The organism is Escherichia sp. R1 (assembly GCF_003000935.1).
Taxonomy (GTDB): domain Bacteria; phylum Pseudomonadota; class Gammaproteobacteria; order Enterobacterales; family Enterobacteriaceae; genus Escherichia; species Escherichia coli.
The window spans coordinates 115,343-173,013 of the sequence record NZ_PSRU01000010.1; the positions used below are offsets into that span (position 1 = coordinate 115,343).

General features: G+C 51.5%; 56 protein-coding genes and 2 pseudogenes (1 of these 58 cut by a window edge). 18 read left to right on the forward strand and 40 right to left on the reverse strand.

The annotated features are described in order from the left end of the window. Positions 1-715: the 3' portion of a 2-dehydropantoate 2-reductase gene (gene panE / locus C4F37_RS13955; protein ID WP_001773864.1), read on the forward strand. It extends 197 nt beyond the left edge of the window; only the last 715 of its 912 coding nucleotides appear in the window; its start codon lies off the left edge, out of view; its stop codon occupies positions 713-715. Beyond that, positions 678-1,268, forward strand: a complete 591-nt coding sequence (gene yajL / locus C4F37_RS13960) for a protein deglycase YajL (protein WP_001276309.1) — start codon at positions 678-680, stop codon at positions 1,266-1,268. The genes panE and yajL overlap by 38 nt, the downstream gene beginning before the upstream one ends. A 53-nt stretch (positions 1,269-1,321) precedes the next feature. Here yajL and thiI read toward each other — a convergent pair whose 3' ends face one another. Further along, positions 1,322-2,770 carry a tRNA uracil 4-sulfurtransferase ThiI gene (thiI, locus tag C4F37_RS13965; RefSeq protein WP_000668687.1) on the reverse strand — a complete coding sequence of 483 codons (1,449 nt, stop codon included), beginning with the start codon at positions 2,768-2,770 and terminating at the stop codon, positions 1,322-1,324. Positions 2,771-2,975: 205 nt separating this feature from the next. Here thiI and xseB point away from each other — a divergent pair, with 205 nt between their 5' ends. From xseB to yajO, 4 genes are read left to right on the forward strand one after another with little or no spacing between them, the layout of a single operon-like run. After that, a complete protein-coding gene (gene xseB / locus C4F37_RS13970; protein WP_001124935.1) occupies positions 2,976-3,218 on the forward strand; it encodes an exodeoxyribonuclease VII small subunit in 243 nt (80 codons plus the stop codon). After that, complete coding sequence (gene ispA / locus C4F37_RS13975) at positions 3,218-4,117, forward strand: (2E,6E)-farnesyl diphosphate synthase (protein ID WP_000347220.1); 900 nt, start codon at positions 3,218-3,220, stop codon at positions 4,115-4,117. Before xseB ends, ispA begins: the two co-directional genes overlap by 1 nt. Positions 4,118-4,141: 24 nt before the next feature. Further along, entirely contained in the window at positions 4,142-6,004 is a 1,863-nt protein-coding gene (gene dxs / locus C4F37_RS13980) for a 1-deoxy-D-xylulose-5-phosphate synthase (protein ID WP_001538379.1), read from the forward strand. 54 nt (positions 6,005-6,058) lie between these two features. After that, the gene (gene yajO / locus C4F37_RS13985) at positions 6,059-7,033 is read left to right on the forward strand and encodes a 1-deoxyxylulose-5-phosphate synthase YajO (protein WP_001356966.1); all 975 of its coding nucleotides are present in this window, start codon (positions 6,059-6,061) and stop codon (positions 7,031-7,033) included. A 53-nt stretch (positions 7,034-7,086) separates the two neighbouring features. On the opposite strand, the gene pgpA is transcribed toward yajO, so the two are convergent. The 6 genes from pgpA to nrdR form a co-directional block, all read right to left on the reverse strand. After that, on the reverse strand, positions 7,087-7,605 hold the full coding sequence (gene pgpA / locus C4F37_RS13990) for a phosphatidylglycerophosphatase A (protein ID WP_000154044.1): 519 nt from the start codon (positions 7,603-7,605) through the stop codon (positions 7,087-7,089). Then, a complete protein-coding gene (gene thiL, locus C4F37_RS13995; RefSeq protein ID WP_000752121.1) occupies positions 7,583-8,560 on the reverse strand; it encodes a thiamine-phosphate kinase in 978 nt (325 codons plus the stop codon). The genes pgpA and thiL overlap by 23 nt, the downstream gene beginning before the upstream one ends. Positions 8,561-8,637: 77 nt before the next feature. Continuing rightward, positions 8,638-9,057 (reverse strand): transcription antitermination factor NusB, encoded by a 420-nt coding sequence (gene nusB / locus C4F37_RS14000; protein ID WP_000801125.1) that lies wholly within the window; start codon positions 9,055-9,057, stop codon positions 8,638-8,640. A 19-nt stretch (positions 9,058-9,076) separates the two neighbouring features. Further along, on the reverse strand, positions 9,077-9,547 hold the full coding sequence (gene ribH, locus C4F37_RS14005) for a 6,7-dimethyl-8-ribityllumazine synthase (protein ID WP_001021161.1): 471 nt from the start codon (positions 9,545-9,547) through the stop codon (positions 9,077-9,079). An 88-nt stretch (positions 9,548-9,635) separates the two neighbouring features. Beyond that, positions 9,636-10,739 carry a bifunctional diaminohydroxyphosphoribosylaminopyrimidine deaminase/5-amino-6-(5-phosphoribosylamino)uracil reductase RibD gene (gene ribD / locus C4F37_RS14010; protein WP_001150440.1) on the reverse strand — a complete coding sequence of 368 codons (1,104 nt, stop codon included), beginning with the start codon at positions 10,737-10,739 and terminating at the stop codon, positions 9,636-9,638. Between the two features lie 3 nt (positions 10,740-10,742). After that, on the reverse strand, positions 10,743-11,192 hold the full coding sequence (gene nrdR / locus C4F37_RS14015; protein WP_000543535.1) for a transcriptional regulator NrdR: 450 nt from the start codon (positions 11,190-11,192) through the stop codon (positions 10,743-10,745). Between the two features lie 150 nt (positions 11,193-11,342). Here nrdR and C4F37_RS14020 point away from each other — a divergent pair, with 150 nt between their 5' ends. Further along, complete coding sequence (locus C4F37_RS14020) at positions 11,343-11,882, forward strand: DUF3251 domain-containing protein (RefSeq protein WP_001538377.1); 540 nt, start codon at positions 11,343-11,345, stop codon at positions 11,880-11,882. Between the two features lie 298 nt (positions 11,883-12,180). Then, positions 12,181-13,065 (forward strand): nucleoside-specific channel-forming protein Tsx, encoded by an 885-nt coding sequence (gene tsx / locus C4F37_RS14025; RefSeq protein ID WP_001295827.1) that lies wholly within the window; start codon positions 12,181-12,183, stop codon positions 13,063-13,065. Positions 13,066-13,102: 37 nt separating this feature from the next. Here the strand turns inward: tsx and yajD are convergent, their stop codons facing one another. From yajD to queA, 6 genes are all read right to left on the reverse strand, one after another. Next, complete coding sequence (gene yajD / locus C4F37_RS14030) at positions 13,103-13,450, reverse strand: HNH nuclease YajD (RefSeq protein ID WP_000974813.1); 348 nt, start codon at positions 13,448-13,450, stop codon at positions 13,103-13,105. A 129-nt stretch (positions 13,451-13,579) separates the two neighbouring features. After that, positions 13,580-14,551 (reverse strand): protein translocase subunit SecF, encoded by a 972-nt coding sequence (gene secF, locus C4F37_RS14035; protein ID WP_000046637.1) that lies wholly within the window; start codon positions 14,549-14,551, stop codon positions 13,580-13,582. A 10-nt stretch (positions 14,552-14,561) separates the two neighbouring features. Beyond that, positions 14,562-16,409, reverse strand: coding sequence for a protein translocase subunit SecD (gene secD / locus C4F37_RS14040; protein ID WP_000934823.1), 1,848 nt, complete (start codon positions 16,407-16,409; stop codon positions 14,562-14,564). A 27-nt stretch (positions 16,410-16,436) separates the two neighbouring features. Next, positions 16,437-16,769 (reverse strand): preprotein translocase subunit YajC, encoded by a 333-nt coding sequence (gene yajC / locus C4F37_RS14045; protein ID WP_000007629.1) that lies wholly within the window; start codon positions 16,767-16,769, stop codon positions 16,437-16,439. 22 nt (positions 16,770-16,791) lie between these two features. After that, positions 16,792-17,919 (reverse strand): tRNA guanosine(34) transglycosylase Tgt, encoded by a 1,128-nt coding sequence (gene tgt, locus C4F37_RS14050; protein ID WP_000667319.1) that lies wholly within the window; start codon positions 17,917-17,919, stop codon positions 16,792-16,794. A gap of 54 nt (positions 17,920-17,973) precedes the next feature. Next, positions 17,974-19,044, reverse strand: a complete 1,071-nt coding sequence (gene queA / locus C4F37_RS14055; RefSeq protein ID WP_001266506.1) for a tRNA preQ1(34) S-adenosylmethionine ribosyltransferase-isomerase QueA — start codon at positions 19,042-19,044, stop codon at positions 17,974-17,976. Between the two features lie 92 nt (positions 19,045-19,136). On the opposite strand from queA, the gene acpH reads away from it, so the two are divergent. Beyond that, on the forward strand, positions 19,137-19,718 hold the full coding sequence (gene acpH / locus C4F37_RS14060; RefSeq protein WP_001009872.1) for an ACP phosphodiesterase: 582 nt from the start codon (positions 19,137-19,139) through the stop codon (positions 19,716-19,718). Positions 19,719-19,722: 4 nt separating this feature from the next. Here acpH and malZ read toward each other — a convergent pair whose 3' ends face one another. From malZ to phoB, 5 genes are all read right to left on the reverse strand, one after another. Continuing rightward, positions 19,723-21,540: a maltodextrin glucosidase gene (malZ, locus tag C4F37_RS14065; RefSeq protein ID WP_001538375.1), complete on the reverse strand. Its 1,818-nt coding sequence runs from the start codon at positions 21,538-21,540 to the stop codon at positions 19,723-19,725. A 155-nt stretch (positions 21,541-21,695) separates the two neighbouring features. After that, positions 21,696-23,069: a proline-specific permease ProY gene (gene proY, locus C4F37_RS14070; RefSeq protein WP_001295329.1), complete on the reverse strand. Its 1,374-nt coding sequence runs from the start codon at positions 23,067-23,069 to the stop codon at positions 21,696-21,698. A 75-nt stretch (positions 23,070-23,144) separates the two neighbouring features. Then, a complete protein-coding gene (gene brnQ / locus C4F37_RS14075; RefSeq protein WP_001538374.1) occupies positions 23,145-24,464 on the reverse strand; it encodes a branched-chain amino acid transporter carrier protein BrnQ in 1,320 nt (439 codons plus the stop codon). A 406-nt stretch (positions 24,465-24,870) separates the two neighbouring features. Beyond that, a complete protein-coding gene (gene phoR / locus C4F37_RS14080; RefSeq protein WP_000893603.1) occupies positions 24,871-26,166 on the reverse strand; it encodes a phosphate regulon sensor histidine kinase PhoR in 1,296 nt (431 codons plus the stop codon). Between the two features lie 57 nt (positions 26,167-26,223). Continuing rightward, the gene (phoB, locus tag C4F37_RS14085; RefSeq protein WP_000113933.1) at positions 26,224-26,913 is read right to left on the reverse strand and encodes a phosphate response regulator transcription factor PhoB; all 690 of its coding nucleotides are present in this window, start codon (positions 26,911-26,913) and stop codon (positions 26,224-26,226) included. Positions 26,914-27,102: 189 nt separating this feature from the next. On the opposite strand from phoB, the gene sbcD reads away from it, so the two are divergent. From sbcD to araJ, 3 genes are all read left to right on the forward strand, one after another. Beyond that, positions 27,103-28,305: an exonuclease subunit SbcD gene (sbcD, locus tag C4F37_RS14090; protein ID WP_001221287.1), complete on the forward strand. Its 1,203-nt coding sequence runs from the start codon at positions 27,103-27,105 to the stop codon at positions 28,303-28,305. After that, positions 28,302-31,445, forward strand: a complete 3,144-nt coding sequence (gene sbcC / locus C4F37_RS14095; protein WP_001538373.1) for an exonuclease subunit SbcC — start codon at positions 28,302-28,304, stop codon at positions 31,443-31,445. The genes sbcD and sbcC overlap by 4 nt, the downstream gene beginning before the upstream one ends. 125 nt (positions 31,446-31,570) lie before the next feature. After that, positions 31,571-32,755 (forward strand): MFS transporter AraJ, encoded by a 1,185-nt coding sequence (gene araJ, locus C4F37_RS14100; RefSeq protein ID WP_001331503.1) that lies wholly within the window; start codon positions 31,571-31,573, stop codon positions 32,753-32,755. Between the two features lie 268 nt (positions 32,756-33,023). On the opposite strand, the gene mak is transcribed toward araJ, so the two are convergent. Beyond that, positions 33,024-33,932 carry a fructokinase gene (gene mak, locus C4F37_RS14105; RefSeq protein WP_001219315.1) on the reverse strand — a complete coding sequence of 303 codons (909 nt, stop codon included), beginning with the start codon at positions 33,930-33,932 and terminating at the stop codon, positions 33,024-33,026. A gap of 124 nt (positions 33,933-34,056) precedes the next feature. Between mak and rdgC the strand changes: the two genes are divergently transcribed. Then, the gene (gene rdgC / locus C4F37_RS14110; protein WP_001366457.1) at positions 34,057-34,968 is read left to right on the forward strand and encodes a recombination-associated protein RdgC; all 912 of its coding nucleotides are present in this window, start codon (positions 34,057-34,059) and stop codon (positions 34,966-34,968) included. A gap of 80 nt (positions 34,969-35,048) precedes the next feature. Here rdgC and C4F37_RS27350 read toward each other — a convergent pair whose 3' ends face one another. The 7 genes and pseudogenes from C4F37_RS27350 to C4F37_RS14150 all read right to left on the reverse strand — a co-directional run bounded on the left by C4F37_RS27350 (position 35,049) and on the right by C4F37_RS14150 (position 38,309). Beyond that, the gene (locus tag C4F37_RS27350) at positions 35,049-35,129 is read right to left on the reverse strand and encodes a hypothetical protein (RefSeq protein ID WP_122083095.1); all 81 of its coding nucleotides are present in this window, start codon (positions 35,127-35,129) and stop codon (positions 35,049-35,051) included. Beyond that, positions 35,126-35,464: pseudogene (locus C4F37_RS14115) on the reverse strand (DUF2773 domain-containing protein); the annotation flags it as partial. The gene C4F37_RS27350 and the pseudogene C4F37_RS14115, both read right to left, overlap by 4 nt. A gap of 147 nt (positions 35,465-35,611) precedes the next feature. Then, positions 35,612-35,896, reverse strand: coding sequence for a pyrimidine/purine nucleoside phosphorylase (ppnP, locus tag C4F37_RS14125; RefSeq protein ID WP_000941942.1), 285 nt, complete (start codon positions 35,894-35,896; stop codon positions 35,612-35,614). Positions 35,897-35,967: 71 nt separating this feature from the next. Next, complete coding sequence (locus tag C4F37_RS14130) at positions 35,968-36,645, reverse strand: AroM family protein (RefSeq protein WP_001276402.1); 678 nt, start codon at positions 36,643-36,645, stop codon at positions 35,968-35,970. A 257-nt stretch (positions 36,646-36,902) separates the two neighbouring features. Beyond that, positions 36,903-37,094 carry a protein YaiA gene (gene yaiA / locus C4F37_RS14140; RefSeq protein ID WP_001142433.1) on the reverse strand — a complete coding sequence of 64 codons (192 nt, stop codon included), beginning with the start codon at positions 37,092-37,094 and terminating at the stop codon, positions 36,903-36,905. 49 nt (positions 37,095-37,143) lie between these two features. Then, entirely contained in the window at positions 37,144-37,668 is a 525-nt protein-coding gene (gene aroL, locus C4F37_RS14145) for a shikimate kinase AroL (RefSeq protein ID WP_000193383.1), read from the reverse strand. 182 nt (positions 37,669-37,850) lie between these two features. After that, positions 37,851-38,309 carry a YaiI/YqxD family protein gene (locus tag C4F37_RS14150; RefSeq protein WP_000158159.1) on the reverse strand — a complete coding sequence of 153 codons (459 nt, stop codon included), beginning with the start codon at positions 38,307-38,309 and terminating at the stop codon, positions 37,851-37,853. Between the two features lie 119 nt (positions 38,310-38,428). Here C4F37_RS14150 and proC point away from each other — a divergent pair, with 119 nt between their 5' ends. After that, positions 38,429-39,238 carry a pyrroline-5-carboxylate reductase gene (gene proC, locus C4F37_RS14155; protein ID WP_001298540.1) on the forward strand — a complete coding sequence of 270 codons (810 nt, stop codon included), beginning with the start codon at positions 38,429-38,431 and terminating at the stop codon, positions 39,236-39,238. A 16-nt stretch (positions 39,239-39,254) separates the two neighbouring features. Here proC and adrA read toward each other — a convergent pair whose 3' ends face one another. The 5 genes and pseudogenes from adrA to C4F37_RS27560 all read right to left on the reverse strand — a co-directional run bounded on the left by adrA (position 39,255) and on the right by C4F37_RS27560 (position 43,072). Next, the gene (gene adrA / locus C4F37_RS14160; protein WP_000484068.1) at positions 39,255-40,370 is read right to left on the reverse strand and encodes a diguanylate cyclase AdrA; all 1,116 of its coding nucleotides are present in this window, start codon (positions 40,368-40,370) and stop codon (positions 39,255-39,257) included. A gap of 101 nt (positions 40,371-40,471) precedes the next feature. Continuing rightward, positions 40,472-40,792, reverse strand: a complete 321-nt coding sequence (psiF, locus tag C4F37_RS14165) for a phosphate starvation-inducible protein PsiF (protein WP_001295332.1) — start codon at positions 40,790-40,792, stop codon at positions 40,472-40,474. A 118-nt stretch (positions 40,793-40,910) separates the two neighbouring features. After that, positions 40,911-42,326: an alkaline phosphatase gene (phoA, locus tag C4F37_RS14170; RefSeq protein ID WP_001538365.1), complete on the reverse strand. Its 1,416-nt coding sequence runs from the start codon at positions 42,324-42,326 to the stop codon at positions 40,911-40,913. Between the two features lie 100 nt (positions 42,327-42,426). Further along, positions 42,427-42,687 carry an anti-adapter protein IraP gene (gene iraP, locus C4F37_RS14175; protein WP_000792973.1) on the reverse strand — a complete coding sequence of 87 codons (261 nt, stop codon included), beginning with the start codon at positions 42,685-42,687 and terminating at the stop codon, positions 42,427-42,429. A gap of 181 nt (positions 42,688-42,868) precedes the next feature. After that, positions 42,869-43,072 (reverse strand): annotated as a pseudogene (locus C4F37_RS27560) (hypothetical protein). Between the two features lie 77 nt (positions 43,073-43,149). Here C4F37_RS27560 and ddlA point away from each other — a divergent pair. Next, on the forward strand, positions 43,150-44,244 hold the full coding sequence (ddlA, locus tag C4F37_RS14185) for a D-alanine--D-alanine ligase (protein WP_000413685.1): 1,095 nt from the start codon (positions 43,150-43,152) through the stop codon (positions 44,242-44,244). Positions 44,245-44,267: 23 nt separating this feature from the next. Here the strand turns inward: ddlA and C4F37_RS14190 are convergent, their stop codons facing one another. Continuing rightward, entirely contained in the window at positions 44,268-44,480 is a 213-nt protein-coding gene (locus C4F37_RS14190) for a DUF2754 domain-containing protein (RefSeq protein ID WP_001295334.1), read from the reverse strand. Positions 44,481-44,739: 259 nt separating this feature from the next. Between C4F37_RS14190 and C4F37_RS14200 the strand changes: the two genes are divergently transcribed. Beyond that, on the forward strand, positions 44,740-45,048 hold the full coding sequence (locus C4F37_RS14200; RefSeq protein ID WP_000763151.1) for a YaiY family protein: 309 nt from the start codon (positions 44,740-44,742) through the stop codon (positions 45,046-45,048). A 58-nt stretch (positions 45,049-45,106) separates the two neighbouring features. Here C4F37_RS14200 and yaiW read toward each other — a convergent pair whose 3' ends face one another. Continuing rightward, a complete protein-coding gene (gene yaiW / locus C4F37_RS14205; RefSeq protein ID WP_000092069.1) occupies positions 45,107-46,201 on the reverse strand; it encodes a surface-exposed outer membrane lipoprotein YaiW in 1,095 nt (364 codons plus the stop codon). Between the two features lie 12 nt (positions 46,202-46,213). After that, positions 46,214-47,434: a peptide antibiotic transporter SbmA gene (sbmA, locus tag C4F37_RS14210; protein ID WP_001538364.1), complete on the reverse strand. Its 1,221-nt coding sequence runs from the start codon at positions 47,432-47,434 to the stop codon at positions 46,214-46,216. Positions 47,435-47,785: 351 nt separating this feature from the next. Between sbmA and ampH the strand changes: the two genes are divergently transcribed. Next, positions 47,786-48,943, forward strand: coding sequence for a D-alanyl-D-alanine-carboxypeptidase/endopeptidase AmpH (gene ampH / locus C4F37_RS14220; protein ID WP_001538363.1), 1,158 nt, complete (start codon positions 47,786-47,788; stop codon positions 48,941-48,943). On the opposite strand, the gene iprA is transcribed toward ampH, so the two are convergent. Together iprA and C4F37_RS14230 are read right to left on the reverse strand one after the other, a co-directional pair. Further along, the gene (gene iprA / locus C4F37_RS14225) at positions 48,944-49,567 is read right to left on the reverse strand and encodes a hydrogen peroxide resistance inhibitor IprA (protein WP_001538362.1); all 624 of its coding nucleotides are present in this window, start codon (positions 49,565-49,567) and stop codon (positions 48,944-48,946) included. Between the two features lie 85 nt (positions 49,568-49,652). After that, entirely contained in the window at positions 49,653-52,640 is a 2,988-nt protein-coding gene (locus tag C4F37_RS14230; RefSeq protein ID WP_000556418.1) for an autotransporter outer membrane beta-barrel domain-containing protein, read from the reverse strand. A gap of 525 nt (positions 52,641-53,165) precedes the next feature. On the opposite strand from C4F37_RS14230, the gene hemB reads away from it, so the two are divergent. Continuing rightward, positions 53,166-54,140 (forward strand): porphobilinogen synthase, encoded by a 975-nt coding sequence (hemB, locus tag C4F37_RS14235; RefSeq protein WP_001295337.1) that lies wholly within the window; start codon positions 53,166-53,168, stop codon positions 54,138-54,140. A 39-nt stretch (positions 54,141-54,179) separates the two neighbouring features. On the opposite strand, the gene tauD is transcribed toward hemB, so the two are convergent. From tauD to tauA, 4 genes are read right to left on the reverse strand one after another with little or no spacing between them, the layout of a single operon-like run. Further along, positions 54,180-55,031 (reverse strand): taurine dioxygenase, encoded by an 852-nt coding sequence (gene tauD / locus C4F37_RS14240; protein ID WP_001538361.1) that lies wholly within the window; start codon positions 55,029-55,031, stop codon positions 54,180-54,182. Next, positions 55,028-55,855 (reverse strand): taurine ABC transporter permease TauC, encoded by an 828-nt coding sequence (gene tauC / locus C4F37_RS14245; RefSeq protein WP_001533001.1) that lies wholly within the window; start codon positions 55,853-55,855, stop codon positions 55,028-55,030. Before tauC ends, tauD begins: the two co-directional genes overlap by 4 nt. Beyond that, the gene (gene tauB, locus C4F37_RS14250) at positions 55,852-56,619 is read right to left on the reverse strand and encodes a taurine ABC transporter ATP-binding subunit (protein ID WP_000939359.1); all 768 of its coding nucleotides are present in this window, start codon (positions 56,617-56,619) and stop codon (positions 55,852-55,854) included. The genes tauC and tauB overlap by 4 nt, the downstream gene beginning before the upstream one ends. Positions 56,620-56,631: 12 nt before the next feature. Continuing rightward, positions 56,632-57,594, reverse strand: a complete 963-nt coding sequence (gene tauA, locus C4F37_RS14255) for a taurine ABC transporter substrate-binding protein (RefSeq protein ID WP_001356986.1) — start codon at positions 57,592-57,594, stop codon at positions 56,632-56,634. Between the last annotated feature and the right edge of the window lie 77 nt (positions 57,595-57,671).

The following is a 57,671-nucleotide window of genomic DNA, read 5'->3' on the forward strand; positions in this document are numbered from 1 at the left end:
GCTCCTGGTGACGCTGAAAGCATGGCAGGTTTCCGATGCCGTCAAAAGCCTCGCGTCCACACTGCCTGTAACCACGCCAATACTGTTAATTCACAACGGCATGGGCACCATCGAAGAGTTGCAAAACATTCAGCAGCCATTACTGATGGGCACCACCACCCATGCCGCCCGCCGCGACGGCAATGTCATTATTCATGTGGCAAACGGTATCACGCATATTGGTCCGGCACGGCAACAGGACGGCGATTACAGTTATCTGGCGGATATTTTGCAAACCGTATTGCCTGACGTCGCGTGGCATAACAATATTCGCGCCGAGCTGTGGCGCAAGCTGGCAGTCAACTGTGTGATTAATCCACTGACCGCCACCTGGAATTGCCCGAATGGTGAATTACGTCATCATCCGCAAGAAATTATGCAGATATGCGAAGAAGTCGCGGCAGTGATCGAACGCGAAGGGCATCATACTTCAGCAGAAGATTTGCGTGATTACGTGATGCAGGTGATTGATGCAACAGCGGAAAATATCTCGTCGATGTTGCAGGATATCCGCGCGCTGCGCCACACCGAAATCGACTATATCAATGGTTTTCTCTTACGCAGCGCCCGCGCGCATGGGATTGCCGTACCGGAAAACACCCGCCTGTTTGAAATGGTAAAAAGAAAGGAGAGTGAATATGAGCGCATCGGCACTGGTTTGCCTCGCCCCTGGTAGTGAAGAGACTGAAGCCGTCACCACTATCGATCTGCTGGTTCGCGGCGGTATCAAAGTCACCACTGCCAGCGTCGCCAGCGATGGTAACCTGGCGATTACCTGCTCGCGCGGCGTGAAGCTGCTGGCGGATGCGCCGCTGGTTGAAGTGGCTGATGGCGAATATGACGTGATTGTGCTGCCTGGTGGCATCAAAGGCGCAGAGTGTTTTCGCGATAGCACCCTGCTGGTTGAAACCGTTAAACAGTTCCACCGTTCCGGGCGTATCGTCGCGGCTATTTGCGCCGCGCCAGCCACCGTGCTGGTCCCGCACGATATCTTCCCGATTGGCAATATGACCGGCTTCCCGACGCTGAAAGACAAAATACCCGCCGAACAATGGCAGGACAAGCGCGTCGTCTGGGATGCACGGGTAAAATTGCTGACCAGCCAGGGGCCAGGTACAGCTATCGACTTTGGTCTGAAAATTATCGACCTGCTGGTTGGGCGCGAGAAAGCCCATGAAGTGGCATCACAACTGGTGATGGCGGCAGGGATTTATAATTATTACGAGTAGTGTCGGATGCGGTAAACGTCGCATCTGACCAGATGCGACGTTACAACCACATATTACGGGCGATACACCTTCACATTGTTAAAGCCCTGCTCGCGCAGATAGAGCGCCTGCAGGCGGCTCATCACCCCGCGCTCACACCACAACAGCCAGGTTTTGCTCTGGTCGAGATCGCCAAATTTGGTGCTCAGTTTATAGAACGGCAGAGAAACCACATCAATCCCTTCGACTTTCAGTGGCTTATCTTCCTGTTCATCGATAGAACGGATATCGAGGATCACGTCGTTCGGGCCGAAGCCATTGACGGTTTCCACTTCCACCACTTCCTGCTCGGTCTGCTGGGCGATTTCGCGGATATCAACGTTATTCGCTTCCTCCACCACTTTATCGAGAATGCTGAAGTCGAACTTCTCTTCTTCCGCTTCAATCTTCGATTTAACCGCTTTCACCGTCGGGCTTTTGGAAATCACGCCGCAATATTCCGGCATCGTGCGGGCAAAGTCTTCGGTGCCAATCTGGCGAGCCAGGTTGATGATGTGCTCTTTGTCGTAAGAGATCAGCGGACGCAGGATCAGCGTATCGGAGACGTTATCAATCAGGCGTAGGTTGGTCAGCGTCTGGCTGGACACCTGGCCGAGCGCTTCACCGGTAACCAGCGCCTGTACGCCGTAACGTTCTGCCACTTTGGACGCGGCACGCACCATCATACGTTTGAGGATAACGCCCATCTGACCGTCGTCGATTTTCTCGAGAATTTCCCCGACGACCGGTTCGAAATTAATAGCGACAAAACGCACGCGGTGGGAGCTGCCAAAGCGGTTCCACAGATAATGCGCCACCTGACGTACGCCAATTTCATGCGCCGCGCCGCCGAGGTTAAAGAAGCAGTAATGCACGCGGCAGCCGCGACGCATCAACATATAACTGGAAACACCGGAGTCAAAACCACCGGAAATGAGCGACAACACATCTTCCTGGGTGCCGATCGGGAAACCGCCAATACCTTCGTAGCGGCCTTTAATCAGCAGCAGACGATCGTCTTCCACTTCCAGATGGACAGTCACTTCCGGATTGGTCAGCTTCACGCGCGCGGATTCAATATGCTGATTTAAACCGCCGCCGACGTAACGTTCCACATCAATCGAGCTAAAATCATGTTTGCCGCGGCGCTTCACGCGTACGCAGAAGGTTTTGCCTTCCAGCTGATCGCGATATTGAACCAACGCTTTCTCGAAAATATCGTGCATGTCTGTAAACGGCACGTCTTCGACTTCGAGAATATGGTGGATACCCGGAATACGGGTCAGGGCGTCGCGAATAGCCAGACGCTGGTTTTCATCTTTTGCGCGAACTTCGATGTTATCCCAGTGGCGGACGACAGCGAGCGTCTCATCATAGTGCTTTAAAACGTTACGAATGTTCCCGGTAAGGATTTTTATAAAGCGCAAGCGCACAGATTGGCTTTTGATGGTGATTTCCGGGAACAATTTAATGATAAACTTCATGGCGGCAATGGTTCGTTGGCAAGCCTTAAGCGACTTGTATAGGGAAAAATACAGCAGCCCACACCTGCGGCTGCATCCAGGCGCGGAAGTATACCACTAACATCGCTTTGCTGCGCACATCACCTTACCATTGCGCGTTATTTGCTATTTGCCCTGAGTCCGTTACCATGACGGGGCGAAAAATATTGAGAGTCAGACATTCATTATGCCGAAGAAAAATGAGGCTCCCGCCAGCTTTGAAAAGGCGCTGAGCGAGCTGGAACAGATTGTAACCCGTCTGGAAAGTGGCGACCTGCCGCTGGAAGAGGCGCTGAACGAGTTCGAACGCGGCGTGCAGCTGGCACGTCAGGGGCAGGCCAAATTACAACAAGCCGAACAGCGCGTACAAATTCTGCTGTCTGACAATGAAGACGCCTCTCTAACCCCTTTTACACCGGACAATGAGTAATGGACTTTCCGCAGCAACTCGAAGCCTGCGTTAAGCAGGCCAACCAGGCGCTGAGCCGTTTTATCGCCCCACTGCCCTTTCAGAACACTCCCGTGGTCGAAACCATGCAGTATGGCGCATTATTAGGTGGTAAGCGCCTGCGACCTTTCCTGGTTTATGCCACTGGTCATATGTTCGGCGTTAGCACAAACACACTGGACGCACCCGCTGCCGCCGTAGAGTGTATCCACGCTTACTCATTAATTCATGATGATTTACCGGCGATGGATGATGACGATCTGCGTCGCGGTTTGCCGACCTGCCATGTGAAGTTTGGCGAAGCAAACGCGATTCTCGCTGGTGACGCTTTACAAACGCTGGCGTTCTCGATTCTAAGCGATGCCGATATGCCGGAAGTGTCAGATCGCGACAGAATTTCGATGATTTCTGAGCTGGCGAGCGCCAGCGGTATTGCCGGAATGTGCGGTGGTCAAGCATTAGATTTAGACGCTGAAGGCAAACACGTACCTCTGGACGCGCTTGAGCGTATTCATCGTCATAAAACCGGCGCATTGATTCGCGCCGCCGTTCGCCTTGGTGCATTAAGCGCCGGAGATAAAGGGCGTCGTGCTCTGCCAGTACTCGACAAGTACGCAGAGAGCATCGGCCTTGCCTTCCAGGTTCAGGATGACATCCTGGATGTGGTAGGAGATACTGCAACGTTGGGAAAACGCCAGGGTGCCGATCAGCAACTTGGTAAAAGTACCTACCCTGCACTTCTGGGTCTTGAGCAAGCCCGGAAGAAAGCCCGGGATCTGATCGACGATGCCCGTCAGTCGCTGAAACAACTGACTGAACAGTCACTCGATACCTCGGCACTGGAAGCGCTAGCGGACTACATCATCCAGCGTAATAAATAAACAATAAGTATTAATAGGCCCCTGATGAGTTTTGATATTGCCAAATACCCGACCCTGGCACTGGTCGACTCCACCCAGGAGTTACGACTGTTGCCGAAAGAGAGTTTACAGAAACTCTGCGACGAACTGCGCCGCTATTTACTCGACAGCGTGAGCCGTTCCAGCGGGCACTTCGCCTCCGGGCTGGGCACGGTCGAACTGACCGTGGCGCTGCACTATGTCTACAATACCCCGTTTGACCAGTTAATCTGGGATGTGGGGCATCAGGCTTATCCGCATAAAATTTTGACCGGGCGCCGCGACAAAATCGGCACCATCCGTCAGAAAGGTGGCCTGCACCCGTTCCCGTGGCGCGGCGAAAGCGAATATGACGTATTAAGCGTCGGGCATTCATCAACCTCCATCAGTGCCGGAATTGGGATCGCAGTTGCTGCCGAGAAAGAAGGCAAAAATCGCCGCACCGTCTGTGTCATTGGCGATGGCGCGATTACTGCTGGCATGGCGTTTGAAGCGATGAATCACGCGGGCGATATCCGTCCTGATATGCTGGTGGTTCTCAACGACAATGAAATGTCGATTTCCGAAAATGTTGGCGCGCTCAACAACCATCTGGCGCAGCTGCTTTCCGGTAAGCTTTACTCTTCACTGCGCGAAGGCGGAAAAAAAGTTTTCTCTGGCGTGCCACCCATTAAAGAGCTGCTCAAACGTACCGAAGAACATATTAAAGGCATGGTAGTGCCTGGCACGTTGTTTGAAGAGCTGGGCTTTAACTACATCGGCCCGGTGGACGGTCACGATGTGCTGGGGCTTATCACCACGCTTAAGAACATGCGCGACCTGAAAGGCCCGCAGTTCCTGCATATCATGACCAAAAAAGGTCGTGGTTATGAACCGGCAGAAAAAGACCCAATCACCTTCCACGCCGTGCCTAAATTTGATCCCTCCAGCGGTTGTCTGCCGAAAAGTAGCGGCGGTTTACCAAGCTATTCAAAAATCTTTGGCGACTGGTTGTGCGAAACCGCAGCGAAAGATAACAAGCTGATGGCGATTACTCCGGCGATGCGTGAAGGTTCCGGCATGGTCGAGTTTTCACGTAAATTCCCGGATCGCTACTTCGACGTGGCAATTGCCGAGCAACACGCAGTGACCTTTGCTGCGGGTCTGGCGATTGGAGGCTACAAACCCATTGTTGCGATCTACTCCACCTTCCTGCAACGCGCCTATGATCAGGTGCTGCATGACGTGGCGATTCAAAAGCTTCCGGTCCTGTTCGCCATCGACCGTGCGGGCATTGTTGGTGCTGACGGTCAAACCCACCAGGGCGCTTTTGATCTCTCTTACCTGCGCTGCATACCGGAAATGGTCATTATGACCCCGAGCGATGAAAACGAATGTCGCCAGATGCTCTATACCGGCTATCACTATAACGATGGCCCGTCCGCGGTGCGCTACCCGCGCGGCAACGCAGTTGGCGTGGAACTGACGCCACTGGAAAAACTGCCAATTGGCAAAGGCATTGTGAAGCGTCGTGGTGAGAAACTGGCGATCCTTAACTTTGGTACGCTGATGCCAGAAGCGGCGAAAGTCGCTGAATCGCTGAACGCTACGCTGGTCGATATGCGTTTCGTGAAACCGCTTGATGAAGCGTTAATTCTGGAAATGGCCGCCAGCCATGAAGCGCTGGTTACCGTAGAAGAAAACGCCATTATGGGTGGTGCAGGCAGCGGCGTGAACGAAGTGCTGATGGCCCATCGTAAACCAGTACCCGTGCTGAACATTGGTCTGCCGGACTTCTTTATTCCACAAGGAACTCAGGAAGAAATGCGCGCCGAACTCGGCCTCGATGCCACCGGTATGGAAGCCAAAATCAAAGCCTGGCTGGCATAATCCCTACTCTACTCCTGCTATGCTTAAGAAATTATTCATGGCAGGAGTGGCAGCATGCAATACAACCCCTTAGGAAAAACCGACCTTCGTGTTTCCCGACTTTGCCTCGGCTGTATGACCTTTGGCGAGCCAGATCGCGGTAATCACGCATGGACACTGCCGGAAGAGAGCAGCCGTCCCATCATTAAACGTGCGCTGGAAGGCGGCATAAATTTCTTTGACACCGCCAATAGCTATTCCGATGGCAGCAGCGAAGAGATCGTCGGTCGCGCACTGCGGGATTTCGCCCGTCGTGAAGACGTGGTCGTTGCGACCAAAGTGTTCCATCGCGTTGGTGATTTACCGGAAGGATTATCCCGTGCACAAATTTTGCGCTCTATCGACGACAGCCTGCTCCGTCTCGGCATGGATTATGTCGATATCCTGCAAATTCATCGCTGGGATTACAACACGCCGATCGAAGAGACGCTGGAAGCCCTGAACGACGTGGTAAAAGCCGGGAAAGCGCGTTATATCGGCGCGTCATCCATGCACGCTTCGCAGTTTGCTCAAGCACTGGAACTACAAAAACAGCACGGCTGGGCGCAGTTTGTCAGTATGCAGGATCACTACAATCTGATTTATCGAGAAGAAGAGCGCGAGATGCTGCCACTGTGTTATCAGGAGGGCGTGGCGGTGATTCCATGGAGCCCGCTGGCGCGGGGCCGTCTGACGCGTCCGTGGGGAGAAACTACCGCACGACTGGTGTCTGATGAGGTGGGGAAAAATCTCTATAAAGAAAGCGATGAAAATGACGCGCAGATCGCAGAGCGGTTAACGGGCGTCAGTGAAGAACTCGGTGCAACACGAGCACAAGTTGCGCTGGCCTGGTTATTGAGTAAACCGGGCATTGCCGCACCGATTATCGGAACTTCTCGGGAGGAACAGCTTGATGAACTGCTAAACGCGGTGGATATCACTTTGAAGCCAGAACAGATTGCCGAACTGGAAACGCCGTATAAACCGCATCCTGTCGTAGGATTTAAATAAGAGTCCAGGCCTGATGAGACGTGACAAGCGTCACATCAGGCATCGGTGCACAACTACGACAGAATACCCAGTGGCCAGTGATGACCGATAAAATACAGGATGCCAGCGGAGATCACCCCGGCGACAATATCATCTATCATGATTCCCATGCCGCCATGTACATTGCGGTCAAACCAGCGGATCGGCCACGGTTTCCACATATCGAGGATACGGAAAATCACAAACCCGGCTGCGACCCACTGCCAGTCATTGGTCGGCAGCGCCATGAGCGTGATCCACATACCGATAAATTCGTCCCAGACAATGCTGCCATGATCGTGCACGCCCATGTCTTTCGCCGTTTGATGACAAAGATAGACGCCGATACAGATCCCCAGCATTACCACCAGCGAATAGAGCTGCCAGGGCAAAAAAGTCATCAGATACCAGAAGGGAATCGCCGCCAGCGACCCCATCGTGCCAGGAACGATCGGGCTTAATCCACTTCCGAATCCGACAGCAAGCAGATGCCACGGATTACTCATTTTCAGGCGACTTTTCGCGACATCTTTATGGCGTGGCAAAATGGTCATATCCTTTCCAGTCTAACGTGACAGGTTCGCCGTCACGAATAAAACAAAGCCCTTCGATATCGGCGGTCATTTGCCCGATACAGGTAAACGGTACACCCAGGTGTCCGAGAGCCACATCCAGCGCGCCACGGTTCAGTTCCGGCACCGTGAAACACAACTCGTAATCTTCACCGCCAGAGAGCGCCCAGCGCAGCGCCTGTTCCGGTTCAACATGGCGAGAAAGCGCATCAGAAAACGGCAGCAATGCCAGGTCAATACGTGCGCCGCAGTCGCTGGCTTTCACGATATGCCCGAGATCGGAAATCAGACCGTCAGAGAGATCGATAGCTGAATTTGCCAGATCGCGCAGTGCCTGCCCCTGTAAAATACGCGGCGACGGACGGAGATGACGTTTGATCAAGTAGTCCGCATCTTTAGCATCGGCAACCTGCAAACGGTTTTGCAAAATCGCCAGCCCGGCAGCGCTATCGCCCGGTGTACCGGTCACATAGATCCAGTCACCCGGTTTCGCCCCAGAGCGCGTTAAGGCTCGTCCCATCGGAACAAAGCCGTGGATACCCAACGTCATTGATAATGGCCCACGCGTGGTATCGCCGCCAATGAGTTGCATATCGTAATAATTGAGAAGATCAAACAAGCTGTTGCTGAAGGACTCAAGCCACGCTTCGTCTACGTCCGGTAAGGTTAATGCCAACGTCAGCCAGGCCGGATCGGCCCCCATCGCTGCCAGATCGCTTAGGTTCACCGCCAGTGCTTTATAAGCCAGATCAGCAGGATCGATATCAGGGAGGAAGTGGTTGCCCGCCACCAGCGTATCAGTGCTGATCGCCAGGGTCTGTTTCTCGGGGATATTGAGAAGAGCGCAATCGTCGCCGATGCCCAGTTCGACATCAAGACGAGAACTTCTTACACGGTCAAAATAACGGGCAATCAGGGAGAACTCGCCACATGCCATACGTTACGCCTCAGCAGATAAAAAAGAAAAGGCCGGCGATCATGGAACGGTCTTCCGTGAATCTACCGGCCTGGATATTACTTTTTGTTAGGGCGAATCACAGGTGCTGCTTTATCGAGTACGCCGTTGACGAACTTATGGCTGTCTTCTGCGCCGAAAGATTTCGCCAGTTCGATCGCTTCGTTAATGGCCACTTTGTATGGCACATCGCTACGTTTAGACAGCTCGTACAGCGCAATGCGCAGTACTGCTTTTTCTACCTGGCCCAGTTCTTCCAGCAGACGGGACAGGTACGGCTTCATCAGTCCGTCGAGGTATGCGGTGTTAGTCGCCACCCCGGCCAGCAGCTCACGGAAGTACAGGACGTCAACGTCTTTTACATCCTGTTCAGCCAGGAACTGGTATTCAACATCAGCGATGTCGTTCTGGGACAACTGCCAGGAGTAGAGCGCCTGGACGGCACACTCACGAGCGCGGCGACGAGCAGCAGGTTTCACGGATTTCCCCTTACTAATTTCAGGCCTTGATGGCTTTCAATACATTAATCATTTCAAGCGCGGTCAGTGCAGCTTCTGCACCTTTGTTGCCAGCTTTGGTGCCAGCACGTTCGATCGCTTGTTCAATGCTTTCAGTGGTCAGAACACCAAAAGCAACCGGAATTTCGCTGTCCTGGGCAACATGCGCCAGGCCGTTGCTTGCACCACCAGCGACATATTCAAAGTGGGCAGTGCCACCACGAATAACCGTACCCAGCGCAATCACCGCGTCGTATTTACCGGTTTTAGCCAGTGCACCCGCCGCCAGCGGCAGCTCATAGGCACCTGGCACCCAAACAACGGTAATGTTTTCATCTTTTACCTGACCGATACGTTTCAGTGCGTCAATTGCACCTTCCAGCAGGCTGTCATTGATAAAGTTGTTGAAACGCGCGATGGTGATGGCGACGCGAGCGTCCGGGGTAGCAACGTTAGCTTCAATAATGTTCATTTTCTTCCTTCGGGTTCGAGTATGGCCCCGCAGGGGGGCGGATTTTAGCATAATATTTCGTGCGCTGCTTCCCTTTCGAGCCGGGAGATCATGCACCCACTAAATGCAGGCAAACATCCGGGCCTACATGACGTATCTCTTTGAATTTAAATTGGGGAGCGTCGGCTAATTTCTCAAGCCCTGGCAGCGTGCATAATCCACGGGCGTCGTTGCCTAATAGTTTAGGTGCGATATAGACAATCAGCTCATCGACTAAACCCGCCTGTAGCAATGCGCCAGCGAGCGTTGGCCCCGCTTCCACCCAGATGCTGTTAATCTGCTGTTTACCCAGTTGCATCATTAGTACAACCAGATCCAGGTGACCTTTATGCTCTGGAATCAGCAAGGTACGCACCGTTTCCGGCCACTCACGAGAATCTTCCTGCGTACGCGCGAACCAGGTTTCGCCGGGCTGCTGCACAATGCGATGTTCCGGCGTCACGCGATTTTGGCTATCAATCACAATACGTACCGGCTGGCGGAGATTTTGTTGCGGGTAGAGCCCCTGAGTTTGTTCATCCAGTTCAGACCAACGCACTGTTAAGGCTGGATCATCCGCCAGCACCGTGGCGCTGCTGGTTAAAATGGCATGACTTTGCGCGCGCAGTCGTTGTACGTCGCGTCGCGCCTGAGGCGAAGTGATCCACTGGCTTTCGCCACTCGCCATCGCCGTGCGACCATCAAGCGATGCGCCAAGTTTTAACTGAATATAAGGAAAGCCGGTGCGCATCCGTTTGAGAAAGCCTTTATTCAATTGCTCAGCTTCACTCATCATCAGCCCGTGGCTGACGTCAATGCCAGCCTGTTGCAGACGGTAAAGTCCACGTCCAGCGACCTGCGGATTGGGGTCTTGCATTGCAGCAACCACGCGCGCCACGCCCGCAGCAATTAATGCATCACAACACGGTGGCGTACGACCATGATGGCTACAGGGTTCGAGTGTGACATACGCCGTTGCGCCTTTGGCTTTTTCGCCGGCCATGCGCAACGCGTGCACCTCGGCATGCGGTTCACCCGCTCGTTGATGGTAACCTTCACCGACAATTTCGCCATCTTTGACAATGACGCACCCGACATTCGGGTTGGGATGCGTGGTAAAACGTCCTCGTTGCGCCAGCTTTAGCGCCCGCGCCATGTAATACTCGTCCTGCACGGCTTAGTCCTCCAGGCGCGCGATCTCTTCGCCAAATTCTTTGATATCTTCGAAACTGCGGTAGACAGAGGCAAAACGGATATAGGCGACTTTATCGAGCTTTTTCAATTGCTCCATCACCAGATTGCCAATCATCTTGCTCGGCACTTCGCGCTCACCGGTGGCGCGCAGCTGCGATTTTATATGATTGATTGCCATTTCGACGTCATCGGAACTCACTGGACGTTTTTCCAGCGCCCGCAGCATTCCGCTACGTAATTTCTCTTCATTAAACGGTTCACGCACGTCGTTGCTTTTTACAACACGCGGCATAACCAGCTCCGCCACTTCAAAGGTGGTGAAACGTTCATTACACACCAGACACTGCCGACGGCGGCGTACGGATGAACCCTCGCCCACGAGACGAGAGTCAATTACCTTAGTGTCCACGGCGAAACAGAATGGGCAATGCATACGGCGTCCTGACCAGGTGGTTAACAGAAATCTATTTTACCCTGAACTGACGATACAACAAAGGCGCAACGCTTTTGAGATAAAGGATCGATGCTTTCACTGCTTTTACCCTCTACCATTAGGCTAATTGCGACGAGAAAGGGACGACCTATGAATACTAACGTTTTTCGACTGCTCCTGCTGGGAAGCCTGTTCAGCCTTAGCGCCTGTGTGCAGCAAAGTGAAGTGCGACAGATAAAACACAGCGTCAGCACGCTGAACCAGGAGATGACGCAGCTCAATAAAGAAACGGTCAAAATCACTCAGCAAAACAAGCTGAATGCAAAATCCAGCAGTGGGGTTTACCTTCTGCCTGGAGCAAAAACACCAGCAAGACTGGAAAGCCAGATCGGTACTTTACGTATGTCGCTGGTGAATATTACGCCTGACACAGATGGCACTACCCTGACGCTACGTATTCAGGGCGAATCCAATGACCCTTTACCCGCATTCAGCGGAACCGTTGAATATGGGCAAATTCAGGGAACAATAGACAACTTTCAGGAAATCAATGTGCAGAATCAATTGATTAACGCACCTGCCAGCGTCCTCGCCCCCAGCGATGTTGATATTCCGTTACAGTTAAAGGGTATGTCTGTGGATCAGTTAGGCTTTGTACGTATCCACGACATTCAACCTGTTATGCAGTAAACGTATTGCGGGGCGATATTGTGCGTCCCGCAACATCTTTTTCCGTCATTTTGTTACTCCGCTTACATCACCTGGATTGATAGTAAAAGTTTGCAACAAGGGTGAAAGTCAGTACAATCCCCGCCCGAATGTGTGTAAACGTGAACGCAATCGATTACGTAAATGATAGAACTGTGAAACGAAACATATTTTTGTGAGCAATGATTTTTATAATAGGCTCCTCTGTATACGAAATATTTAGAAACGCAATTTGCGCCTTTTTCACTCCCGCAAGGGATTTTCAAACAGTGGCATACATATGAAAAAAACATTACTGGCAGCCGGTGCGGTACTGGCGCTCTCTTCGTCTTTTACTGTCAACGCAGCTGAAAACGACAAACCGCAGTATCTTTCCGACTGGTGGCACCAGAGCGTTAACGTTGTCGGAAGCTATCACACCCGTTTCGGACCGCAGCTCCGCAACGATACCTACCTTGAGTACGAAGCATTCGCTAAAAAAGACTGGTTCGACTTCTATGGTTATGCGGATGCGCCGGTATTCTTCGGCGGTAACTCCGATGCAAAAGGTATCTGGAACCACGGTTCTCCGCTGTTTATGGAAATCGAACCGCGTTTCTCCATCGACAAGCTGACCAATACTGACCTTAGCTTTGGTCCGTTCAAAGAGTGGTACTTCGCGAACAACTACATTTACGACATGGGTCGTAATAAAGATGGCCGCCAGAGCACCTGGTACATGGGTCTGGGTACCGACATCGATACTGGTCTGCCGATGAGCCTGTCCATGAACGTCTATGCGAAATACCAGTGGCAGAACTACGGCGCAGCGAACGAAAACGAGTGGGACGGTTACCGTTTCAAAGTGAAGTACTTTGTGCCGATTACCGATCTGTGGGGCGGCCAGCTGAGCTACATCGGCTTCACCAACTTCGACTGGGGTTCCGACTTGGGCGATGACAGCGGTTATGCGAACAACGGTATTAAAACACGTACCAATAACTCTATTGCGTCCAGCCATATTCTGGCGCTGAATTACGATCACTGGCACTACTCTGTCGTTGCCCGTTACTGGCATAACGGTGGTCAGTGGAATGACGATGCAGAACTGAACTTCGGCAACGGCAACTTCAACGTTCGCTCTACCGGCTGGGGTGGTTATCTGGTAGTAGGTTACAACTTCTAATTGTGAGAATGCCGGATTTCATATCCGGCATTTTTTATCACTTCTTCTTGTTCATCATCGCTTTCAAATCAGCGAATGGGTTGTACTTCGCTTCACCGACATCTTTCTGCGCATCTTCCCCTGCGATAACGGTCGTACCATACTGATCCGCTTCGGTGTATTTCGAATGCTCATGATCGTGGCAATAGAGACAAAGTAATTCCCAGTTACTGCCATCTTCCGGGTTATTAGTATGGTCGTGATCAATGTGGTGAACGGTAAGTTCACGCAGGTTGGAATAAACAAACTCGCGGGAACAGCGACCGCAGACCCACGGATAGATTTTTAATGCTTTTTCGCGATAGCCGCTTTCTAACCGCGCATAGTTTTTTGGGATGATAGCCATGAAAAAGTTACCTGGATGAAATGTAGGGTTACGCGCAGTTTCCCAAGATGCGGGGATTTTCGCAATCACCTTACATCAAAAAAAATCCCGATCTTCTGACCGGGATTTTCAACATCAGCTGAAACTTGATTAAGGCAGAATTGACGGCTGATCCGCCCCTTCTTTTTCCACTTTCTGCTGCAACATGTGTTCGCGCTTCATACCCAGTTTCAGAGCCAGCGCAGATGCCACATAGATGGAAGATGCAGTACCGATGGAAACACCGATAAGCATGGTCAGCGAGAAGCCTTCCAGTACCGGACCACCGAAGAGGTACAGCATCAGGATAACCATCAAGGTAGTACCGGATGTGATCAAGGTACGGTGCAGCGTCTGGGTCAAGGACACGTTAAAGATTTCGTAAGGCGTACCGCGACGGATCTTGCGGAAGTTTTCACGAATACGGTCCGATACCACGATACTGTCGTTAAGCGAGTAACCGATAACCGACATCAACGATGCCACAATGGTCAGGTCAATCTCGATATGGAATAACGACAAAATACCCAGCGTAATGATAACGTCGTGCGCCAGCGCAATAACAACCCCTGCCGCCAGTCGCCACTCAAAGCGGAAACCTACGTACACGAGGATAGACAGCAGCGCCGCCATCAACGCCATCGCACCGGTTTGCGCAAGGTCTGCCCCCACGCTCGGACCGACGAACTCAATACGCTTCACTGCCGCATTCTGATTGGTGGATTCGTTAATCACCTTCAGAACCTGGCTGCCCAACACCTGACCGCCGGTTTCGCCTTCAGCAGGCGGCATACGGACCATGATGTCGTGGCTGCTACCAAAGTTTTGCAGCATCGGCTCTTCAAAACCGGCTTTTTGCAATGCATCACGCATTACGTCAATTTCAGCCGGTTTTTCGAGCGTAATTTCAATAACCGTACCACCGGTAAAATCCAGCCCCCAGTTAAAGCCGCGCACGCCCATAATAACGATAGCGGCGATTAACAGCAGACCAGAGATGCCGAAAGCCCAGTAGTCCCAGCGCATAAAGTCATAGACTTTACGGCCGTGGTTTAGTTGTTCAACAGTATATTCCTGTGCCACATCGCACTCCTCAGATTGACAGCTTCTTGACGCGCTTGCCGCCATATAGCAGGTTTACGATGGCACGCGTACCGACAATCGCGGTAAACATCGACGTCGCCACACCGATACCGGTAGTAATCGCGAACCCTTTAATTGCCCCGGTACCCACTGCATACAGGATGATGACTTTAATCAGCGTGGTGATGTTCGCATCGAAGATGGAACTGAATGCGCCACGATAACCTTCATCAATTGCCTGTTGAACAGTACGTCCGTTGCTCAACTCTTCTTTAATACGTTCGTTGATCAGTACGTTCGCATCGACCGCTACCGCAAGGGTTAAGACGATACCCGCGATACCTGGCATACTCAGCGTTGCGCCTGGCAACAGCGACATAATACCGACAATCAAGATCAAGTTGGCAATCAGAGCACTGGTCGCAATCAGACCAAACTTCTTATAGAAGATGATCATGAACAGAATAGAAACCAGCAGACCGGCAAGGCAAGCCTCCAGCCCCTGCTCAATGTTCTGCATACCCAGGGTTGGGCCAATGGTACGTTCTTCAACAATCTGAATCGGCGCGATCAACGCACCGGCACGCAGCAGCAGTGAAAGCTGACGCGCTTCGCTTGGGTTATTGATGCCAGTAATACGGAAGCTGTTACCCAGACGAGACTGGATGTTGGCGATATTAATCACCTCTTCCTGTTTCACCAGAACCGCACGACCGTTTGCATCTTTCTTACCGCTGTCTTTGTACTCCACAAACAGGGTTGCCATCGGTTTGCCGATGTTGTCCTTGGTGAAGTTAGACATGATGTTACCACCCGCGCTATCGAGCGAGATGTTAACCTGCGGCTGGTTGTATTCGTCCTGGCTGGAAGTGGAGTCGGTGATATGGTCACCGGTCAGAATTACGCGTTTGTACAGCACAACCGGCTGACCTTCGCGGGTCTGTTTCACTTCAGAGTCGCCCGGTACGCGACCGGATGCCGCAGCGGCCTGATCAACGTTGGTGTTTACCAGACGGAATTCCAGCGTTGCCGTCGCACCCAGAATCTCTTTCGCACGCGCAGTGTCCTGAATACCTGGCAGTTCAACAACGATACGGTCAGCACCCTGACGCTGAACCACCGGCTCCGCCACGCCAAGTTGGTTTACACGGTTACGCAGGATATTGATGTTCTGCTGCACCGCATATTCACGCGCTTCACTCAGACGAGCATCGCTCATTACCGCACGCAGCTGGTTGCTGCCCTGGCTGCTAATCACCAGGTCCGGATGGCGCTTGCTCAGATACGCAATGGCTTCATCACGAGCTTTAGCATCGCGGAAAGTGATGCTCAGGCCGTAGTTGTTTTCTTTACGAACGGTGGTATACGGGATGCCCTTTTCACGCAGGTCGCTGCGCAGGCTATCGATATTTTGTTCCTGGAGTTTGCCAAGCGCGGTGTCCATATCCACTTCCATCAGGAAGTGAACGCCGCCACGCAGGTCAAGGCCGAGCTTCATCGGCTCAGCATGAATAGCTGCCAGCCAGCGCGGCGTTGCCGGGGCAAGGTTAAGCGCCACGACGTATTTGTCACCCATAACGCCCATTAATGCTTCACGAGCGCGCAGCTGGGTGTCAGTGGAGTCGAAGCGCGCAAGAATAGCGCCCTCTTCCAGTGCCACAGACTTAGCAGTTATTTTTTCTTCTTGTAACGTTTTCTGGACCTGGATCAGCGTTTGCTCACTGGCGGCGACTCCGCGCGCACCAGTGATCTGAACAGCCGGATCCTCACCAAACAGGTTGGGAAGCGCATACAGCAGACCGATGACAATCACCACGATCAGCATGACGTACTTCCACAAAGGATAACGGTTTAACACGGCAATTCCCTTAGGGAAAAATTTTAATTACAGCGCCTTCATGGTGCCTTTCGGCAGAACGGCAGCTACGAAGTCACGTTTAATAACTACTTCAGTGGTGTCATTCAGTGCGATAGCAATGTAGCCGTTTTCCGCTACTTTGGTTACGCGACCGACCAGGCCACCGTTCGTCAGCACTTCATCACCTTTAGCGATGGAGTCCATCAGCTTTTTGTGTTCTTTGGTGCGCTTCTGCTGTGGACGCAGGATCATGAAATAGAAAATCAGACCGAATACCACCAGCATCAAAATCAAAGACATCGGGCTACCTTGCGCCGGTGCCCCCGTTGCCGCTACCGCATCAGAAATAAAAAAGCTCATTAAATTTCCCTCATTATTAATATTAATCAACGTTCAAAGGTGGTACTTCTCGCCCCTGACGCTGGTAAAAATCAGTTACGAAGCTCTCTAATTTACCCTCTTCAATAGCCTTGCGTAAACCCGCCATCAAACGCTGGTAGTAACGAAGGTTATGAATGGTGTTGAGTCGCGCGCCTAATATTTCGTTGCAACGGTCGAGATGATGCAAGTAAGCGCGTGAATAATTGCGACAGGTGTAGCAATCACACTCAGGATCGAGTGGGCCAGTATCGCTCTTATACTTCGCATTGCGGATTTTCACCACGCCATCGGTCACGAACAAATGACCATTTCGGGCGTTGCGGGTTGGCATTACGCAGTCAAACATATCGATACCGCGACGTACGCCCTCAACCAGGTCTTCTGGTTTACCAACGCCCATCAGGTAACGCGGTTTGTCTGCCGGAATTTGCGGGCATACATGCTCCAGAATGCGGTGCATATCTGCTTTCGGCTCACCCACAGCCAGACCGCCGACAGCGTAGCCATCAAAACCGATATCTACCAGACCTTTAACAGAAATATCACGTAAATCTTCGTAAACACTGCCCTGAATGATACCAAACAGCGCATTTTTGTTTCCGAGACTGTCAAAACGCTCACGGCTACGCTTCGCCCAACGCAGAGACATCTCCATGGAGCGTTTTGCGTAATCCCAGTCAGCAGGATACGGCGTACACTCATCAAAGATCATGACGATATCCGAACCAAGATCGTACTGAATCTCCATCGACTTTTCCGGGTCGAGGAAAATCGGGTCGCCGTTGATCGGGTTGCGGAAGTGAACGCCCTGTTCGGTGATTTTACGAATATCACCAAGGCTGAAGACCTGGAAGCCGCCGGAGTCGGTAAGGATTGGTCCTTTCCACTGCATAAAATCGTGCAGATCGCCGTGCAGTTTCATGATTTCCTGGCCCGGGCGCAGCCACAGGTGGAAGGTGTTGCCGAGGATAATTTGCGCGCCAGTGGCTTCAACTTCTTCCGGCGTCATCCCTTTTACGGTGCCGTAAGTGCCAACAGGCATAAAACAAGGCGTTTCCACTACGCCACGATCAAAGACCAGGCGGCCACGGCGTGCGCGACCGTCGGTGGTGTCCAGTTCAAATTTCATTTTTTCTCCACTACGTCAGAAAAACAGTCCAACGTTTAAACCAGCGCCGCGGAATTACTCCCCAACGCGCTCATTAATTGCCTGCGGATTGTACGTGATAAACATCGCATCACCGTAACTAAAAAAGCGATATTTCTCTTCTACCGCCGCTTTATAGGCATTCATGGTGTGTTGATAACCAGCAAATGCCGAAACCAGCATAATCAGCGTCGATTCCGGAAGGTGGAAGTTCGTCACCAGCGCATCGACCACTTTGTACTGGAAGCCCGGATAGATAAAGATTTGGGTATCGTCAAAGAACGGTTCAATGAGATCGTTTTTCGCTGCCTGAGCCGCACTTTCCAGCGAACGTACTGAGGTGGTACCAACCGCAATCACCCGGTTACCGCGCGCTTTCGCCGCCAGTACCGCGTCTACCACATCCTGCGGCACTTCAGCGTATTCCGAGTGCATGATGTGATCTTCAATGGTGTCGACGCGCACCGGCTGGAAGGTGCCCGCACCAACGTGCAACGTCACAAACGCCATCTCCACGCCTTTGGCGCGTAATTTTTCCAGCAAAGGTTCGTCAAAGTGCAGTCCGGCGGTCGGTGCTGCTACCGCGCCGGGTTTTTCGCTATAAACCGTTTGATAAAGTTCGCGGTCTGCATCTTCGTCCGGACGGTCGATGTACGGCGGCAGCGGCATATGGCCGATGCTGTTGAGAATATCCAGCACCGAACGTTGATCATTAAATTCGACTTCAAACAGTGCGCCGTGGCGCGCGGTCATTGTTGCGTTAATACTTTCGTCATCGCCCAGCAGCAGTTCTGCGCCAGGTTTTGGCGCTTTCGAGGCGCGAATATGCGCAAGAATGCGTTTGTCGTCGAGCATCCGCTCAACCAGCACTTCAATCTTGCCGCCGCTGGCTTTACGCCCAAACAGACGCGCCGGGATCACGCGGGTATTATTAAAAACCAGAAGATCGCCGGGGTTGAGCTTATCGAGTAAATCGGTGAAAGTACCGTGCGTCAGCGCGCCCGTCGGCCCGTCCAGCGACAGTAAACGACAGCTACTGCGTTCAGGCATGGGATAGTGGGCAATCAGGGATTCGGGCAATTCAAAAGAGAAATCGGTAACGCGCATGACACTGACTCAGACTAAAATAAGAGGCGGGTAGTCTAGTGCCGGGGCGCTCTCCCTGCAACCTTTACCCCCCTTTGGATAGAATATAATCGATGAATTTTTTAGCTCACCTGCATTTAGCCCATCTCGCGGAAAGCTCGCTTTCCGGCAATTTACTGGCTGATTTCGTACGCGGAAATCCTGAAGAAAGTTTTCCGCCCGACGTCGTGGCTGGCATTCATATGCATCGGCGAATCGACGTATTAACCGACAATCTGCCAGAAGTCCGCGAAGCGCGGGAGTGGTTTCGTAATGAAACGCGCCGTGTCGCGCCTATTACGCTGGATGTGATGTGGGATCACTTTCTGTCCCGCCACTGGTCGCAGCTGTCGCCCGATTTTCCGCTACAGGAATTTACCTGTTATGCCCGGGAGCAAGTGATGACTATTCTTCCAGACTCACCGCCACGCTTTATCAATCTGAACAACTACTTATGGTCAGAGCGGTGGTTGGTGCGCTATCGCGATATGGATTTCATCCAGAGCGTGTTAAACGGCATGGCAAGCCGTCGCCCACGTCTGGATGCCCTGCGTGACTCCTGGTACGATTTAGACGCCCATTACGATGCTCTCGAAACCCGCTTCTGGCAGTTTTATCCGCGGATGATGGAGCAGGCGTCACGCAAGGCGTTATAAGACGTTAATTCATCCACACCGTAGCCGAAATGGCAGGCAAAGCCAGAATCCCGTCCGTCAGTTGCCCGTGACCTTCTTTGCGTTGCCATTGCGCGACATTAAGCAACGGCGACGCGGGTAGCACCACTTCACAGGCTTCGCCACGGTTGATTGCCACCAGTACACGCTGCTGATTCAGCACGCGGACAAATACCACCACGTTATCTTCCGCATACAGCACCTGACAGCCGCCACGACGCAACGCCTGACTTTTCTTACGCAGCGCAATCATTCGCTGGTACAGCGCGAATAACGCCGAATCCTGCTTTTCCACCTGCCAGGGGAACGGCTTACGGCAAAACGGATCGTTTTTGCCATCCAGTCCCACTTCATCACCGTAATAAATGCACGGTACACCAGGCCAGGTGAACAGCCAGACCACCGCCAGGGGCAGGCGCGCAACATCCCGACCGAGCAGCGTTTTAAATCGCGCAGTATCGTGGCTGTCGAGCTGATTAAACATACGTAATTGTTGTTGATGAGAAAGCCCTGCGCGGTAATTATCCATCCAGGCCATACAGGTTTGGGCGTCAATTTGCTGCGGATCGTAAGAGATATCGGTGTTGGCAAGAAATCCCCACAACGGGAATGTGAAGCCGCGATAGTTCATGGCGGCATCTTCCACATCGGCCTGTAACCATTGCCGTGCATCGCCAAAATGTTCGCCGACAATATACGCATCCGGCTGGGTTTCTTTCGCCGCTTCGGTGATCCCGGCAACGTGCTGCAAATTATTGCGCACCCCACCCGCTTCCCCCAGCATATGCACCACATCCAGCCGCCAGCCATCCATATTCCACGGCGCTTTCAGCCAGTGGCGGACAATACTGTCTTCCCCGCGATAAATTTCATTCACCAGACTTTCCGACTGATAATCCAGCTTCGGCAAGCTGGCATAGCCCAGCCAGTCGAGCGCCGTGCCATCATCACTAAACGAGTACCAGTCACGCCAGGGTGATTCGGGGTTGTGACAAGCTCCCCCCGTGCCACGATTGTGCCTGTCAAACCAGGCATGGGAATCGCCACTGTGGTTAAACACGCCGTCCAGCACCAGTCGCATTCCCAGCTGCTGCGTATTGTGTCGCAAACGCAGCAACGCCCCATCACCGCCAAACTGCGGATCGACATGGCGATAATCCTCGGTATCGTATTTATGCACGCTGGGAGCTTTAAACACCGGATTGAGATACAGCGCCGTCACGCCAAGTTTTTTCAGATACGGCAGTTTTTCACTTATCCCGTCCAGATCGCCGCCATAGAACGTTGATCCGCCAGCCTGCGCCGTGACCGGTTCATCCCAGTCACGCAATATGATCTCTTGTCCGGCTGCGTGATGGTAATAGACATGCTCCTGTTCAGCTTCACGAGGAAGATTACGGGCGAAACGATCAGGGAAGATCTGATAAAAAATCTGATCCGCAGCCCATTGTGGGCCGATATCCGGTACATCAATGGCAAACTGCTCCAGTCGTGCTGGCGGCATTCGGCTGAAGCCTTGCGGTGTAAACCAACGCTGGCGATCGTGCCACAGCAATTTGAAACTATAACGCCGCCGAGGTTGTCCGCAGGAGAGCTCGATCGCCGCCCGCCATGCGGTGACGACAGGCTGCGGCTGACTGCGCTGCTTATGCATCGGTACTGACATTTCTTCGTTATCGTGTTCTGTACGCAGCATAATGCGCTGCGGTGGGTCTTCGCCCGTCAGCCACAGTGTAATGAGCAGTTGATCTTTGCTTTGTTTAACAAATGGGGGCACCGGCAGATGCCATGCATTTAACATCATAATTCCCCTGTGATGAAAATCTGATCACCTTGCCATAGCCTAATGCAGGATCACTCATCATCTGAAGGATATTTGGGGGAGGAGGACGGGGGCGGATAACTTTCGGAATAGCCGGATCAGGATTTCCTCCTGAACCGGCTTACAGAACGCAAGGATTACTGGTTTTCAGCCAGCTGACGATCGTGGCGGCGCTTAAACATCCAGCCAATCAACAGCACAACAATCCACGCGAAACCGACATACAGCGAGATACGCGTATCCGGGTGATAACCAATCAACCCGATAATAAAGAGCAGAAAAATCAAACCGCCGATGGTGGTTGCTACCCCACCCGGTACTTTAAATTTCAGCGCCTTAACTTCTTCTGGCGGTAAACGGCGACGGAAGGCGATTTGCGACAGCAGGATCATAATCCACACCCACACCGTGGCGAAGGTTGCCAGCGAAGCGATCACCAGGAAGACGTTTTCCGGCATGATGTAGTTCAGATACACCGCAAACAGCAGCGCGGTAGTCATCACCAGCACCGTAACCCACGGAATACCGCGACGCGAGGTTTTGCTGAAAATTTTTGGCGCGCTGCCCTGCTCTGCCATACCGTGGAGCATACGGCCTACACCAAATACGTCACTGTTAATTGCCGACAGCGAAGCGGTCAGCACAACAAAGTTAAGAATGCTGGCGGCAAAGGTAATGCCCATATGCTGGAACGTCAGCACAAACGGGCTACCGGCAGTGCCAACCTGATTCCACGGGTAGATAGACATAATGACGAACAGCGTACCGACGTAGAACACCAGAATACGCATCGGCACGGAGTTAATCGCACGCGGAATCGATTTCTCAGGATCTTTCGCTTCACCGGCGGTAATCCCGATAATTTCGATCCCACCGTAAGCAAACATCACCATTTGCAACGACATCACCATACCAAGCCAGCCGTTACTGAAGAAGCCGCCGTTGCTCCACAGGTTATGAATACCGGTCGGTTGCCCGCCGTTGCCAATCCCCCAGATGATGATGCCGAAACCGGCGACAATCATGATGATGATAGTGGCGACTTTAAAGAACGAGAACCAGAACTCCAGCTCACCGAATACCTTCACGCTCATCAGGTTTACGGCGCAAATGATCAGCACCACACTCAGTACCCAAATCCAGTGCGGCACCGTCGGGAACCAGACACCCATATAGATACCAAAAGCGGTCACATCGGCGATGGCGACAATAAGGATTTCAAAGCAGTAGGTCCAGCCGGTAATGTAACCTGCCAGCGGGCCGAGGTTTTCCTGCGCATAACGCGAGAAAGAGCTGGCTGCCGGGTTATGTACCGACATTTCCCCCAGCGCACGCATAATGATATACGCCGCGATACCACCGATAATATAGGCCAACAACACGCTTGGACCGGCCATTTTGATGGCATCTGCCGAACCGTAAAACAGCCCGGTGCCAATTGCTGAACCCAGTGCCATAAAGCGTATGTGTCGGGTACTTAGCCCACGCTTTAGCTTGTTCTTACTTTCCATCAATTCCTAACCCATCAACACAATAAAAAACCACGGGGCATCGCAGCCCCGTGGTTAAAACAAATGTTCAGTGATTTAGTGAGCGCTGGAGGTCACCTGACGACCTGCCGCACGATCCCAGATAATGGCCAGAACCACCATCACCACTGTTGGCATTAACCACGCCAGACCTTGTTCGGCCAGCGGTAAACGCTGCGCCCAGGACGGTAAGATATCGCTGAATGCAGATGTTTTGATCCCGTCGAGAATACCAAAAAGCAGGCTGATAAACATCGGCGGAGCAATCACGCGGGACGAATTATGCCACCATGAGCGTGTAAAACTTAATACAACCAGTGCGATACACGGCGGATAAATGGCGGTCAGCACCGGTACAGAGATCTGAATCAGCTGGCTCAAGCCGAGGTTAGACACCACCATCGAGAAGCCGCCGAGGATAAACACCAGCGTACGATAAGAGAGCGGTACGTACTGGGCGAAGAATTCTGCACAAGCACAGGTCAGGCCAACCGCCGTGACCAGGCAGGCGATGAAGATTAACGCCGCCAGCAGGAAGCTACCGCCGCCGCCAAAGGTATGCTGAACGTAAGCATGCAGGATCGCCGCACCGTTTGCAGACTGATCGACCAGCGACGCGCTGTCTGAACCCAGACGGAACAGCGCCAGGTACAGCAGAGTCAGACCAACACCCGCCATCAGGCCAGCCCAGACGGTATAACGGGTCAGCAGACGCGCTTCGGTAACGCCACGAGAACGCGCCGCGTTAACAATAACGATACCAAACACCATTGCGCCCAGCGTATCCATGGTCAGATAGCCGTTGACGAAGCCGTTAGAAAACGCAGCGTTTTGATAAGCCTCAGTCGCCGTGCTGATAGAACCCGCCGGCCAGATAATTGCGGCAACAGACAGGATGACCAGCGCGATAATTTTCAGCGGCGCAAGGAAGTTGCCCACGGTATCCAGCAGCTTGCCCGGATAGAGCGAAACCAGAATAACGATAGCGAAATAGACCAGGCTGTAAATAAACAGCGGCAGCGCGGAATCACCCGTCAGCGGCGCAATGCCCACTTCAAAAGAAACGGTAGCTGTACGCGGCGTAGCGAAAAGCGGCCCCACCGCCAGGTAACAAACTGTTGCCAGCAGTACGCCAGCGACTTTACCAATTGGCGTGCTGAGACTGTCAACACCGCCGCCAACTTTTGCCAGTGCCACTACCGTTAATACCGGTAGGCCAACGGCAGTAATGAGGAAGCCGAATGCCGCAGTCCAGACGTGTTCGCCTGCCTGCAAGCCGACCATTGGAGGGAAAATAATGTTACCTGCGCCGACGAACAACGCAAATGTCATAAAGCCCAGAGCGATGATATCGCGCGATCTTAATTGATGGGTCATAAATCATACTGCCTGTGGATGTGGTGTTGTAACGTTAAATTTTTGTGCCAATCCCTGGGGATGATACAGCGGTATATTTAAACAATTTTAGCGGGAAATACTCCCAACCAGGCGCGGCGAAGAATAGTTTTTCGATTTACCGCGTAAATGCAGTCAGTATGACAGCACCTGAAGCGCAATTTAAACGCTTATAACGTTTTAAAGCAAGAAGGGATCTAAAAACCAGAGGTATATAGCGATAAGAAATCACCAACCAGTATAAAACACTATTTCAATGAAAAAGACATGGCTAATCATGCGAACAAAAAATCACCAACCATTGTAAAATCTAACGCCCGTATTTCGACTGCAAAGAAAATAAGCCAGCATCGGCTGGCTTATGGCAATAAAAGATGACAAAGGCGAATTAATCGCTGTTTTTGGCAATTAAACGTTCCGGGATAACAAAACTGAAACGTGTACCTTTTCCTACTGTACTCTCAATATTCAGGCGACTTTCGTGATGATTCACCGCATGTTTCACGATCGCTAACCCTAATCCGCTACCACCGGTTTGCCGGGAACGCGCTTTATCAACGCGATAAAAACGCTCGGTCAGGCGCGGAATATGCTCCGGTGCAATGCCCGGTCCGTTATCTTCAACACTAAATTCGGCACCGTGCGGCACTCGCTGCCAGCGTACGGTGATATGCGTGCCTTCCGGCGTATGATTCACGGCGTTATAGACCAGGTTCGAAATCGCACTGCGTAGCTGATCTTCGTTGCCTGACACCTTAAGGCCGTTATCTATCTCAAAGGTAAATGTCTGTTTTTTCTGACTCAGAGTCTGAGCCTCGCGCTCAACGACGCGCAGCATCATCGGCACATCAACCTTTTCATTGAGCAAATGCGTCGGTGCGGCTTCTATTTTCGACAGCGTCAGCAATTGCTTCACCAACCCTTCCATCCGCTGGGTCTGCTCGCGCATGGTGTGCAACGCTTTTTCACGTACCGCGCCTTCCAGCGGTTGCTCATCCATCATCTCCAGGTAACCCTGTAACACGGTCAATGGCGTACGTAACTCATGGCTCACATTGGCAAAAAAGTTACGCCGCGCCCCTTCCAGTTGATGCATTTGCGTGACATCTCGCGCCACCATCAGCAACTGTTTGTGGGTATAAGGCATGACGCGAATCTCCAGATGCCGCCCGGTGTTGAGCACCAGATTGAGCGGGCGAGAGAAATCACGCGTTTTCAGATATTGCGTAAACTCCGGGTAACGCAGCAAGTTAAGGATGTTCTGCCCGTTATCTTCCGGCCAGCGCAAGCCAAGAATCTGTTGCGCCAGACCGTTGCACCAGAAAATACCGCCCTCTTCCGTGGTCAGCACCACCGCGTCGGGCAGCGACTCCGCGCCGCTACGAAAGCGTTTAATCAGATTGCCCAGTTCACGGCGGCGTTTTTTATTTCGCAGCTGCATCTGGTGTAAGCCGTATAGTAGCGGTTCCCAGCTACCACGCCCCGGTGGCGGGGTCATACTACGATCCACCCACAGCCACCATGAAAGGCGCAATAAATTCCAGAAATGCCAGATAAGCAGTCCTGTTACCGATGCCAGCAAAAACCAGGGCAGGTAACCAAAAAATGCACCCAGGATGAAAGCCGGGAGGCAGCAAAGTAGCAGCTCCAGCACCAGCCTTTTCCACGACAGCCGTTCCAGCACGTAAGATACTCCAGTTAAGAAATCATAAGCCCTGCTCTACGTCCGATGAGCAAGGCCTTAAAAGCGGGTTGAAAAACGATACCCTGTACCGCGCACGGTCTGCACCATGCGGTCATGCCCGCCGGGCTCCAGTGCTTTACGCAGGCGACGAATGTGGACATCGACCGTACGATCTTCCACATACACGTTGGTTCCCCAGACGTGGTTTAACAGCTGCTCGCGGCTGTACACGCGCTCAGGATGCGTCATAAAAAAGTGCAGCAGTTTAAATTCTGTCGGCCCCATCTCCAGCGGTTCTTCGCCCGCCATCACCCGGTGAGATGTCGGGTCCAGACTTAGCCCCTGCATCTCGATCACCTCTTCCACCGCCATTGGCGAAATACGGCGCATTACCGCTTTGATTCGCGCCACCAGCTCCTTCGGAGAAAACGGCTTGGTGATATAGTCATCCGCACCGGTTTCAAGGCCGCGCACGCGATCTTCTTCTTCCCCTCTGGCGGTCAACATCACCACTGGAATATCCCGGGTCATCGACTCGCGCTTGAGGTGTTTGATGAACTGGATACCGGAGCCGCCAGGTAACATCCAGTCGAGGAGAATTAAATCCGGCCAGGGTTCATTCAGTTGATTCACAGCACTGTCATAATCTTCCGCTTCGACCGGCTGAAAGCCATTTTGTTCGAGCACGAAGCAGACCATTTCGCGAATTGGAGCTTCATCTTCTACGACCAGAATACGTCTCGCCATGATTTGCCCTGTTGTAATAAATAGGTTGCGATCATTAATGCGACGTCATTATGCGTCAGATTTATGACAGATTTATGAAAAGCTCGTCGCACATCCTTTCAGGTTATTGATTTCCGTGGCACAGAAAAAAGCAAATGGCACATCTGTTTGGGTATAATCGCGCCCATGCTTTTTCGCCAGGGAACCGTTATGCGCATCCTTCACACCTCAGACTGGCATCTCGGCCAGAACTTCTACAGTAAAAGCCGCGAAGCTGAACATCAGGCTTTTCTTGACTGGCTGCTGGAGACAGCACAAGCCCATCAGGTGGATGCGATTATTGTTGCCGGTGATGTTTTCGATACCGGCTCGCCGCCCAGTTACGCCCGCACGTTATACAACCGTTTTGTTGTCAATTTACAGCAAACTGGCTGTCATCTGGTGGTACTGGCAGGAAACCATGACTCGGTCGCCACGCTGAATGAATCGCGCGATATCATGGCGTTCCTCAATACTACCGTGGTCGCCAGCGCCGGACATGCGCCGCAAATATTGCCCCGTCGCGACGGGACGCCAGGCGCAGTGCTGTGTCCCATACCTTTTTTACGCCCGCGTGACATTATTACCAGCCAGGCGGGGCTTAACGGTATTGAAAAACAGCAGCATTTGCTGGCGGCTATTACTGATTATTATCAACAACATTATGCCGATGCCTGCAAACTGCGCGGCGATCAGCCTCTGCCCATCATCACCACTGGACATTTAACGACCGTGGGTGCCAGTAAAAGTGACGCCGTGCGTGACATTTATATTGGCACGCTGGACGCGTTTCCGGCACAAAACTTTCCACCAGCCGACTACATCGCGCTCGGGCATATTCACCGCGCGCAGATTATTGGCGGCATGGAACATGTTCGCTATTGCGGTTCCCCCATACCACTGAGTTTTGATGAATGCGGTAAGAGTAAATATGTCCATCTGGTGACATTTTCAAACGGCAAATTAGAGAGCGTGGAAAACCTGAACGTACCGGTAACGCAACCCATGGCGGTGCTGAAAGGCGATCTGGCGTCGATTACCGCACAGCTGGAACAGTGGCGCGATGTATCACAGGAGCCGCCTGTCTGGCTGGATATCGAAATCACTACTGATGAGTATCTGCATGATATTCAGCGCAAAATCCAGGCATTAACCGAATCATTGCCTGTCGAAGTATTGCTGGTACGCCGGAGTCGTGAACAGCGCGAGCGTGTGTTAGCCAGCCAACAGCGTGAAACCCTCAGCGAACTCAGCGTCGAAGAGGTGTTCAATCGCCGTCTGGCACTGGAAGAACTGGATGAATCACAGCAGCAACGTCTGCAGCATCTTTTCGCCACGACGTTGCATAGCCTCGCCGGAGAACACGAAGCATGAAAATTCTCAGCCTGCGCCTGAAAAACCTGAACTCATTAAAAGGCGAATGGAAGATTGATTTCACCCGCGAGCCGTTCGCCAGCAACGGGCTGTTTGCTATTACCGGCCCAACCGGTGCGGGGAAAACCACCCTGCTGGACGCCATTTGTCTGGCGCTGTATCACGAAACCCCGCGCCTCTCTAACGTTTCACAATCGCAAAATGATCTCATGACCCGCGATACCGCCGAATGTCTGGCGGAAGTGGAGTTTGAAGTCAAAGGTGAAGCGTATCGCGCGTTCTGGAGCCAGAATCGGGCGCGTAACCAGCCGGACGGTAATTTGCAGGTGCCACGCGTAGAGCTGGCGCGCTGTGCAGACGGCAAAATTCTCGCCGACAAAGTGAAAGATAAGCTGGAACTGACGGCGACGTTAACCGGACTGGATTACGGGCGCTTCACCCGTTCGATGCTGCTTTCGCAGGGGCAATTTGCTGCCTTCCTGAATGCCAAACCCAAAGAACGCGCAGAATTGCTCGAGGAGTTAACCGGCACTGAAATCTACGGGCAAATCTCGGCGATGGTTTTTGAGCAGCACAAATCGGCCCGCACAGAGCTGGAGAAGCTGCAAGCGCAGGCCAGCGGCGTCGCGTTGCTCACGCCGGAACAAGTGCAATCGCTGACAGCGAGTTTGCAGGTACTTACTGACGAAGAAAAACAGTTAATTACCGCGCAGCAGCAAGAACAACAATCGCTAAACTGGTTAACGCGTCTGGACGAATTGCAGCAAGAAGCCAGCCGCCGTCAACAGGCCTTGCAACAGGCATTAGCCGAAGAAGAAAAAGCGCAACCTCAACTGGCGGCGCTCAGTCTGGCACAACCGGCACGAAATCTTCGTCCGCACTGGGAACGCATCGCAGAACACAGCACGGCGCTGGCGCATACTCGCCAGCAGATTGAAGAAGTAAATACTCGCTTACAGAGCACAATGGCGCTTCGTGCGAGCATTCGCCACCACGCGGAGAAGCAGTCAGCAGAATTACAGCAGCAGCAACAAAGCCTGAATGCCTGGTTACAGGAACACGACCGCTTCCGTCAGTGGAACAACGAACTGGCGGGTTGGCGTGCACAGTTCTCCCAACAAACCAGCGATCGCGAGCATCTGCGGCAATGGCAGCAACAGTTAACTCATGCTGAGCAAAAACTTAATGCGCTTGCGGCGATCACGTTGACGTTAACCGCCGATGAAGTTGCTAGCGCCCTGGCGCAACATGCTGAGCAACGCCCACTGCGTCAGCGCCTGGTCGCACTGCATGGGCAGATTGTTCCCCAACAAAAACGTCTGGCGCAGTTACAGGTCGCTATCCAGAATGTCACTCTGGAACAGACGCAACGTAATGCCGCACTTAACGAAATGCGCCATCGTTATAAAGAAAAAACGCAACAACTTGCCGATGTGAAAACCATTTGCGAGCAGGAAGCGCGCATTAAAACGCTGGAAGCCCAGCGCGCACAGTTACAGGCGGGTCAGCCTTGTCCACTTTGTGGTTCCAGCAGCCACCCGGCGGTCGAGGCGTATCAGGCGCTGGAACCGGGCGTTAATCAGGCCCGGCTATTAACGCTGGAAAAAGAAGTGAAAAAGCTCGGCGAAGAAGGTGCGGCGCTACGTGGGCAACTGGATGCATTAACGAAGCAGCTTCAGCGCGATGAAAACGAAGCGCAAAGCCTCCGACAAGATGAGCAAGCACTTACTCAACAATGGCAAGCCGTCACGGCCAGCCTCAATATCACCCTGCAGCCACAGGACGATATTCAACCGTGGCTAGATGCACAAGATGAGCACGAACGCCAGCTGCGGTTACTCAGCCAACGGCATGAATTACAAGGGCAGATTGCCGCGCATAACCAGCAAATTATCCAGTATCAACAGCAAATTGAACAACGCCAGCAGCAACTCTTAACGGCATTGGCGAGTTATGCACTGACATTGCCACAGGAAGATGAAGAAGAGAGCTGGTTGGCGACGCGTCAGCAAGAAGCGCAGAGCTGGCAGCAACGCCAGAACGAATTAACCGCGCTGCAAAACCGTATGCAGCAGCTGACGCCGATTCTGGAAACGTTGCCGCAAAGTGATGAACTCCCGCACAGCGAAGAAACTGTGGCGCTGGAAAACTGGCGGCAGGTTCATGAACAATGTCTCGCATTACACAGCCAGCAGCAGACCTTACAGCAACAGGATGTTCTGGCGGCGCAAAGTCTGCAAAAAGCCCAGGCGCAGTTTGACACCGCGCTACAGGCCAGTGTCTTTGACGATCAACAGGCGTTCCTTGCGGCGCTAATGGATGAACAAACACTAACGCAACTGGAACAGCTCAAGCAGAATCTGGAAAACCAGCGCCGTCAGGCGCAAACGCTGGTCACTCAGACAGCAGAAGCGCTGGCACTGCATCAGCAACACCGACCTGACGGCCTGGATCTCAGTGTGACGGTGGAGCAGATTCAGCAAGAGTTAGCGCAAACTCAGCAAAAGTTGCGTGAAAATACCACCAGTCAGGGCGAGATTCGCCAGCAGCTGAAGCAGGATGCAGACAACCGTCAGCAACAACAAACCTTAATGCAGCAAATTGCTCAAATGACGCAGCAGGTTGAGGACTGGGGATATCTGAATTCGCTAATAGGTTCCAAAGAGGGCGATAAATTCCGCAAGTTTGCCCAGGGGCTGACGCTGGATAATTTAGTCCATCTCGCTAATCAGCAACTTACCCGGCTGCACGGGCGCTATCTGTTACAGCGCAAAGCCAGCGAGGCGCTGGAAGTCGAGGTTGTTGATACCTGGCAGGCAGATGCGGTACGCGATACCCGTACCCTTTCCGGCGGCGAAAGTTTCCTCGTCAGTCTGGCGCTGGCGCTGGCGCTTTCGGATCTGGTCAGCCATAAAACGCGTATTGACTCGCTGTTCCTTGATGAAGGTTTTGGCACGCTGGATAGCGAAACGCTGGATACCGCCCTTGATGCGCTGGATGCCCTGAATGCCAGTGGCAAAACCATCGGTGTGATTAGCCACGTTGAAGCGATGAAAGAGCGTATTCCGGTGCAGATCAAAGTGAAGAAGATCAATGGACTGGGCTACAGCAAACTGGAAAGTGCGTTTGCAGTGAAATAACTATTCAGCAGGATAATGAATACAGAGGGGCGAATTATCTCTTGGCCTCGCTGGTCGTTATCCTGCAAGCTATCACTTTATTGGCTACGGTGATTGGTAGCCGTTCTGGTGGTTGTGATGGTGGTATGAAAAAAGTTATTTTATCTTTGGCTCTGGGCACGTTTGGTTTGGGGATGGCCGAATTTGGCATTATGGGCGTGCTCACGGAGCTGGCGCATAACGTAGGAATTTCGATTCCTGCCGCCGGGCATATGATCTCGTATTATGCGCTGGGGGTGGTGGTCGGTGCGCCAATCATCGCGCTTTTTTCCAGTCGCTACTCACTCAAACATATCTTATTGTTTCTGGTGGCGTTGTGCGTCATTGGCAACGCCATGTTCACGCTCTCTTCGTCTTACCTGATGCTCGCCATTGGTCGGCTGGTATCCGGCTTTCCGCATGGCGCATTTTTTGGCGTCGGAGCGATCGTGTTATCAAAAATTATCAAACCCGGAAAAGTCACCGCCGCCGTGGCGGGGATGGTTTCCGGGATGACAGTCGCCAATTTGCTGGGCATTCCACTGGGAACGTATTTAAGTCAGGAATTTAGCTGGCGCTACACCTTTTTGTTGATCGCTGTTTTTAATATTGCGGTGATGGCATCGGTCTATTTTTGGGTGCCGGATATTCGCGACGAGGCGAAAGGAAAACTACGCGAACAATTTCACTTTTTACGCAGCCCTGCCCCGTGGTTAATTTTCGCCGCTACGATGTTTGGCAACGCAGGTGTGTTTGCCTGGTTCAGCTACGTAAAGCCATACATGATGTTTATTTCCGGTTTTTCGGAAACGGCGATGACCTTTATTATGATGTTAGTTGGGCTAGGGATGGTGCTGGGGAATATGCTAAGTGGCAGGATTTCAGGACGTTATTCACCACTGCGCATTGCAGCAGTGACTGACTTTATCATTGTACTGGCACTGCTGATGCTCTTTTTCTTCGGCGGTATGAAAACAACGTCGCTTATTTTTGCTTTTATTTGTTGCGCGGGATTATTTGCCCTATCAGCACCTCTACAAATATTATTACTGCAAAATGCCAAAGGCGGAGAGTTATTAGGTGCCGCAGGTGGGCAAATAGCGTTTAACCTCGGTAGCGCCGTCGGCGCATATTGCGGTGGTATGATGCTGACGCTGGGGCTGGCATATAATTACGTGGCGCTGCCCGCCGCCCTGCTTTCGTTTGCTGCGATGTCGTCGTTGCTGCTGTATGGTCGCTATAAGCGCCAGCAAGCGGCGGATAGTTCGGTGCTGGCGAAACCACTGGGGTAGATAGCAGTCGCAGTGCGCATCGCTTGTTGCCGGATGCGGCGTGAACGCCTTATCCGGCCTACGGGACTGTTCATTTTGTAGGCCTGATAAGACACGCCAGTGTCGCATCAGGCATCGGAGCACCGGGGGGTTGCCGCCACTGTGCGCGTTATTTGTTGCCGGATGCGGCGCGAGCGCCTTATCCGGCCTACCGGACGGCTCACTTTGTAGGCCTGATAAGACGCGGCAAGCGTCGCATCAGGCATGATACGCCAATTGCCTGGTTTTTTTACTCTTGTGGCCATAACCATGCAGCGCCGCGTACGCCGCTCGAATCACCATGTTTCGCCTTGCGTACCGGCGTTTCACATTCTCCGCCGAAGACAAATTGTTTAATCAACTGTGGAACCGTTTGATATAAACGGTCTACATTGCTCATTCCGCCGCCCAGGACAATCACATCCGGATCGAGAATATTCACGACATGTGCCAGCGATTTTGCCAGCCGCAGCTCGTAGCGACGCAATGCCAGTTCCGCTACCGGATCGCTTTCTTCAACCAGGCGGATAATTTCACTGCCTTTCAGCGCATGTCCGCTCAAACGACGATAATCCGTCGCGAATCCCGTGCCTGAAATAAAGGTTTCAATACAACCTTGTTTACCGCAATAACAAGGGACTTCCTCGCGATAACGCAGTTCGTCTTCGTCCATCCACGGTAGCGGATTGTGTCCCCACTCGCCTGCCGTGCCATTGCCGCCGATATGCGCCCGCCCATTGAATGCCACGCCCGCGCCGCATCCCGTGCCGATAATCACGGCAAATACCGTCTGCGCTCCCGCTGCCGCGCCATCTACCGCTTCTGAAACCGCCAGACAGTTGGCGTCATTTGCCAGCCGCACTTCCCGCTGCAACCGCGCGCTTAAGTCTTTATCGAATGGCTGACCGTTGAGCCAGGTTGAATTGGCATTCTTCACCACGCCGGTGTAGGGCGAAATCGAACCAGGAATGCCCATACCTACCGTTCCGCGCTGCCCTGTTGCCTGCTCCGCCATATCAACCAACGTGGCGATCGTTTCAATAGTCTGCCGGTAATCATCACGCGGCGTGGGCAGACGATGGCGGTACAACTGCTCCCCTGCATCGCCCAATGCAATCACTTCAGTTTTGGTGCCGCCTAAATCGATACCTATACGCACGGTACTCTCCTTATTTTTTTCAATATCAATAGCGTAGAGACAGACAACCGGATTGGCAATGCAAGGCCGCCGACAATTCGTTATCATGCCCGCTAAATTTAACGACAAGGCCGTGGAAATTATCATGCTGTGGTTCAAAAATTTAATGGTTTACCGTCTTAGCCGCGAGATTTCGCTGCGTGCAGAAGAGATGGAAAAACAGCTAGCCTCGATGGCATTTACCCCATGCGGCAGCCAGGACATGGCGAAGATGGGCTGGGTACCTCCGATGGGATCGCACAGCGATGCGTTAACGCACGTTGCCAATGGTCAAATTGTTATCTGTGCGCGCAAAGAAGAAAAAATCCTCCCGTCCCCGGTGATTAAACAGGCGCTGGAAGCGAAAATCGCCAAACTGGAAGCGGAACAGGCGCGTAAGCTGAAGAAAACCGAAAAAGATTCGCTGAAAGACGAAGTGCTGCACTCTCTGCTGCCGCGTGCTTTCAGCCGTTTTAGCCAGACAATGATGTGGATCGACACGGTTAACGGTTTGATTATGGTGGACTGCGCCAGCGCCAAAAAAGCGGAAGATACGCTGGCACTGCTGCGTAAAAGCCTGGGGTCGTTACCGGTTGTACCATTGAGCATGGAAAACCCGATTGAACTGACGCTGACCGAATGGGTACGTTCCGGCAGCACGGCACAGGGCTTCCAGCTGCTTGATGAAGCCGAGCTGAAATCGTTGCTGGAAGATGGCGGCGTGATCCGCGCGAAGAAACAAGATCTGACCAGCGAAGAGATCACCAACCACATTGAAGCCGGAAAAGTGGTGACTAAACTGGCGCTTGACTGGCAGCAGCGCATTCAGTTTGTGATGTGCGACGATGGTTCGCTCAAGCGTCTGAAGTTCTGCGACGAGCTGCGCGATCAAAACGAAGATATCGACCGTGAAGATTTCGCCCAGCGCTTTGATGCCGATTTCATCCTGATGACTGGTGAACTGGCAGCGTTAATTCAAAACCTGATTGAAGGATTAGGTGGCGAAGCACAACGTTAATTGCTGATTTACCTTTAATGCCGGATGCGACGCCTGCCGCGTCTTATCCGGCGTACGAAGCCACACCAGGAATATAATCGTTAGCTACAGCGGGCAATAATTCTTAGCGCAGCAATATTATGCGTTTTATGCTGTAACTTGCTCCAGGGGCGTTGTGTCATTGTTTTTCCTCAAGCCGGTGACGCGCTTCACTGCGAATTTTTCGCGTTGCCCCGTTTTTCACTAAATCACGTAACAGCGAAAAATCGGGTTGTTCGACAAATAAGAGTAATGATGGCTCCTCTTTTAACCACGTAGTTTTCACATCCGCAGCCAGCTGTGAATTATTAATAGCCAGCGACCGCTCCTGAGGCTCAGTCAATGTCGTTAACAACACCGGAGTATGTGCGTTGTGCAATGCCGTTTGGCGCAAATGATCATTGCGACTTTGCAGCAATGCACACCACCATTCATCATCTGATTTATCTTTTAACGTCGCCAGTTCCGCAACAATATCTGGAGATCTTCGCTGATATTTATATCAACCTTGATGAATTATGAATATATCGAAAATCGAAAAAATCCCAGCAAAGGAAATATTATTATGGGTTAAAGAGAGGACATTTCAGAAAAATGCCCTCCCGTTCAAGGGGAAGGCGAGGAATTACAGATAGCGGCACAGATAAGAGGTGGGTTCGGCAACTTGCAGATGAAACTCGCTGTGACCGGGAACATTAAACACCGAACCGGCTTCATACACTTGCCAGTCGGTCGCGTCAGGCAGTAACACATTCAGCGCGCCACTGATTACCGTCATCTCTTCAGGCTCAGCGGTGCTGAAGGTGTATTCACCTTCAACCATAACACCCACGCTGGCGCGACCAGTGCTGCTGCTGGAAAAGCCGATCGATTTCACTTTGCCGGAAAAGTACTCATTACTTTGAAGCATAAACTGGCCCTGTCTGGTAGTTGAACATCTACTTCACTATAGGGGCCAGAGGCGCTGGCTGTCACGCAAAATTACATCAGTAATTCCGCAGCCAGCCGTGCAATCAATACGTTAGAGAGCAAGACAGGAACATCGAGCTGTTTTTGCAGTAAATCGCGATGACGCTGGTTAAATCCCAAACAATCCAGCATGATGACATCTGCACCTTTTGCCAGTAATTCTTTCCCGGCATCAATGATTTTTTGTTCCGAATCATGAATGGGGTTACCCAATGAAAATACTGGCGGTTTCTGCAAAATTTGCCATTTTTGCGCCTGAACGGTCAGCAACTCCTCAACCGGTACGATAACCCCCACCTGATGATCTTCAACAATAGAGGAAACCAGCGGTGGCAATATCCGCGACGGCTCAAGAAAGATCGTATTACGCGCGGTCATACTACTAATGTTTGCTGTACTCATTAATATAATGACGTCGTAACCCTGATTATCGAGCACTTCAACCACACCTTGCAGGTCTCGCTCCACTTTGCGACGCGAAACATGGGCCAGATGGTTGTCATTTAATAATGTGAGAATTGTGTCTTCGCCTGCTTCTGGCGCGTACTCCGCCATCACTTCTTCGCGGCTTAACTTCCCCAGCAGGCTATGATGGGAAATATTATCTTCGTCAATGTATTCTGTCAGGAGCGGCAAAACTTCCTGCATAGGTACAATGCCGATAGTCAGGATCGCCAACGACGCACTCATTGTTCTTCCACCTTACTTTTCTTTCGTCGTTAATTACCGGGCAAGTGTTAAGCACCACTGCTGACACTTACTTGTGCTACAAATGACAAAAAGCGTAGCAGCAGACCTGCACTGCATAATGTAAAGATTCCAAATGATTCCAGTAATGGATTGTTATTGTTTAATATTCTAATTATTTGAAAAACATGAATTGTGAAAAATGTGACGCAGATCCCTTGTGGCGGCACTCAGAATCCCTTCCGAGCAGTCTGATGCGGTCACTCTTTGTCAGGGTCCTCATAGCGTTTTTTCGCATCCATCGCTTCCTGAGCGGTCGGATGTTCACTGATCAACGAGTCTGGTTTAGGATGATCGGCTCTGAGTTGGTACCAGGTTACCGTCTGTCCTGGCTTTCCTTTATCAATCGTCACTATATATGCTTCACGAGGATAAGGCGGTTTCGTTGGCATCGTTCTTCCTTATTTCACGGGATGAACGTTAAGTATAGGCGCTCGAAAATCAACAATTGATCGTCTGTGCCAGAGCGCTGCGAATTTCAGAAATCACCTGGCTGGGTTCGTTTGTTGCGTCGATGATAATATGCGCAACTTCGCGATATAGCGCATCGCGTTCTTCCAGCACTTCCTGAACTTCTTCGCTCAGTGGTTTTCCCGTTAAGGTTGGCCGTAAATCTTCTTCCGGTGCAGCTTGCAGTCGGTTAACCAGGACTGATACTGGCGCACACAAATAAACCACGATCCCGTTATTTTGCATGAAGTGACGATTAAATTCCGTCAGAATAATGCCGCCGCCTGTAGCGATAACGGTGGATGGCGCAGTTACCGCTTCCAGCGCCGCCGTTTCTCTGGCGCGGAATCCCGCCCACTCTTCCCTTTCGACGATCTCCGCGACCGTCATATTGAGCTGTGATTGCAACCACAGGTCGGTATCGACAAACCGACGGTTAAGCGAATCGGCAAGGGCCATTCCGACCGTTGTTTTACCACAGCCCCGAGGCCCGATCAGAAAAAGAGGTTGTGTCATCGTGGGTTTTCCCCAATAGGTCGCAATGCGGCGAAAGCCGGTGTCATGAGAATAGCGATCATACCATCAAACTAGTACAATTTCGATTGTAAAGAAAAAATTCCACTTAAGGTGGAAATCTCAATACATCCCTTACTATACCAATAAATATTCAAGAATGAAGTGTAAATAATAAATTACATTTAGCCACGACTACGTTGCACTTCCAGCCACCACTTCTCCAGCTCCGCAGCAAAAGCCTGGCGGTCACGTTGTGAAAGACTATCTGGTCCTCCGGTCTGGATCCCACTGGCACGTAAGGTATCCATAAAATCGCGCATCGTCAGGCGCTCACGAATGGTCGCTGGCGTGTAACGTTCGCCGCGCGGATTAAGCGCCGCCGCGCCTTTCTCGATGGCTTCAGCAGCCAAAGGTATATCTGCGGTGATCACCAAATCGCCCGCTTCACACTGCCGAACAATTTCGTTATCAGCAACGTCGAAACCTGCCGCGACGCGCAGCGTACGAATAAATCGCGATGGCGGCACGCGTAAACTCTGGTTTGCTACCAGTACCAGCGGCATCTGCATACGTTCCGCCGCGCGATACAAAATCTCTTTAATTACATTGGGACACGCGTCGGCATCCACCCAAATTGTCATAAAGTCATCCTTTGTTGGGTAATCCTCTATTGTGTCGCGCTTTTGCCTTCCGGCATAGTTCTGTTTATGCTTCTGCCAGCGATTATCAAAACAATGAATTTCACGGCAGGAGTGAGGCAATGGAAAAGAAAATCGGTTTTATTGGCTGCGGCAATATGGGAAAAGCCATTCTCGGCGGTCTGATTGCCAGCGGTCAGGTGCTTCCAGGGCAAATCTGGGTATATACCCCCTCCCCGGATAAAGTCACCGCCCTGCATGACCAGTTCGGCATCAACGCCGCAGAATCGGCGCAAGAAGTAGCGCAAATCGCCGACATCATTTTTGCCGCCGTTAAACCAGGCATCATGATTAAAGTACTTAGCGAAATCACCTCCAGCCTGAATAAAGACTCTCTGGTCGTTTCTATTGCTGCAGGTATCACGCTCGACCAGCTTGCCCGCGCGCTGGGCCATGACCGGAAAATTATCCGCGCCATGCCGAACACTCCCGCGCTGGTTAATGCCGGTATGACCTCCGTAACGCCAAACGCGCTGGTAACCCCAGAAGATACCGCTGATGTGCTGAATATTTTCCGCTGCTTTGGCGAAGCGGAAGTGATTGCTGAGCCGATGATCCACCCGGTGGTCGGTGTGAGCGGTTCTTCGCCAGCCTACGTCTTTATGTTTATCGAAGCGATGGCCGACGCCGCCGTGCTGGGCGGGATGCCACGCGCCCAGGCGTATAAATTTGCCGCTCAGGCGGTAATGGGCTCCGCAAAAATGGTGCTGGAAACGGGAGAACATCCGGGAACACTGAAAGATATGGTCTGCTCACCGGGAGGCACCACCATTGAGGCGGTACGCGTACTGGAAGAGAAAGGCTTCCGTGCCGCAGTGATCGAAGCGATGACGAAGTGTATGGAAAAATCAGAAAAACTCAGCAAATCCTGATGGCTTTTGCCGGACGTCAGGCCGCCACTTCGGTGCGGTTACGTCCGGCTTTCTTTGCCTTGTAGAGCGCCAAATCTGCCGATTTCAACCACTCGCGATAGTGACTCATTTGTGGATTCAGCGGCGCAACCCCCACACTAATCCGTAAAGTTACCTGTGGCGTATTCGGCAAGCGTAACGTGTTTAGCCCTTCATGCACCCGTAACATGGCGGTGATGGCGCTCTCTGCTGGCGTACCGGACATGATTACTGCAAACTCATCGCCGCCAAACCGACCAATCACATCGCTACCGCGTAGGGTAATTTGTAACTGTCGGGTAAGCGCCACAATCGCTTCATCACCCACATCATGGCCCCAGGTATCGTTGATGCTCTTGAAATGGTCGATATCGATAATCAGTAACGTTGCATCGCGATTATGCCGCCGACAGTTATCAAATTCATTGCGTAACATAGTTTCCCAATGACGTCGGTTATACACGCCCGTCATACCGTCGCGGGTACTCATGACCTGCAACCTGCGTTTATGTTCCGCCAGTTTAGTCGCCGTCTGGTAGCTGACCCAGCCAAACAGCAGAGGATAAATGACAATAATGGGAAGGGAGAGCCACCATTCCAGCGGTGCGCTATTGAACGACACGGTGATGCCCGTCAGCTCGAGGGTGACAAGGCAGGAGACCACCATCAACACCAGACCCGCGACAAACAGACGGGGGCCGCCTGCCCCCATCAAATTCAGACACATAATCATCAACATCGCGGTGGAAGGCAGTGCGTTTACGCCCATTACGCCTACCCACATTCCCGCTAATACTGCATCGGTTTTTAAGTTGTAAATTTCCCGGCTAAGCGGATCGACGGCCCTGCTCGCTATTTGCCAGGCTAAATGCGGCCAGACGAACGCCCAGCCGACCAACAACAGCCACCACCAGCCCGGCGACGGATGCGAAACCAGCGTTGAAGCAATCGGTAAGAACATGCCAGCCAGGCCAACCGCGCGGGGTAGTCTGACGCGACGAGCAAAGCGCAGCCCGGACCGCTGATGTTCGTTTTGAGGAGTTAAAGGAGGTTCCTCCCCATGCGCCGCCGCTTTTTTGAAAAAGTTTTCATCATTCATTATTTTTGGGAACATTCAGAAACAATTTTCCCAAATTATAGAGACGGGGCTAAAGGCAGAAGTATGAAATTTCGGGTGAGCCATTTTCGTAGCTCACCCGTTAGCACTATCAGGTATCAGGCGGCTTTCTTGAGGCAGGCACTCATAAACTTATTACGATCATCCCCTTTCAGAGATTGTTGTGTTGCTTGATTATTACATTCGCGCATCTTTTGCTGCTGTGGCGTCAAACTTTTTTCACCAGGCGCAGATTTGCTGTTCTTCAGGCAATCACTCATGTAGGTCTTACGAGCATCCCCTTTCAACGCCTGCGCCGTCGCCTGCTGATTACAAGAGGTCATACGCTGTTGTTGTGGGGTTAAGGTTCTCTCGGCAGCGCCGACGGTGGTTAAAAAAACCAGACCGAAAAGCAAGGTAACCAGTAATGTAATTTTCATCGCACCATCCCTCTTCATGTTTTAACCATGAGCGTATGCGCCCGTGATCTGTCATTAAGTCTGGTTGCTAACAGCAAAAAAACCACCCGGCAGCGAAAATTCACTGCCGGGCGCGGTTTTATTTCAGCCCCAGGGCGGCTTTCATGGTGTAGAAGAGATCGGTCTGGTCGGTCAGTCCAACAACATTGGCGGCATGCGGGCCATACGCCGCAATACGCAACTGACTGCCGGTATGTTCTTGTGAATCCTCTTCGGAGTTCCCGTAACTCATCACCATCACTGCGCCATCTTTGGTATTTAGCGCCTGGGTGAGGCCCGGAGCTTTGGTATCTGGCGCAACTATCTGGCTGGCATGGGCGTGATCAGCGGTGACTATGACCAACGTGTTACCATCCTTTTTAGCGAATTCCAGCGCCCGTTGTACGGCTTCATCGAGATCGACCGTCTCGCCAATTTGCCCACAAGGATTCGCAGCGTGATCCTGTTTATCGATTGACGCACCTTCAACTTGCAGGAAAAAGCCTTTCTCATTTCTACTCAACAATTCAATGGCTTTGTCGGTCATCTGCGCCAGGGTCGGTACACTATCATTACGTTGCGGATTAGGCGTACAGGTGACTGCGGGCTTATCTATATTACCGTGGTACGTTGCTTTCGGTCCTTGCCAGCGCACTGGCATATTGCCGTCAGCAAACAGTCCTAATAGGGGTTTTTGCTGATTCGCTTCCGTCACCGAATTCAGTGAGGCAGCATCGCTCACCAACTGATAACCACGCGCCTGTGCCTGTTCACGCAGCGTTTTTCCCTGCCATTCACCGGCGGTTGCCGTTTCAGCAAAGGTTTTTGCGCCGCCGCCAAGCGTAACATCGGCACGGGCGTTAAGCAGCTGTTCGGTAATCGATCCTTTTCCGCCTTTTTCCAGAGCGTTACCCGGACATTTTTCACTGGTCGCACTCGGACCGTAGCATTTGCGCGAGGTCACATGCGCCACCAGCGCAGCGGGCGTGGCATCCTGCAACTCTGCGGTAGAAACGTTACCGGTCGCCAGACCTGCGGCTTTTGCCATTTCCAGAATCGTTGGGTGATCTTTTTCGTGAATATCGACGCCCAGCGCGCCATTATAGGTTTTGACACCTGTTGACCAGGCGGTTGCTGATGCAGCCGAGTCGGTGACGTAGTCCGGTTTGCCGGTTTTTTTATTCAGCGCATAGTGAGTGTATTGCCCGGTAAGCGGTAAGGCATCGATACCTTTAAAAAAGCCGCCCGCACCTTCGGCATAATTGCGTGCGGCAGTAATTTCCGAGTCCCCCATCCCATCGCCAATCAGCAAAATAATATTTTTTGCAGGTTTATCGCTAAGAGAATCACGCAGAGCGGCGGTCTGATCACCCGTTAAGCGGCGAGCACCGCCGGGTGCAGTAATATCGCCCTGAGCTGCCCGGTTTTCCAGAACAGGCATTTCTGGTGTCCGGGCTTTTGTCACAGGGGTAAACAGTAACGGTAAGAGTGCCAGTGCAATAGTGCTTTGTTTCACTTTATTTTCTCCATGTACAAATACATTAAAAAATAAAAACAAAGCGACTATAAGTCTCGGCCGTGACAACTTTATGACAGCTGTTGAAAAGATTAACTTTTTACTGACGAGGATGCCTCAATAACTTCTTTACGTAATCGCGCAGCAGCTCCGTATCGTCGTCAGGAATGCTGGCATCGGGCTTTACCTCGTACAGCGCCCCCTCTACCTGATCAATCAACCGCTGTTGATCATTTTGCGCCATATTGCGAAGCATTGCCGTGACGATAATCTCCAAAGCTTCTACCTGCGCGCACAGTTCTTTCGACTCTTCTTCTTTTTGGGCAAGCTTAAATAACAACTCAGCAATGAGATTTTTCATGTCTGTATTTCCTTATCCAAAGTATGGAGAAGTTAACATTATGTTTCACAACTTCATAGTGTCTGGAAGTATTATTTTTATGACAAAGGAAATACTTTGCGCAAATATTTTTTGTTTGATTACCAGCGAAACGTTTCTCTTATTTAAATAATTACCCACATAAAATATAGGTCTTTAATTATCAACCTTTATTATAAATAAAAGTTATGAAATATATTCTCTTCGTTATCTTATAATTAAGAGAAAAAAACTCACCACATGGTCATTTAAGCCAGGAATAAATTAGCTTCCCGTTCATCATTTTTGTGATCTTGCACACATCTTTGAGATAACGCACTTTCTTCACCAGTACGTTGCTCGCTTTGTCAGCAGAAGATTGCAACATTCTGTCAGAAGGCCGCGAATCCCCCGTTTTGTCGTGGTAATGTATGCACTTTGTGTTAGACGGGATAGGTTTTTAAGATGGAAAAACTGCGGGTAGGAATCGTTTTTGGTGGTAAATCAGCGGAACATGAAGTGTCTCTGCAATCGGCAAAAAACATTGTCGATGCCATTGATAAAAGTCGCTTCGATGTTGTGCTGCTGGGCATTGATAAACAAGGGCAATGGCACGTCAGCGATGCCAGCAATTATCTGCTAAATGCAGACGATCCTGCCCATATTGCGTTGCGCCCTTCGGCGACCAGCCTTGCGCAGGTGCCAGGTAAACATGAGCATCAGCTTATTGACGCACAAAACGGTCAGCCGTTGCCGACGGTGGATGTCATTTTCCCGATTGTCCACGGTACGCTGGGCGAAGATGGTTCCTTGCAGGGAATGCTGCGGGTCGCCAATTTACCGTTTGTAGGTTCTGATGTTCTGGCTTCAGCGGCCTGTATGGATAAAGATGTCACCAAACGTCTGCTGCGCGATGCCGGGCTGAACATTGCGCCATTTATTACCCTGACGCGCGCTAATCGTCACAACATCAGTTTTGCCGAAGTGGAGTCTAAACTGGGGTTACCGCTGTTTGTAAAACCGGCTAATCAGGGCTCTTCTGTTGGTGTCAGCAAAGTAACCAGTGAAGAACAGTACACAATTGCCGTCGATCTGGCGTTCGAGTTCGATCATAAAGTGATCGTTGAGCAAGGGATCAAAGGTCGTGAAATCGAATGCGCAGTTCTTGGCAACGATAACCCGCAAGCAAGCACCTGTGGCGAGATCGTACTCACCAGCGATTTCTATGCCTACGACACCAAGTACATTGACGAAGATGGCGCGAAAGTGGTAGTTCCGGCAGCCATTGCGCCAGAAATCAACGATAAGATCCGGGCGATTGCCGTTCAGGCTTATCAGACGTTGGGATGCGCAGGCATGGCGCGTGTAGACGTGTTTTTAACCCCAGAGAACGAAGTGGTGATCAACGAGATCAACACCCTGCCTGGCTTCACCAACATCAGTATGTATCCGAAGCTGTGGCAAGCCAGTGGTCTGGGTTACACCGACCTGATCACGCGTTTGATTGAGCTGGCGCTGGAGCGTCACGCTGCGGATAACGCACTGAAAACCACAATGTAATATTCAAACGCCCGGTAATATTCTTATTGGGCGTTTTCAGTTTCTTCATCGCGACGACGAATAATCAACCCCGCCAGCCAGAAACTAATCACCCATGTCACCAGACCGACGGCATAGGTCTGCCAACCTTTTGCTTCAAATCCCAGTAACCCCACCACGCCATTAAGAATGAATATAAGGCCAATGGCGAACGCATAGTAGTGCCAGTCACGGCGGATTTTTACAGGCAGATTCATGGCAGCTCCGTTAACGCAAAACAACATCCTTGCATATTCTGTAACAACTGTCTGTGGTGTAGACAACACTTTCGCAATTGTTAATAAATTTAACTTAAGGTTGCTATTTTGTGACTCACAACGAAGATTCACGCTTCGGGAATATTCCCAACATCAATTTACCATGATTCTGATATTGACAATCTAAATGACCTGTCAGACTTGCCATAAGCCGCTGGTATCACACCAGAAGAGAAGCAGATGACTTCCGGAGGTTTTTATGGCTGATTTCACCCTGTCAAAATCGCTGTTTAGCGGAAAATATCGCAATGCCTCTTCAACGCCTGGCAATATTGCCTATGCGTTGTTTGTGCTGTTTTGCTTTTGGGCTGGGGCACAATTGCTGAACCTGCTAGTGCATGCGCCCGGCGTCTATGAGCGTTTAATGCAGGTCCAGGAAACAGGTCGCCCACGGGTGGAAATTGGTTTAGGTGTCGGCACCATTTTTGGGCTGATCCCGTTTTTAGTAGGCTGCCTCATTTTTGCAGTAGTGGCGCTATGGCTGCACTGGCGACATCGCCGCCAGTAAGATTTACGTTGCCAGATGCGGCCTAAAACGCCTTATCTGGCGTGACATTCCTGTTTGATCACTGTTTCATACAACGCGCCCGCCGTTCGTCTACGCGCTTCGCAAACCAGGCCGTAGTCAGATTGCGGGTGATTTTCGGGCTTTCCAGTTGAATGCCAGGCAACATTTCGCGGGGTAGTGATTTACCGGTTTTCGCTTCGGCAAGTTGATAAACTTTCTTGTACAGCGCCGTCTCCTCAAAAGAGAAGCTGTCCCCTTTCTCTAACTGACGGCGAATTTCGCTGTCGCTCATCCCCAGTTTTCCCGCCAGTTTGCGCGTTGCCAGTTCGGTTTTCCCGGGCTCTTTACTGTCGTAACGAATTAAATCACCGTCCAGTGCCAGCTTCACGCCGCTGGCCTTACTGACCGCGTTCTGAAACGCGGCATTACGGCTGGCGTACCAGCCAGCGTTAAAATCAGCAAAACGGTATATCGGCGCGCTATAGCTAGCGGGATAATTCAGTAAATGGTAAGTACCAAACCACAACCCGCCGCGGCGACTGAAGACTTCCTGACGGACTGTACCGTCCATTTTCCACGGATACCCTTTGGTATGCTGTTCGGCAAAAGCAATACTGACCTGCATCGGCCCACCGGTGCGCACCGGATTGAGCGAACCAAACAGTGTCTGCCCCATTGGCACCATGCTGATCAGATCGTCAAAAATCGCGCTCAATTGCTTTTCTGTACGCACCGAATCTAACCGTTCGCTATAGCTTTTGCCGTTTGGCGATTTGATTTTTAGCGCGGTATGCACCAGAAAAGCAGGAATGTGCATCCGTTCAGCACGACGGTCAATCTCTTGCCAGGCGATCTTGCTTAAGCCCGGAACGGCCGGATCTGCCTGATAATTTGACTCCTGCTGCGCCACCGCCAGCACCGAGCAGACGTTTTCCAGCGTCGGTGCCAGCCCCTGACTTTCAAAGGTGGTGGCGAGATCTTTCGCCCAGGCATCGCGGTCTTTCACGCTCGCAGGCATCTTCTGCCGCACGACGCTCGCCACATCTATCGCTTTTTCGCCCTTTTTCAACGGTTGCGGAGCCTGACTACTACACCCCGCTAAAACCAGAACCGCCAACAATGACAGCGAAGATAGAGGATTGACGCGCGACATTACTTCTCCTTTTTAGCTCAAGGTATGGGTTACTTCCTGAATTTTGTCACCATCCAGCTCATGTTCAAAGCTGCGCAGACGTTTGTAGATAGACATCAACTCAACCAGTGTGGTCCATGAGTTAATCAGGTACTGGAAAGCACCGCGAACCTGACCAAAAACGTTAGTAATCTGCGTCATCAGGCCGAGTGTAATCGTACCGGCAACAATTGACGGAAACAGCAAGAACAAACCGAAAACCTTATCGACCTGCAAATAGAGAATGCGGGCGATATTGAAATACATATAGTGAAAATAGAGGCGGAAATAGTTTTTCCGTACGGCGCTAAAAAGCTCGCGTACCGTAGGCGGCGTCGCGCGCGTGGCATCGTCTTCACCATAAACCAGCTCTTTACGGTAGGCAGCCTCTACACGCTGGTTTTTAAACTCCAGCCCCGGCAGTTTGATCCCTACCACTGCCAGTAATCCGGTCCCCATCAGCGACCAGACGATAGCGGCAATCACCAGACCATACGGAATGTGCCCGACAATCGGCAGCTCCGGCACATGTGCGGAGAGCGTTACCAGCACCGGCAGGAAGGCGATCAACGTCATGATAGCGTTGATAAAGCTGACGCCCATATTCTCCAGCGTTGAAGCAAAACGCATGGTGTCTTCCTGCACACGCTGCGCGGCCCCTTCGATATGACGCAGTTGTTGCCAGTTCGCCATGTAATATTCGTTCATCGCCGTACGCCAGCGGAACACGTAGTGACTGACAAAGAAGTTGTTCAGCACACTGATCACCACCGCGATCAGCGCAATCCCCAGAAAGACGCCCACTTCGCGGTAAAATTGTTCGATGGTGACTTTATGCGGCGAACTTAGCGCCGTTTGAATCAGATCATAGAACGGCGCATACCAGGCGTTGACGGCAACCCCGACTTCCACCAAAAACCAGGTGACGAAGATAATCAGCGCAGTACCGAGTATTGACCAGTATTGCCAACGGTGCGGGCTATAGATAAACCAGAACAATGCAAAAAGTCCTACGCAAACAATGTAGTAAGCGTAAAAAATCAGGAAATCCAACGACCAGAAACGCGCGGCGCTAATCGGGATCTGCCCGGAAGCGCCGGTGATACGCGCCACCCAATCACCCCCACCGGCTTGCCAGAAGATAACGGCAATCAATGCCCAAACAAAGGCCGAGAGAAAAAACGTTCCCGGCTTTGGGAAAAAAGACTTAAACATATGCACTCCTGCTAACTTCTTATCGTTTTAACAACTGCTGTGTATTAACCGCATGACCGCTACAAAGCGTCAGCCAAATGAAACCGCCCATTGTGACCCATAGCAAGGCGCTTAGTTCGCCAGCCTGACCATAAGAATTGTTTCGACGGGTTTCACAAACCAAAGATTGTTTACATAAGCGGATTAACACGCGCAGGATCACAAATGCAGGCATTGGTGAGCAGGAAAAAGATCGTGTTTACGCGCCGTTACGTTTTTAACACTATTATTGCACTAATTCGCCCTTTGCAATCCATCAATGAGTAGTATAAATACGCTCAGTTACCTTCATTCAATCTATGGACACCACCGTTGAAACGTAGTCTGCTTTTTTCTGCCGTGCTGTATGCGGCGTCATTGACCTCCGTCCATGCGGCGCAGCCGATCACTGAACCGGAGTTTGCCTCTGATATTGTCGATCGTTATGCCGATCATATTTTTTACGGCAGCGGTGCCACGGGGATGGCGCTGGTTGTTATCGACGGTAACCAGCGCGTCTTTCGCAGTTATGGCGAAACGCGACCTGGTAATAACGTTCGCCCGCAGCTGGATTCCGTCATACGTATTGCTTCCCTCACCAAGTTAATGACCAGTGAGATGCTGGTGAAATTGCTCGACCAGGGGACCGTGAAGTTAAACGATCCGCTAAGTAAATATGCTCCACCAGGCACACGTGTACCGACCTACAATGGGACGCCCATTACGCTGGTGAATCTGGCAACCCATACCAGCGCCCTGCCCCGTGAACAGCCCGGTGGCGCGGCACATCGTCCGGTCTTTGTCTGGCCAACGCGCGAGCAACGCTGGAAATACCTTTCCACTGCCAAACTAAAAGCCGCGCCGGGCAGCCAGGCCGCGTACTCCAACCTCGCATTCGATCTGCTGGCAGATGCACTGGCGAATGCGTCCGGCAAGCCTTATACCCAGTTGTTTGAAGAGCAGATTACCCGTCCGTTGGGGATGAAAGACACCACCTACACCCCCTCACCGGATCAGTGCCGCCGTTTAATGGTTGCTGAGCGCGGTGCCAGTCCGTGCAATAACACGCTGGCGGCAATTGGCAGCGGCGGCGTCTATTCCACGCCAGGCGATATGATGCGCTGGATGCAGCAGTATTTGTCATCTGATTTTTATCAGCGCAGTAACCAGGCTGATCGCATGCAGACGTTGATTTATCAGCGCGCGCAGTTTACAAAAGTGATTGGCATGGATGTCCCCGGCAAAGCGGATGCGCTTGGTTTAGGCTGGGTATATATGGCCCCGAAAGAGGGTCGTCCGGGGATTATTCAGAAGACAGGTGGTGGTGGCGGTTTCATTACCTATATGGCGATGATCCCGCAGAAGAATATTGGCGCGTTTGTGGTGGTCACTCGTTCGCCGTTGACGCGCTTTAAAAATATGAGCGATGGCATCAATGACCTGGTGACCGAGCTAAGCGGGAATAAACCGTTGGTTATCCCCGCATCCTGATTAATACTCTGAAGGCAAACGGTTGATAGCGACCAGTTTGCCTTTATTCATTTCGATATAGCCGCCTTTACGCAAAGCAGCGAGAACTTCCGCAACGACAGAACGCGATATACGTGTACGTTGATGGATATAATTCATCACGCCAATACGTGATCGCAATTCTTCATTCCAGTCAATCATTGATAATAACGTCGCGCGGATTTGTTCGTAGGAATTATGCCCAATGAGCTGAACGTCGCGTAATTCCAGAATTCTATTTTGCCAGGCTAACCAGTAAAAAGCGTCTCGCCAGAGTTGATTTTGTTCAATAAGAGTAATGGTTTGTTTGGCTGGCAAATGATATCCCGTACAGTTTCCTTCTGATATTAATTTGTATGGTATATCGTTTTTCATTAAACCATCAGCCAGCCCCATAATATAAGGAGCCTGTGTAATACCGATAAGTACGTTTTCTTCTCTACACAAAGAGATAACGCCCTCTAAAATAACGAAAGTATCTTCGCTATTGACATCACTGGAAAATATAACTTGCTTTTCATTATTAAACTCGAAGCGCGTACCGTTTCTGGACAAACATTTATCGAGCTTACCAAATTCCTGAAGAGGTTTAACTACAGATAACATTTGCGCGTCCTTTGCAGTAATGCCCGTCAAATCCTTGACGGGCATTATTTAGATTAAATTACCTATTTCTTCGGAGTGAAGAATATTACCAGGTATATTTAACACCCACATTCGCGGACCAGTCTTGATCTACGTCACCACCACCGAGGTAGTTAGCATCGGTATAGGCGCTGAAGTTCTTGGTGAAGCTGAACTGAGTACCCAGACCAACACGTACCGCAGACCCTTCAGTACCGTTATCGATGGAATCACCGTTCACATCGTTATCGTTGTTAGAGTCGTCGTAGACGTAAGCCAGTTTGAAGTACGGAGTCAGAGCCTGGTCTTCGCTGTAGGTGAAGGTATAACCTGCATCTACACCCAGTTCATAACGCATGCTGTCGTAAGACTGACCATCAACTTTCATGTCGTTGCTCAGCTGGTAATCATCACCAGACTGGAACAGACCAGAAACGCTGCCGTAAGGAGTCACGTAACCTGCATCACCCAGTTTGAAGTCGTAACCGGCTTTCAAACCAAAGCCCCAAGCGTCGGAGTTGGTGCTGCCGTCAACGTAAGTACCGTTGCTCATGGTTGCAGACAGGTCGTTGTTGAAGTGAGAGTAGCTCAAGCTACCGTCAACAAAGACGTTGTTCGCGAAGTGAGCAGAAGAGTAGATGTAGGCAGTCTGGCTGTCTTGATCCACCTGACCAGAACGGTCATTCATATCACCTTTAGCGAAGCCTGCAGCCGCACCGACGATCCACTTAGCGTTGTTACCGTCAATTTTGGTATCAACACCGACCATGATGCCGTTAACATCCTGATCATAGTTGATGGTGCCGTTGTCGCCGTTGAAGTTACCACCGAAGTAGCTTACCCATGCGCCGCCGTTATCAGCCAGACCATGACGAGAGTTGGTCAGACGAGTACCAACGGTGTCTTGTTCCAGGTTCCAGATATTGGTGTTCGCAGACGGGATGCTCAGCGCCATGTTAGCGTAGTCGGTCAGCTCCATCTGTTGCAGAACAACGGTGTTACCACGCTGCTCAGCCTGATAGGTGTATGCACCCAGGTCAGCTTTGTTAGCAGCAGAGAAGGTCGCGTTGCTGTTGACGTCGTTTACATAGATAATTTCTTTATCTTTGTAATCAGCGATTGCGCCAGCGCCAGTTGCGTTGTCGATACGAACTTTGTAGTTACCGGTTGCCGCAACAACGTTGTCTACAGAACTGTTATCCAGTTCAGTACCGTTGTCTACGTCGCCGTTACCGTTGATAGTCAGATGACCATCAGAGTTCATAGCAACAACACCGTAGCCGTAGTTAGCCTGAGCGGTATCCCAAGTACGGTCGTTCACCAGGTCAGCGTTCAGAACATAATCGCTGCTGTTGATATCGAACACACCAGAAACTACATTGCCGTTGTGGTCAGCGATGTTGCCGCTAGTCAGTTCCAGTTTGTCAGTACGGAAAGCTTCAGTATCAAACTGATCAACGTTCACATCCAGTACACCACCGTTAGTTACGGTGATGGTATTGGCATACAGGTTAGAATAGTTATTCCAGCCAGTAGATTCGGTTAAATTAACGGTACTGTAGCTATCAACAGTCAGGTGGTCTGTAGCAACCAAACCATCTTCACCAATATTCAGTGAGGAGCCGTTGGTTAAACCAATGGTATCTGAGACCAGAGAGGAATCAGTAACATTTACCTGAGAGCCATTATTTACAGCTAATGTATCAATTACTGAACTATTAACGGTATTCCATTCTGAACCATTGTTCAGTGCTACGTTAAATACGCCGCTCTGGAATACCTTGTTGTCAATAATACGACCCCAATCGTTAGCTTCGATAGTGGCACCAGGGGTCAGGCTGTTCGGCGCAACATCATACATATCTGCCGGAGCAATTACTTCAGCACTCATGTTTGCTGAGCCAACCCACTTACTACCGTTGTTCAGAGTAATGTTCAGTTCATCAACGTTCTGAGCATCATCTACCCAACCACCGTTGGTATCAAGGACACCGTCACCATTGCTGTCATGGCCGGTTGAATAGAAGAATACGCCATCGTTATTCCAGTGGCTTGTGAACTCGACATCACCCAACAGGGTTGAATGGTCAAAGTTTACATTGTTTTTCATGGAATAATTTGAGCCAGCATTGTCAGAGAATGACAGAGCTACGTCATTTTCGCCACCATTACCAGCGTAATCACTTGGTTCAGCAGATTTACCGAAGAAGCCATTGCTTTCTTCCAGCGGAGTCTGTGACCCTGAAGTTACAGTGGAGTTAGACACATTAATGTTGTTGTCCCACTGATGATATTCGCTAGTATAAGTCGTGTTGCTTGTATTGCCTTCAGACAGCGCAATACCAGCTACACGGGAGTTGTTAGTAATATTGATATTGCTTTCAACATCAAGATTTACTGCAACACCCAGAGCGGTATAGAACGTTTCATTGGTTGACTTAGATTTATCACCATCAAGATATGTGTCAGTGAAGTAAAGAGCTTCATAGTCATCATCAATGGTGGAATTGGATACGTTCAGAGTGAATACGTCACCATCGTACCAATTGTAGTCAAGGTCAGTAGTGATTCCGTTATAGAAATTATAGCCATTATAGGTCTGTGGAGTTACAACTTCACCTTTAGCATTAACTTCTGCAGGAGTAATGCTGTAATAACCAAATGGCAGTTCAGAGGTGATTGCCCCATGAATTACTGAATTGCTGATATCTACCTGGTTAACAGAACCGCTAGCGTAATCATGATTCAAGTAATAAGTAGAAATGGTACCGTTAACGGTATCGCCTTTAAAGACGGTATCGAAATCGCCATTGGCATTGTTATAGTAAACAAAACCATTGTAAGTTACGTAGTTACCGTCTGAACCCATCGGGTCCATGCCGCCAGCATCGGCAATTCCATCATTGTCAGTGTCATACGGCCAAACTAAATCGGTCGTGGTGTTGTCATGATACCCCCAGGTATCATAGTTTGCTGCATTAGCCTGAGAGGTGATAGCCAGAGTGCAAGCCAATGCTAATTGTGATACTACAAGTTTCTTTTTCCAGGAGTGCATTTGTCATCCCTCCTCAGGGACGTAATAAGTTGATCCATCAATTATCAATGCATAGAAAACATATTATGTTTCGCGTTTACGATTATGCGGCGTTATAGAGGAATGGTTCAATTATTCTTTCCCCTAAGTCCGATTGCGGACATATATAAAGCACGTGAACACACACAAAGAAAGAAATAACAAAAACACAATATTTCAATACGTTAATGAAAGCGTTAATTTTAAAACATAGACCATGAAAATATAAAACAACAAAAACAGACAAATAATGTATCAATAAGCAATGAACTTTAAGCTATTCACTTTTTGGAAACGTCACCAAATCCCCAAAAACAATAATCTATGGCTATAAATAAAAATTAAAAATATTTTCAGTGAATATGAAATTATTGCTATTTCTATTACAAAGATGTCCTGACCTCTTTTTCATTCTCTTTTTGTCAACATCGCGACAACTTTCGTAAAACACACCCAGCCTGCTTCAGGTATACTATGCTCCTCGATTCCACAAACATCAGGCAGACCATGACAGATTTAATCCAACGCCCTCGTCGCCTGCGCAAATCTCCTGCGCTGCGCGCTATGTTTGAAGAGACAACACTTAGCCTTAACGACCTGGTGTTGCCGATCTTTGTTGAAGAAGAAATTGACGACTACAAAGCCGTTGAAGCCATGCCAGGCGTGATGCGCATTCCAGAGAAACATCTGGCACGCGAAATTGAACGCATCGCCAACGCCGGTATTCGTTCCGTGATGACTTTCGGCATCTCTCACCATACCGATGAAACCGGCAGCGATGCCTGGCGGGAAGATGGACTGGTGGCGCGTATGTCGCGCATCTGCAAGCAGACCGTGCCAGAAATGATCGTTATGTCAGACACCTGCTTCTGTGAATACACATCTCACGGTCACTGCGGTGTTCTGTGCGAGCATGGCGTCGACAACGACGCGACTCTGGAAAATTTAGGCAAGCAAGCTGTGGTTGCAGCTGCTGCAGGCGCAGACTTCATCGCCCCTTCTGCCGCGATGGATGGTCAGGTACAGGCGATTCGCCAGGCGCTGGACGCTGCGGGCTTTAAAGATACAGCGATTATGTCGTATTCGACCAAGTTCGCCTCCTCCTTTTATGGCCCGTTCCGTGAAGCTGCCGGAAGCGCATTAAAAGGCGACCGCAAAAGCTATCAGATGAACCCAATGAACCGTCGTGAGGCGATTCGTGAGTCACTGCTGGATGAAGCCCAGGGCGCAGACTGCCTGATGGTTAAACCTGCCGGAGCATACCTCGACATCGTGCGTGAGCTGCGTGAACGTACTGAATTGCCGATTGGCGCGTATCAGGTGAGCGGTGAGTACGCGATGATTAAGTTCGCCGCGCTGGCGGGTGCTATAGATGAAGAGAAAGTCGTGCTCGAAAGCTTAGGTTCGATTAAGCGTGCGGGTGCGGATCTGATTTTCAGCTACTTTGCGCTGGATTTGGCTGAGAAGAAGATTCTGCGTTAATGATCATTATGCCGGGTTATCCAACCCGGCATTTCCCCCTTACCCCGCCCGATAAAACGGAATATCCCCAAGAATCGTCGCCCGATGCATAATCCGCCGCTGTGGCAGGTAATCCGCATTGGCATAGTGCTGAGTCACGCGGTTATCCCAAATCGCAATATCATTCGGTTGCCAGCGCCAGCGCACCTGAAACTCCGGTTTAGTGATATGGGCAAACAAAAAACCTAACAAGGCTTCGCTCTCTTTCTCGCTGACATCAACAATTCGTGTGGTAAAACCTTCGTTCACAAACAGCGCCTGTTTACCGGTCACCGGATGCGTTCGCACCACCGGATGTAGCAACGGTGGATTTTTCGCGACCGCCTCACGCCAGCGTTGATGCTCAGCCTCGGTTTTGCGGTACTTGTATTCCGGGAACGATTTACGGAAATCATGCTCCGCACGCAACCCGCTCAACAGCTGGCGGAAGGGAACAGAGAGCGCCTCATATGCGGCAATACCACTGGCCCAGAGCGTATCGCCGCCGGTCGAGGGTAACTCTTTCGCAGCCAGAATCGCCCCTGCGGGTGGCGTTTGAATAAATGTCACATCGGTGTGCCAGTTGTCGTTATCCGGCGGATTATCGTTATGGGTATCCAGGACGATGATCTCGTCAACCCCTTCAGCATGAGGGTAAACAGGGTGAATATGCAGCTCGCCAAAACGATGGGCCAGCGCGCGTTGCTGCTGCGGCGTAATAGCTTGATCGCGCAGAAACACCACCTGATGGCGCAGCACCGCATGGTAAAGCTGTTCAAACTGATTATCGCTTAACGGGCGCGTTAAGTCGGCCCCCGTAATTTGTGCGCCAATATACGGCCCCAGCGGGGTAATGCTCAGACGTTCACTCATTGTACTTCTCCATGCCAGGGCGTCAGGCGGCGCTGTAACGCGCGCAGACCCAGTTCTAAAAGAAAGGCGATAATCGCAATCACCGCGATCCCCGCCAGCACCACGTCAGTCGCGAGAAATTCACCCGCTGACTGAACCATAAATCCTAAACCGCGCGTTGCGGCAATCAGCTCCGCCGCCACCAGCGTAGACCAGCCCACACCCAGACCAATGCGTAATCCGGTGAGGATTTCCGGCAGCGCGCCGGGCAAAATGACAAACCACAGCACCTGCGCACGGCTGGCACCCAGCGACTGGGCGGCACGAATGCGAACCTGCTGCGCGCTTTTCACCCCCGCCAGCGCCGACATCGCCACCGGCGCAAAAATCGCTAGATAGATCAGTAAGATCTTCGATGTTTCGCCAATACCAAACCAAATCACCATCAGCGGCAAATAAGCCAGCGGCGGCACCGGACGATAAAGCTCGATTATCGGATCCAGAATGCCGCGCACCGTCGGGCTTAGCCCCATGGCGATCCCGACCGGAATACCGATCAACACCGCCGCGAGTAGCGCCAGCAAAATGCGCGTCAGGCTGGCTGCCAGATGCTGCCACAGCGTGGCGTCCATAAATCCCTGCGGCCCGGCAATGGTGAGCAGTTTTGCCAGTACCTGTTGCGGTGGCGGCAAAAACAGCGGGCTAATCAGTTGCAGCGCCGCGACTACCCACCATACAGTGAGTAAAATCGCTAACGTGCCAATGCTTAAGGTCACCTGACGCGAGAGCGGCCAGCGCCATTTCAGCCGATGCGAATGCAGTTTTTCATTAATGAGCACACTCATGAGAACGCCTCCCGTTGCTCAAATACGCGGCTTAAAACATATTCGCGCATGGCGATGAATTGTGGATCGGACTTGATGCTGCGGCTCGACTCTCCCGCAACAAAGCGGCGGGCGAAGTTGAGCGGCAGCCGCTCCAGCACGCGGCCTGGGCCGGGTGAAAGCAGAACCAGTTCAGTCGCCATAAACACCGCTTCTTCTATATCGTGGGTAATCAACAGCACCTGCTTTCCCGTCTCCTGCCAAAGTTTCAGCAGCAGGGTTTGCATCTGGTCGCGGGTGAAGGCGTCCAGCGCACCAAACGGTTCGTCGAGTAATAACAGCTGGGGATTTGCCGCCAACGCGCGGGCAATCCCCACCCGCTGACGTTGACCACCGGAAAGCTGCCAGATGTAGCGTTTTTCTGCGCCTTCCAGCCCGACTTTTTTCACCATCTGGTGTGCGATTTCCAGTCGCTGCATTTTCTCTACACCTGCCAGTTGCAGGCCGAACGCCACGTTGTCCTGTACATTGCGCCACGGTAACAGCCCTTCATTCTGAAAAACTACGCCACGCTCTGCTCCCGGTCCCTGAATACCCTTACCCGCCAGTTGAATGCTGCCATGCTGATAAGGCACAAAACCAGCAATCAAATTCAGCAACGTAGTTTTGCCGCAGCCAGACGGCCCCAGAACTACCAGAAGCTCGCCGCTTTCCAGCGTCAGGTTGATATCTTCCAGTGCCGGTTTGCCGCCATAATCGGCGTAAAGATGAGAAATTTGCAGCATCTGCGCCTCCTTTTATTGCACGAAGCGCGAGGTAACGTACTGGCTGTAATCATTCGCTACAGCCGGGACTTTGCCCTGCTCTTTCAAAAACTGCGCGGTGTCGATGATCGCTTTGTTCACCGGTCCGGTCAGTTCTGCCGTTTGCTGCTGCGGCGTCAGATAGGTATTCCCCTTCACCAGCCCCGGAATGTCACCTTCCGGCACGCCGCTTAACCGCGCCAGTTTGCTGATGTTTTCCGGCTGTTTCAGCCACGCGTCTGGGTTAGCAATGTACGGTTGCTGAGCATCGATGGCGCTTTTAGCGAACGCTTTCACGACCTCAGGATGTTTCTCGGCAAAATCTTTCCGCACGACCCAGACGTCCAGTGTCGGCGCGCCCCACTGCCCGACCTGTTCAGAATCGGTCAGCACCTTGCCATCTTTTTCCAGGGCGTTAACCGCCGGTGCCCAGACATAAGCACCATCAATATCTCCCCGCTGCCATGCGGCGATAATCGCGGGCGGCTGCAGGTTCACAATCTCAACTTGCCCAGGTTTAATACCCCAGTGTTTCAGCGCCGCCAGCAGGCTGTAGTGGGTGGTGGAGATAAACGGTACGGCGATGCGTTTACCAATCAAGTCTTCCGGTTTACTGATAGTTTTCTTTACCACCAGCGCTTCGGAGTTACCCAGTTTTGACGCCAGCAAGAAGACTTCAATCGGCACCTGTTGGCTGGTTGCAACCGCTAACGGGCTGGAACCGAGGTTGCCGATTTGCACGTCGCCCGAAGCCAGCGCCCGCACGATGCTGGCTCCGCTGTCAAACTTACGCCAGTCCACGGTTGCTCCGCTTTCTTTAGCAAAGGTGTTGTCGGCCTGAGCCACTTTCGCCGGTTCGGCGGAGGTTTGATACGCCACGGTGACGTTCACCGCCTGCGCCTGAAAAGCGATGAATGCCAGTGCGGCAAGAAGTGTGTTACGCGATGAAATTGCCATGATTGTCTGCTCCCCCGTCTTGTTATGGGAGCAGTATTCAGGAATAAAAACATTCATTAAAAGAATTAGTCGTTATC

Coding starts and splice junctions, on each gene's coding strand:
- yajO (WP_001356966.1), top strand. CDS start 6,059: ATGCAATACAACCCCTTAGGAAAAACCGACCTTCGTGTTTCCCGACTT.
- brnQ (WP_001538374.1), bottom strand. CDS start 24,464: ATGACCCATCAATTAAGATCGCGCGATATCATCGCTCTGGGCTTTATG.
- malZ (WP_001538375.1), bottom strand. CDS start 21,540: ATGATGTTAAATGCATGGCATCTGCCGGTGCCCCCATTTGTTAAACAA.
- adrA (WP_000484068.1), bottom strand. CDS start 40,370: ATGTTCCCAAAAATAATGAATGATGAAAACTTTTTCAAAAAAGCGGCG.
- phoB (WP_000113933.1), bottom strand. CDS start 26,913: ATGGCGAGACGTATTCTGGTCGTAGAAGATGAAGCTCCAATTCGCGAA.
- C4F37_RS14020 (WP_001538377.1), top strand. CDS start 11,343: ATGAATACTAACGTTTTTCGACTGCTCCTGCTGGGAAGCCTGTTCAGC.
- C4F37_RS14200 (WP_000763151.1), top strand. CDS start 44,740: ATGGCTGATTTCACCCTGTCAAAATCGCTGTTTAGCGGAAAATATCGC.
- psiF (WP_001295332.1), bottom strand. CDS start 40,792: ATGAAAATTACATTACTGGTTACCTTGCTTTTCGGTCTGGTTTTTTTA.
- araJ (WP_001331503.1), top strand. CDS start 31,571: ATGAAAAAAGTTATTTTATCTTTGGCTCTGGGCACGTTTGGTTTGGGG.
- xseB (WP_001124935.1), top strand. CDS start 2,976: ATGCCGAAGAAAAATGAGGCTCCCGCCAGCTTTGAAAAGGCGCTGAGC.
- rdgC (WP_001366457.1), top strand. CDS start 34,057: ATGCTGTGGTTCAAAAATTTAATGGTTTACCGTCTTAGCCGCGAGATT.
- yaiA (WP_001142433.1), bottom strand. CDS start 37,094: ATGCCAACGAAACCGCCTTATCCTCGTGAAGCATATATAGTGACGATT.
- C4F37_RS14130 (WP_001276402.1), bottom strand. CDS start 36,645: ATGAGTGCGTCGTTGGCGATCCTGACTATCGGCATTGTACCTATGCAG.
- yajL (WP_001276309.1), top strand. CDS start 678: ATGAGCGCATCGGCACTGGTTTGCCTCGCCCCTGGTAGTGAAGAGACT.
- ddlA (WP_000413685.1), top strand. CDS start 43,150: ATGGAAAAACTGCGGGTAGGAATCGTTTTTGGTGGTAAATCAGCGGAA.
- pgpA (WP_000154044.1), bottom strand. CDS start 7,605: ATGACCATTTTGCCACGCCATAAAGATGTCGCGAAAAGTCGCCTGAAA.
- C4F37_RS27350 (WP_122083095.1), bottom strand. CDS start 35,129: ATGACACAACGCCCCTGGAGCAAGTTACAGCATAAAACGCATAATATT.
- aroL (WP_000193383.1), bottom strand. CDS start 37,668: ATGACACAACCTCTTTTTCTGATCGGGCCTCGGGGCTGTGGTAAAACA.
- sbmA (WP_001538364.1), bottom strand. CDS start 47,434: ATGTTTAAGTCTTTTTTCCCAAAGCCGGGAACGTTTTTTCTCTCGGCC.
- yaiW (WP_000092069.1), bottom strand. CDS start 46,201: ATGTCGCGCGTCAATCCTCTATCTTCGCTGTCATTGTTGGCGGTTCTG.
- tauC (WP_001533001.1), bottom strand. CDS start 55,855: ATGAGTGTGCTCATTAATGAAAAACTGCATTCGCATCGGCTGAAATGG.
- proY (WP_001295329.1), bottom strand. CDS start 23,069: ATGGAAAGTAAGAACAAGCTAAAGCGTGGGCTAAGTACCCGACACATA.
- tgt (WP_000667319.1), bottom strand. CDS start 17,919: ATGAAATTTGAACTGGACACCACCGACGGTCGCGCACGCCGTGGCCGC.
- tauD (WP_001538361.1), bottom strand. CDS start 55,031: ATGAGTGAACGTCTGAGCATTACCCCGCTGGGGCCGTATATTGGCGCA.
- iraP (WP_000792973.1), bottom strand. CDS start 42,687: ATGAAAAATCTCATTGCTGAGTTGTTATTTAAGCTTGCCCAAAAAGAA.
- nrdR (WP_000543535.1), bottom strand. CDS start 11,192: ATGCATTGCCCATTCTGTTTCGCCGTGGACACTAAGGTAATTGACTCT.
- yajC (WP_000007629.1), bottom strand. CDS start 16,769: ATGAGCTTTTTTATTTCTGATGCGGTAGCGGCAACGGGGGCACCGGCG.
- ispA (WP_000347220.1), top strand. CDS start 3,218: ATGGACTTTCCGCAGCAACTCGAAGCCTGCGTTAAGCAGGCCAACCAG.
- yajD (WP_000974813.1), bottom strand. CDS start 13,450: ATGGCTATCATCCCAAAAAACTATGCGCGGTTAGAAAGCGGCTATCGC.
- proC (WP_001298540.1), top strand. CDS start 38,429: ATGGAAAAGAAAATCGGTTTTATTGGCTGCGGCAATATGGGAAAAGCC.
- thiL (WP_000752121.1), bottom strand. CDS start 8,560: ATGGCATGTGGCGAGTTCTCCCTGATTGCCCGTTATTTTGACCGTGTA.
- tsx (WP_001295827.1), top strand. CDS start 12,181: ATGAAAAAAACATTACTGGCAGCCGGTGCGGTACTGGCGCTCTCTTCG.
- sbcC (WP_001538373.1), top strand. CDS start 28,302: ATGAAAATTCTCAGCCTGCGCCTGAAAAACCTGAACTCATTAAAAGGC.
- thiI (WP_000668687.1), bottom strand. CDS start 2,770: ATGAAGTTTATCATTAAATTGTTCCCGGAAATCACCATCAAAAGCCAA.
- ppnP (WP_000941942.1), bottom strand. CDS start 35,896: ATGCTTCAAAGTAATGAGTACTTTTCCGGCAAAGTGAAATCGATCGGC.
- hemB (WP_001295337.1), top strand. CDS start 53,166: ATGACAGATTTAATCCAACGCCCTCGTCGCCTGCGCAAATCTCCTGCG.
- dxs (WP_001538379.1), top strand. CDS start 4,142: ATGAGTTTTGATATTGCCAAATACCCGACCCTGGCACTGGTCGACTCC.
- sbcD (WP_001221287.1), top strand. CDS start 27,103: ATGCGCATCCTTCACACCTCAGACTGGCATCTCGGCCAGAACTTCTAC.
- ribH (WP_001021161.1), bottom strand. CDS start 9,547: ATGAACATTATTGAAGCTAACGTTGCTACCCCGGACGCTCGCGTCGCC.
- queA (WP_001266506.1), bottom strand. CDS start 19,044: ATGCGCGTTACCGATTTCTCTTTTGAATTGCCCGAATCCCTGATTGCC.
- tauA (WP_001356986.1), bottom strand. CDS start 57,594: ATGGCAATTTCATCGCGTAACACACTTCTTGCCGCACTGGCATTCATC.
- C4F37_RS14230 (WP_000556418.1), bottom strand. CDS start 52,640: ATGCACTCCTGGAAAAAGAAACTTGTAGTATCACAATTAGCATTGGCT.
- C4F37_RS14190 (WP_001295334.1), bottom strand. CDS start 44,480: ATGAATCTGCCTGTAAAAATCCGCCGTGACTGGCACTACTATGCGTTC.
- acpH (WP_001009872.1), top strand. CDS start 19,137: ATGAATTTTTTAGCTCACCTGCATTTAGCCCATCTCGCGGAAAGCTCG.
- tauB (WP_000939359.1), bottom strand. CDS start 56,619: ATGCTGCAAATTTCTCATCTTTACGCCGATTATGGCGGCAAACCGGCA.
- C4F37_RS14150 (WP_000158159.1), bottom strand. CDS start 38,309: ATGACAATTTGGGTGGATGCCGACGCGTGTCCCAATGTAATTAAAGAG.
- iprA (WP_001538362.1), bottom strand. CDS start 49,567: ATGTTATCTGTAGTTAAACCTCTTCAGGAATTTGGTAAGCTCGATAAA.